The following is a 56224-nucleotide window of genomic DNA, read 5'->3' as shown; positions in this document are numbered from 1 at the left end:
ACCATTTGTAGTGAAATAGTCACAGAAGCGGGGGTGCCTGGCGAAACCAGGCTGAGAGAGTCCCTTGGAACCTGATCCGGTTTGCACCGGCGTAGGGAGCTTTGAGCAGCAGGCATACCGCCGTGATGGGTCGGTGCGCGTGCGCGCCTTCGCTTCGTCTCCTCCAGCTGATGACGAATCGAATGAACCGCTGCTTCCGCCCTACGTTGTTGTCCGCCGCCCTCTGCGCCGCGCTGCCCCTTCATGCCAATGAACTCGCCGAGGCGCCCGAGCGCTCGCCGACGGAACTGGCCGCCGTGCGCGTGCAGGCGCATCAGCCGGCAGCCACCGCCATGCAGACCGGCAGCTTCGGCGCCGGCGACTGGAAAAGCACGCCGGCCTCGGTGAACGTGCTCGATCGCGACCTGCTGGACAGCCGCCAGGTCCGGACGCTGTCCGAGCTGGCCAGCAATGATGCGTCGCTGGGCGACAGCTACGCGCCGGTTGGTTACTACCAGAACATCGCGATCCGCGGCTTCCCGCTGGATACCGGCACCGGCTACCGCTTCAACGGGCTGGCCATCACCGGTGAGCAGCGGCTGGCGCTGGAGAACATCCAGGCGGTGGAAATCCTCAAGGGCGAGGCCGGCCTCGCCGCGGGTGTGATGGCCCCGGGCGGCATCATCAACTACGTGGGCAAGCGCCCGGCGGAGGTCCGCACTGTCACCCTCGGCACCGACTCGGAAGGCTCGCGCTACACCGCCGTGGATCTGGGCCACTGGCTCTCGCCACGTTTCGGGGTCCGCTTCAATGCCGCCTGGGAAGACAGCGATTCCTACATCGATCATGCCGACGGTCGCCGCAACTTCTATTCGCTGGCCACCGACTGGCTGATCGGCGAGCGCGGCAAACTGGAAGTGGATGCCAACTACCAGACCAGCGCGCAGCGCTCGGCCTCGGGCTATCAGCTGCTGGGCGCCACCGAGCTGCCGCGCGGCGTGGACCGCAAGCACCTGCTGGGCTATCAGGCCTGGCAGCGGCCGGTCGGCATCAACGGCACCAACCTGACCGCGCTGCATACCTTCGATTTCAGTCCGAACTGGCAGTCGCGCGTTTCCGCCAGCTACAGCCGCTCGGTGATCGACGACAACGTCGCCTTCGCCTACGGCTGTTACTACGCTGCCGGCTGTGCGGATGGCAGTGTGCCGGGCAACTACTTTGCGCCCAACGGCGACTACGACATCTACGATTACCGCAGCCCGGACGACACCCGCCGCAACCTGGAATTCCGTGGCGAGCTGCGTGGCAGTTTCGCCACCGGCGAGATCCGGCACGAACTGAGTATTGGCGCGGATCGGTTCGAGCGCACCGTGGACAAGCGCCGCAACGTCAACGAGTACGTCGGCACGGCCAACATCCATGATGCACAGGTGCCGCAGTTCGACCCGTCGCCGCTGATGCCGGGCCCGTCCGCGCGGCGCCTGGACAGTGCGCAGACGGCGGTGTTCGCGCTGGACCGGATGAGCTTCGGTGATTGGCAGTGGTTGGCCGGTGGCCGCTTCGTCCGGCTGGACGAGCGTGCCTACGACAAGCGCGGCAATCCCGAGCGGCACAGCCGCCTGTCGCGGTTCCTGCCGCAGACCGCGCTGGTCTGGAAGGCGACCGATGAGATCAACGCCTATGTCAGTTACGTGCGCGGCATCTCGCTCGGTCAGGAAGCGCCGTTCTGGACCTCCAACGAAGGCACGTTCTTGCCTGCGGTGCTGTCGCGACAGACCGAAGTGGGCGTCAAGTACGTGCCCAGCGATACCCTGACGCTGGGGGCGGCGCTGTTCCGCACCTCCCAGCCGTTCCAGTACGCCAAGCCGGACGGCAGCGATGCGGGCTACACCTTCGTCCAGGAGGGGCAGCAGACCCATACCGGGCTGGAACTCACCGCACAGGGGCAGCTGACCGCGCGCCTGTCGCTGGCCGCCAGTGCGAGCGTCCTGCGGGCCCGCGCGCGCGATGCGGGCACGGCGGATTACGAGGGGCACCAGCTGATCAACGTGCCGAAGACGCGCGCGACCGTGCATGCGGAGTACCAGCTGCCGTTCGTGACCGGCCTGGGGCTGACCGGCGGCTGGCGCTATGCCTCCTCCAACGTGGCCACCGCCGACGGCCGCGTCAGCGCACCGGCCTACAGCGTGTTCGACGCCGGGCTGCGCTTCAAACACCGCGTGGGTGAGCATCCGGTGACCTGGAACCTCTCGGTGGACAACCTGTTCAACCGTTTCTACTGGCGTGACACCGGCAGCAGCTCGGGCGACTACTACCTGTTCCCGGGCGCGCCCCGTCAGGCCCGGCTGTCGGTCACCTTCGCGCTATGAACCCGGCCATCCTGGAATGGTCGGCCGCCATCGTCAGCATGCTCGGCGTGTGGCTGATGACGCGACGGGTGACCCTTGCCTGGCCGGTCGGGCTGATCTCAGTCGCGCTGTATGCACTGGTCTTTGTCGAAGCCAGGCTGTACTCGGACACGCTGCTGCAGATCGTGTTCGGTGGCTTCCTGGTATACGGCTGGGTGCGCTGGCGTGGCCAGGTCGAGGACGATGGCCGGGTCGCGATCGTGCCATTGGCGCGGGTCGCCCTGTGGCGTGATCTGGCCATCGGCGTGGTGTTCGGCCTCGCCCTCGGCGCGGCGATGCATGTCTACACCAACGCAGCGCTGCCGTGGCTGGATGCGATGCTGGCCGCACTGAGCCTGGTCGCCCAGTGGTGGCAGGCACGGCGGCATACGGCCGCGTGGTGGCTGTGGATCCTGGTCGACGTCGTCTACGTTGGCATGTACATGGTCAAGTCACTGCACGTGACGGCCGTGCTGTATCTGGTCTTTGTCGGGTTGGCGGTGATGGGGCTGCGCGCGTGGACGGTGGCACGCAACGACGCGCTGCTCCACAACGCAGAAGGGCGGCGCGGTTAAGTCCGCGCCGCCCTTCGTTGCTTCAGGTCTGCGCTCGACCCGGCGCGGTCAGAACCGCGCCGTGGCCCCCACGAAGAACGTACGTGCGCCGCCATCGTAGTTGTTGCCTTCCTCGATGGTGGAGACATCGCCGAGGTTGAGCACGCCCGCGCGCACGGTCAGGTGCTCGTTGACGTCGTAGCCGGTGACCAGATCCCAGGTGGTGTACGCCTTGGCGAAGGTGGCGCTGGTGGAGGACACCAGCTGTTCGCCGATGTGCTGCGCGCTCAGGTTGAGCGACCAGGCATCGGTGACCTGCCAGTCCAGCGAGGTGTTGGCGGTCAGCTTGGGCACCACCAGCAGGCTCGCACCGGTGGTGCGGTTCTTCGACTCCAGCATGCGCGTGGCATTGGTGATCCAGTTCAGTCGCTCATGCAGGGGCACGGTGACGCTGGCTTCGACGCCGCGGGTGCGGGCCTTCTGGATGTTCTGCGCGACCGTCCACCAGAACCCGTTGACGAAGCTGGTGGTCTGGCCCGGAATCTCGCGCAGCGGAACCTGCTGGATCTTGTCATCGAAATCGGTCAGGAAGTAGGTGGCCGAGGCAGACCAGCCGTTCTTGTCGAAGCCCACGCCCAGCTCGTAGTTGGTGCTGGTTTCCGGTTCCAGGTTCGGATTGCCGGCCATGTAGCAGCCGGTGGTGCCATCGGCGCTGACCGAGCGATTGGTCCAGCCTTCGGCGGTCAGGGCAGTGCAGCCGTTGCCACCGGACTGCGTCGCCGCGCCGGCCGTGCCCTGCTTCAACGTCGGTGCACGGAAGCCCTGCGAGACACCACCACGCACGGTCCAGTCATCGGACGGGTGCCAGACGCCGTAAACGCGTGGGCTGAGGTTGTCGTCGTAGTTGTCGGTGTTGTCCCAGCGCAAGCCCACGGTCAGGATGAAACGCTCGTGCAGGGTGATGTGGTCTTCAGCGAACAGCGCCCAGGAATCGGCTTCACTGACCGGGCTGATCCGGCCCGTGCCGGTCCAGGTCACCGGCACCGTCCCGATGGTATCGCCGTTCTTGAGCTCCTCGCGCTTCCACTGGCCGCCCACGTTCAAGCTCTGCTCGAACCCCCAATGGAAGCTGCGGGTGAACGCGGTATCGAACACCGTCTCCTTGGAGTGGTTGCCGACAGCGCTGCCCTTGTCTTCGTAATCGTTCTGCACCAGCGTCGTCTTGGACGTGGCGGCATCGCCGTAGCGACCATCGTGCATGACCACATAGCCGGTCTGCACCAGCTTGGACAGGCCCCAGGCGCCGACGTCACCAGCGCCGCTGTTTCGCTGCTCGCCGCGCGAGGCTTCGAAGCCCACGGTGTGGTCATCGTTGATGCGCCAGTTGAGCAGGGCATTGGCGTTCTCGGCCTTGTTGCCCGGCGTCTGCCGCCGCCCGGTGTCCGATTCCCGATTGGTCACGTTGGCACCGACGCGCAGGCCCAGATTCTCGGTCAGCGGGCCACTGAACAGCGCGCCCATCTGGGTGGTGTCACCGCGGGTCGGGGAATCCGGCTTGCTGTAGTTGTAGGTGACCGAGCCACCCCATTCGTTGGCGATCTTGCGGGTGATGATGTTGATCACGCCGCCCATCGCGTCCGAGCCGTACAGCGAGGACATCGGCCCGCGGACCACCTCGATGCGCTCGATCATGTCCGGCGAGAGCCAGTTCAGATCCTGCGGACCCAGGTCATCGCGGTAGTTCACGCCGGAGGAATTGCCCTGGCGGCGGCCATCGATGAGGATCAACGTGTACTGCTCCGGCAGGCCGCGCAGGCGGATCTTGGACTGCGCACCGGACAGCGCATAGCCACCGGTCACGCCGGGAACGGTGCTCAGCAGCTGGCCGATGCTGCTGACCGGCTTGCGTTCGATCTCCTCGCGGGTGATCACGCTGATGCTGGCCGGGGCGTCCTTGATCCACTGCTGGGCGCCGGTGGCGGTGACCACGACCGTATCCATCTGGCGGGGCGAGGAGGCGGCGTCCGCCGAAGCATCGGCATGCGCCTGGGCGGTCAGCACCAGGCCAATGGCAACGGCCAGCGTGGCGGCGGGACGACGGGGAGAGGGGGAGGGGTGCGACATCGCGAAAATACTCCGTGGCTATGGGAGCCCGCTGGCGATGGCTGGGGACGTCCGTGTGGGGGTTTCAAGAAATCTTAACAATCGTATCACGAACCATTCGCATTTGAAATGTAGTGATACATCTCCACGGCATCGGATGTCGTTAGCGTTGCGCGCTGTCTATCACAGGAAAACCATCCCGGCCGAGCGAATCACTCCACCAGGGTCAATTGCCGGGCAAAGCTCGGCCGCAATGCCAGCTTGTGGGTAACGCTGGTGATCGTGCGGCGCGGATCGGTCGGATGCGGCCGGGAGGCGGTGCTGCTCCTGCCTTGGCGCCACAACCCGAACATCACGATCTCCGCCCCTACCGGGAAGGACTTCAGCCACGTGGCATCGGGGTGCCCGACGCTGACTTCGTAGAAATCCCGGCGGTCGGTCACGCCGGTGTGCTGATACTTCGGGGCACAATTGAGGAAGGTGACGCCATGGGGGTCACCGGGCTGCGGCGTACGATGTGACCGCACGGTTCCGAGCAGTGCCATCGGCAGCTCGCTCGAGGCGGCGCCAAGCCGCTCCCATGCCGCGTCGTAGCGCTCCTGCCGGTAGAGGAAATTCGTCCAGTCCACCCGCTTCTTGCCCAGGCGCAGGGTCAGCTGCGGGGCCAGCAGCGTGTCGTCCTCGCACATCGCCTGCAGCGTGAGCAGGTCGGAGAGGGTGCGCAGGTAACCGTCCAGCGGTGCGTCTGCCGGCAGCAGCGCCGGGCCCGAACTGCCGCGTTTCAGGGCGTGTTGGAGGATGAGCAGGCGAAGCTCGTGCGTCCCATCATCCAGGGTCGTCAGAAACTCGGGATCGGCTCCGGCGGCAAGCAGGGCCTGCAGATGGGCGGGCGCGTTGTAGCGACACCCGGGCAGATGCCCGGTGCCTTTGTTCAAGGCGAGGTAGGCGGGCAAATGGAGGGGCGGGGCGCGGTCCACGCCGGGCCTGCTGTGCTCGGGAACGAATCTCACCGGCACGTTGCACCCATCGCACAGCAGCGTTGGCAGGGTCTGTTGCGCGTCATGACGCTTCTGCAGGTCGCCCACCCGGTGCAGGGTGCCGTGCGTGCCCACTGCCTTGCGCATCTTGATTCCGCGACTCATCTGCAACCACTGCTTCGTTCAATGGCGACCATCATAGTCGCTTCGATCAGTGACCCTGCGTGGCGAAGCGCAGCCGGTTGTGGTCCGGGTCGATCACCATCATTTCGCGCCCGCCCCATGGCACATCTGCCGGCGGTCGGAAGACCGGCGCGCCGGCCGCAACGAACGCGGCATGCAATGCGTCCACGTCAGGCACATGAAAATACACGGCGCCCCCCGGCTCGCAATCGCCGGTGTGTTCGCTGAGGAACATCTGCTGGCCCTCACGGCTGATCTGCACGAACAGCGGCATGTCCGGTGCGAAGCGATGTTCCCAGTCGATCACGAACCCGAGCCGCTGGTAGAACGGCACGCTGATCGCGGCATCGGTCATGCGCAGTTGCGGAATGACGGTCTGGGGCATGCGTGCGGCCTCAGCCAGGATAGGACGGGAAGCGCTGATCGGGGTGGGTCTTCTTCCATTCGGTATGCGCGACCGTGCCTTCCCAGGACAGGAAAGCATTTGGCACGCGCCCGCGGCCCGACCAGGTGGCGCCGCTATGCGGCAACCAGAAACGGGGCGGCAGATCTTCCTTCGGGGCCTTGGCGACCTTGGGGGCCTTCTCGCGCCTGGCCGCAGGCGCGGTGTCCAACAGCGCCCGGATCCGGCGCTGCTGCTCGGGGCTGAAATCGGCATAGCTGGTGGTCAGCAGCACAGTGACCCGCTCATAGGCCTCTTTGGTCGCCGCCTTGAGCAGCGCCTGCTCGTCCAGTCCCGACCGCGCGACCGCCGCTGCCAGGCGGGTATTCATCGTTGCTGCGGAGGGGGCGGTGGAAGGCGTACGGGGCATGGGATTCCAGGGAGGAGGGGCTGACGGAGGGCACCATAACAAATGCGTACGTGAAGCGGCCGATGGCGTAACACGCCCTGCCCACGAAACCTGAACAGGGGGTTGGTTCATCCGTGGGTACGCAATGTTCCGGCAACCTTCGGCGACCAGATTCGATTAAACACCGTTCCCCAGGAGCAACCCACCATGATCACCTCGACCCTTTTCAGCTTCCGCGGCCTGGCCCTGGCAGTGGCGTTGACCGCTGGCGTGACCGCGGCAGGCAATGCGGATGCAATGTCGCGCAAGGACAAGAACACGCTGGTCGGCGCCGTCGTGGGCGGCGTAGCCGGGCACGTGCTGTCCAACGGTGATCCGCTGATGACCGCCGGCGGAGCAGTGGCCGGTGGTGCCATCGGCAACGTGACCACCAAGGACCGTCGCGACAACCGCAATGATCGCTACGACCGTGATCGTCGCTATGACCGTGGCCACCGGTACGAGCGCACCAGCCATCACGATCGCCGCCATGACCAGCGTCGCTGGAACCAGGACCGCCGCAACCACAATCGCGGCTGGCGCTGATCCCCAGGGTATCGCCCGGGCCCGGCGCGTCAAGCCTGCGTATCCAGCGCCTGGGCGCCCGCTGGGTGGCCGCGCAGCGCGCGCCATGAGATAGCGCGCCAGCGGCACGTCATGACATCGCGGGCTGGCGTGGGTTACCGTCCGGATCTGACGCAGCGCGGGTGCTGTCAGGGAGAGGCCGGAGATGAGGGCAGGGAAGTCCACAGCAGAACGGGCAGGGCAGCAGCGGCACCTTCCTCGGCGACACAGCGTTGCTGCCGCCGTTGCAGCCAGCGTCGCCGGTCTCTGGCTGATGCCATGCATGGCTGCAGCCCAGCGTCCGCCGGTGGGCGTGGAGGAGGCGCTGACCCGCATCGCCACCGTGGCGGACGCACCCGCCTCCACGCAGGCCGCACAGGCGCTGTGGCGCATGCCGCTGGACGCGCCGGTTATCGTGCATGACCGCGCCTCCGGGAGCAGTTGGCGCAGAGACTCCGCCACAGGGCCCGCGCTGCCTGTCGTACTGCGGAATGACCAGCCGCCCGCCAACACCTGCATCACGATCGATGGCGCCCCTGCCGTCCTGCTGCTTCTGCCGCTTCCCGGCGACCGGGACGGATTGGCGACGCTGTTCTGGCACGAGCAGTGGCACTGCGTGCAGGCGGCCCTCGGTCTGCCTGCCACCGAGGGCGACACCGCACACCTGGATGGGGAAGCCGGTCGCACGGCGTTGCGGCTGGAGATGCGCGCGCTGGCGCAGGCACTTTCCACGCGCGACGAGCACCAAGCGCGCCAGCACGCGGCAGCAGCGCTGGGCTACAGGGCTCTGCGTTCTGATGCCGCGGCACCGCCGACGCGCGCGCTGGAGGAAGAAGCCAAGGTAGAGCGCAATGAAGGCCTGGCCGAGTACTCGGGACGCGCGATCGCTGCGGCCACCCACGGTGGCGATGCGACAGCTGCCGCCGTAGATGCACTCGCCAAGGCGGATGCGTCGCAGAGTTTCGTGCGTTCGGCGGCGTACGTGACCGGGCCCGCGTACGGACTGCTGCTCGACCGTTGGTCGCCAGCGTGGCGCCGCGGGTTGTCTGCCGGCACGACGTTGCCTGCGCTGCTGGCGGATGCGCTGGGCGTCACATGGCGTGGGGCCGGCATCGCACAGAACGGTGCCGGCTATGGCGCCGATGAGGTGCGTACAGAGGAACGCGAGCGAGCAAAAGAGCGGGAGCGACGCAGTGCCGGCTATCGCGAGCGTTTCCTCGGCAACGATGCGATTCGTCTGCCCCTGCGCAACCCGTCGATCTCCTTCGATGCCCGCTCGCTGTTCCCGCTCGATGATGCCGGGACGGTCTATACGCCGCTGACGGTGCGGGATGAGTGGGGCGAGTTGACGGCAGTATCCGGGGGGCTTCTGTCCAGGGATTGGGCGTTGCTCAGCGTGAGCGGCGGCGTAGTGGACGGCGCGGGTTCCAGATGGACGGGACCAGGCTGGACGCTCGTACTCGGCGAAGGATGGCGCCTGGAGCGGGGCGGCGACGGGTGGGGTTTGACGAAGGGGTGGGGATCAGGCGTGGGCGATCCGGGCGACGCGGGTGAGTGACGTATCGGACAGCCAAACTCGTACGACCCTGCCGGCGAGGCAGGGCGTGCGCGTGCCGTTGGCAACGCCGGATTGCGTGACAGTCACGACGACCACGCGGTGTTGGCGGCTCTGCTGGAAAAGCCGGCAGGGGATGCGTGCGGAGCAGCGGCGTGGCCTTGCCTTTGCCATGTTGTCGCACCTGAAACGCGTTGCGATGGACGCGCAGGTCAACGGCGAGCCCTGATCGGAAGCGTTCAGTTTCTTCACGTTCCGTCTACGTCTTTCGGCTTCAACTGAACCCCGGTCATGGCTCTGGCGATGAGGCCGCTATCGTCCGAACACCCCATACGAAGGAGGCAGTGCAATGTTCCTGACAAAACAGCAACTGACAACGGCACGTACGCTGACAGTGGCGTTGATCGCGACTGTGGGCCTGAGTGCCTGCGCTACGTATAAAGACGAGTTCGCCACCATCAACTCCCGCCTGGATCAACTCGACACGAAGGTGCAGGGCGCCGCCCAGAGTGCCGAGTCGGCCAACCAGTCGGCGCAGCAGGCCAACCAGCGTCTGGATCAGATCGAAGGTCGCGTCCAGCAGCTCGAACAGGCGCCCCGCCGCAAGCCGCGCGGTTGATCGCTGCTGCACCGTTTGTGTGCAACGTCTGAATCGGCGACCGGTGGCCTGTGCAGGCCACTGGTCTCCGTTGGTCGTGCAATGTCCTTTGCAAGGAAGTGTCCCATCCGTACGCACTCATCTCCTGCCGTCCTGGCCCTTCGCGGGGCGCTGACCCTGGCGCTGGCGTTCGCGAGCATTGGCGTGGCCAATGCCGACGAGGCTGTCGCGAAACCGACCGCCGCCGTCGATGAACTTCCGCCGGGCCAGGAAGTCTCCAACACCGTGATTGACCTGGCCGGCTGGGTTGTCGCCACCAAGGACAGTCAGGGCTATCCGTTCGCCATCATGGACAAGGCCGCTGCGCAGATCCTGGTCTTCGACGGCGAAGGCAAACTTCGCGGCGCCGCCCCGGGGCTGTTCGGCTCGGCCACCGGCGACCATATCGCGCCCGGCATCGCCGGACTCGCCCTTCGCGAAATTCCAGGCCGGGATCGCACGACGCCCGCCGGGCGCTTCGTGGGGGGCTTTGGGCCGTCCATCGACGCGGGCCGCGTCCTGTGGGTCGACTACGATTCCGCCGTCTCCATCCACCCCACAGCGACAGGTGTCCCGAAAGAGCGACGGGCCGAGCGCCTGGCATCGGCGTCACCGGACGACAATCGCGTCACCCATGGCTGCATCAATGTCTCGCCGGCGTTCTACGCGCAGATCATTGAATCCACGTTCCAGCGGGGCGGGGTGTTTTACGTGCTGCCCGACAAGGCATCGATAGCCGAGACCTTCCCGGAGTTCGCGAAGAGTCGCGAGGCGACCCAGGGCGATGACGGAGCCCGCGCGGGTCCCGCCGGCAAGTAATGCGTCGTCACGGCGCATGGCGTTCAAAATGCGCCAGCAGCGCCGCCAGGTGCGGCGTGTCGACGACAGCGGCGACGTAGCCGTCGGGCCGGATCAGCAGCCAGTCGCCCGGTTGCACGCCATAGGCGTCGACGAAGTGCCCCTCCGCATCGCGCAGGTCGCCAGCCGGGCCGGTGACGTGGACGCGCAACCCCGCACGGGAGGGGGCGTTGGACCGATCACAGGCGTAGCCCAGCAACGTCCAATGCGTTCCGCGCAGCACCTCGAACAGGCGCACGCGCTGTCCACCCGCGCCCTGCAGCGGCGCATCCGGCGCCCGGTTGCCCGGCGCAATGCGTCCGCTGCGGGCCTCGGCAGGCAGCGTGAGTGACGATTCAGCATAGGCGAGATCGAGCTGCTGGACGCCGCGCCCACGGCGGTTGTCGCCGCGCTGGGCTTGGGCGAGCAGCGTCGTGGCAAGCCCGAGCATCGAGGCTGCAATGGGGCGGCGCTCTTGCTCGTAGGTATCCAGCAGGGCCTGCGGCGCACCCTTCAACACCGCCGCCAGTTTCCAACCGAGGTTGTAGGCGTCCTGCGCGCTGGTGTTCAGGCCCTGGCCGCCCGTGGGCGGATGCGTGTGGGCGGCGTCGCCGATGAGGAACACGCGGCCGTTGCGGTACCGGTCGGCCAATCGCGCGTTCATCCGGTACGCCGAGGCCCAACAGACATCGAGCACCGCGAGATCATTGCGGCCGGTACGCACGCGCACCATGTCCGCCAGCCCGTCGACGGAAAGGTCCACGTCACCGTCGAGCGGTACGGGGGCCTGCAGCTGGAACAGCGCCGTTCCCATCAGCGGGCACAGCGAGATCCGCCGCTGCGGGTCGTCTTCGTTGAAGTTGTGCCAGGCATCGCGCGGCAGACCGTGCAGCACGATGTCGGCCACCACCGCTCGCACGCCCAGTGTTTTGCCCGGGAAGCCGATGTCCAGTGCCTGGCGTACGAAACTCCGACCGCCGTCCGCGCCGACCAGGTAGCGCGTGCGCACGGTCTGCTCGCCCGTTGGCGTGGCAAGGCGGACGCTTACGCCGTTGGCGTCCTGTTCCAACCCGATCACTGCGTGCCCGAACTCGACCCGGTGGCCCAGCTCGGCGAGGCGATCGCGCATCACGGCCTCGGTCAGGAACTGCGGCACCATCAGCGGCCGCCGATAGGGTTCGGCCGGTGTTGCCGGGGCGGCCTCGATGACCGCGGCGTCCGTGCAGGTGCCATCGGCATGGTGCGACCGCGAGACTGGATAGAGGCCGCCGGCGGCGAACAGTCTGTCGACGATGCCCATGTCCTCGAAAATTTCCTGGCTGCGCGGCTGGATGCCCTTGCCACGTGAGCCATGGAAGGGCTGTTCCCGCTGCTCCACCAGGCGGAATGCCACGCCGCGGCGGGCCAGTTCGATGGCCAGGGTGAGGCCGGCGGCGCCGGCACCGCAGATCACTACATCAAGGGTGTCGCCCATCATTCCGCTCCAGGTGTGTGTAATATGCACTTACTAGGAGGGATGCTATGCCGGTGAAAAAGAAGGTGCAAGATACACATAATTCGGCCGAGCTAAGGTCGCTTCACCTCTCCATGGTCAGCCTCGCCAGCGTGATGAACCGGCCGCGCAACGATGAGCGGCTCATCCAGGAGGCCGGGGTGACGCTGGACCAGGCCCTGTTCCGCCTGCTGGTGGTGATCGAGCGGGTTGGGCCGATCGGGGTGGTTGAGCTGGCCGATCGGCTGGGCCGCGACTACACCACCATCAGCCGGCAGGTCGCGAAGCTGGCGGCGATGGAGCTGGTTACGCGTCGTGGCAACCCGCAGGACCGCCGTATCCGGGAGGCGACCATCGCGCCGAAGGGCAAGGAGATGACCGATCGGCTGGACGCCGCACGCGAGCGGATCGGCCGTGAGATCTTCGCCGCGTGGCCCGCGCAGGAGGTATCGGAGCTGGTCCGTTTGATGGCACAGTTCGCCAGCGCGCTGGAAGCCCGTGAGCGGGAGCCGTAACGACGCAGCGCAGACTTCAGGCCACCGCCCGTCGCTTGGACGCCCCTGTCAGATCCTCAAGGCATCACACGTGAAAGGATTCCTGCTTCTCGCCCTGCTCACGGTCGCGTCCTCGACCGCCCACGCCATCGTCATCCGCCACGACGTGGACGATGCGCGGTACCGCGTTCCCGCCACCGAGTTTCCCGCCCTCGTGGATATGCCCGGCGAAGGCCACGGTGCGCTGATCGCACCGCAGTGGGTGCTCACCGCCGCGCACACGCTGCCGATGCATGCCGACCTCAAGCAGGTGGTGATCAACGGAAGTGCCCGGGACGTCGAGCGCGTCGTCACCCATCCCGGCTATCGCACGCTGCCGCAGACGTTGATCGACCAGGCCATGGCCAGTGGCGAGGCGATGCTGATCGTGGTGTTTCTGGCCTCGGGCGATGATGTTGCCCTGATCAAGTTGAAGACGCCCGTCACCGACGTCGCGCCTGTTGTGCTTTACAGCGGCAGCGACGAGGCCGGCCAGATCGCGAAAATCCTGGGGAAGGGCGCGACGGGTACCGGTGCTACCGGGCACTCTCCCAATGGCCCCAACCGCACCGACCTTCGCCGCGCATTCAACCGGATCACCAGTGCCTACGACCGCTGGCTCTGCTATGTCTTCGATGCACCACCAGAACCGCTGCCGCTCGAGGGTGCGCTGGGCAACGGTGACAGCGGTGGCCCCGTGCTCGTCGAGCACGATGGCCAGTGGCTGCTGGCAGGGCAGGGGTCGTGGAAAGTCGTCCAGGGCAATGTGCTGACGGCCCGGCCCGGGCGCTATGGGCAGGTGACCTGCAATGTGCGCGTGAGTCACTACCGGGACTGGATTCAACGTGTGATGGCCGGGCAGCCTTAGATGGCGTTGGAAGAGGGTACCTGGCCGACCAGGTATCACCGCGTGGCGCAAGGTCAGCGGCGATGCCAGGGCTATGATCCAAGGAAGGACATCAGCAAAGGAGCACCACGCACATGGACGTTGTAGAACCGCTGGAGGTGCTTCGCACGTCCGTACGCCGCCTCACTCTGTTGACTATCGCCCTTGGACTGCTTGTTGCAGCCCTGGCGGTGGCAGTCATCGCATTGTCGATGGCGCCGCGCGGAACACTCACCGTTGATGAACTCCGTGCCCATCGCGTCGTTGTGCTGGATGACCAAGGCGTAATGCGTGTTGAGGTGGGCCAGGATGCAGTTGATGCCGGAAGGCGATCGCGCACGGCCGGTGTGTGGCTGTACGACGCCAAAGGCGATGAACGCGGTGGGATGGCAACCCACGAAGATGGCCTGGTAGCTCTTGCCTTCGATGCCCCGGTGGGGAAGGGCGAGGATCACCTGCGTGATCGCCTGAGCCTGCGCGTGAATGCCGACGGTGCTTCCCAGGTACTGCTTACGGAAAACCTGACCCGCGGCATTGTCGGTCTTCTGTCCGACGGTACAGGCAACGGCGGGGTGGAGACGTATCGCTGGGACATGGATGCCAAGCTCATCCACCGCCGTTACATCACGTTCGATCAGGACGAGCGGCAGCAGCGCCCGTTGGGTGAGCCGCTGGCGCAATAGGCCGTCATCGCTCATGCCCACGCAGCGCCGCGTGCTCGACCGGGATCGAGAGCTGCTGGCTCACCTCGGATCGAGCAGGCGCCGGGCGTCCCCCGGCGCCTGCGTCACGCTATGCGGTCAGCCCGCCTGACCCAACCGTACCTTCAGCTGATCGATCTCCGCCTTGCTGACGCCGATGGATTTCAAGTAGCCTTCGGCACCGCCGTACTGCTGATGCAGGTCACCAGGAACAGCTCCATGTTCTCCGGTGTGGTGCCCGACATGCCGGCCATCTTCCTGCCGATCTACGGGCGGAGCCCCTGCTCTGTACTGTGGAGTGATCCCAGCGATTTAACGCCACGGTACGGCCAGGTGCGCACACTGGTCCGGTCTGCACTGTCCCTCATGCACCGCAACCGGAGATCCCATGACCTTCAACGCCCTCCTTGCCACCAAGACCGGCGATGCCATCAGCGCCGGTGTCGTCCAGCTGACCGAGCAGGACCTGATGCCCGGCGACGTCACCGTGGCCGTGGAGTACTCCACGGTGAACTACAAGGATGCCCTCGCGCTGAGCGGTCGCTCACCGGTGATCCGTACCTTCCCGTTGATCCCCGGTATCGATCTGGCCGGTGTGGTCGAGACCTCCAGCCATCCCGGTTACACCGCTGGTGACCGTGTGCTGGTCAACGGTTGGGGGTTGAGCCAGACCCACCACGGCGGCTATGCGCAGAAGGCACGCGTGCCCGGCGAGTGGCTGGTGAAGATCCCCGAGGCGTTCACCAGCCGCGATGCGATGGCAATCGGTACGGCCGGCTACACCGCGATGCTGTCGGTGCTGGCGCTGGAGCATGGCGGTGTATCACCGGACCAGGGGGACATCCTGGTGACCGGTGCCAACGGCGGTGCCGGCTCCATCGCCATCGCGCTGCTGTCCACGCTTGGCTATCGAGTGGTGGCATCGACCGGCCGGCTGGAGGAGTCCGCGTATCTCAAGGCGCTGGGTGCGGCCGAGATCATCGATCGGGCGACCTTGTCCGCGCCAGGTGCACCGATCGCCAAGGAACGCTGGGCCGGTGCGATCGACGCGGTGGGCAGCCACACGTTGGCCAATGTGCTGGCGCAGACGCGCTATCGTGGCGTGGTGGCGGCCTTCGGATTGGCCCAAGGTGCGGATCTGCCGGGTTCGGTGCTGCCTTTCATCCTGCGCAACGTGACGCTCGCCGGCATCGACTCGGTCAACGCGCCTTACGCCGCGCGCGAGCAGGCCTGGACGCGCCTGGCTACCGATCTGGACCTGGGCAAGCTGGCGCGCACCACGCAGATGATCGGGCTGGCCGAGGTGCCGGCGCTGGCCGACCAGGTGCTGCAGGGGCGTGTACAGGGCCGCACTGTGGTCGACGTCAACGCGTGATCCTGTCGCGGCACTAAGCCGGGTGGGGGCCAGGCAGCTGCTTGACCAGCTGTTCGGCCATGGCCTTGTAGATCGGCACGCGGCACACCAGGCCGGAGACGCCGCGCGCGATCAGCACGGTGGCCAGAATGGGCAGCAGCATATCGCTGCTGTCGGTCAGCTCCAGCGAGATGACCGCCGAGGTCAACGGTGCCTGGGTGACGCCGGTCAGGTAGGCACACATCCCCAGCAGCACGAAGATGCGTTCATCGACCGAAGGCATGAGGGCGGCGAGGTTGTGGCCGAGCCCGGCGCCGACGGCCAGGGCGGGCGAGAACAGGCCGCCGGGAATACCGGCGACGTAGGAGACCAGATTGGCGACCAGCTTCATCAGGCCGAACTCGTGACCCACCGAGGGCGCTCCCTGCACCAGTCCCTTGGCCTGCTCGTAGCCGGTGCCGAAGGCCCCTGCGCCAAAGGCGGCGCCCAGCAGCACCAGGGCGAGCCCGCACAGCGCCGCCAGCAGGACCGGATGGCGCTGGCGCAGCGTGCCCAGCCAGCGTGGTCTGCCTTCCATGGTCAGCAGCACGGCTTTGGCGAACAGGCCGCCAAGCAGTCCCGCGACGGTGCCGCACAGCACGATCGCCAGCCAGGCCTGCCCCAGCGGCAACGTGGCAGTCACCTTGCCGAAGTACGTGTAGTTGCCGAGCAGGCCCAGCGACACCACGCCACCCACGATGACCGCGGTGAGCAGCGTGCCGGAGAAGCGGTGCTCGAAGCGGCCGCTGAGTTCTTCGATGGCAAACACGATGCCCGCCAGCGGGGTATTGAAGGCCGCCGCGATGCCGGCTGCGCCACCGGCGAGCAGAAAGTGGGACAGCTCTTTCGGATCGCGGAACCCGAACCATCGCCCGAACATGTACATCACGCTGGCACCGACGTGCACGGTAGGGCCCTCCCGGCCGACCGAGGCGCCCCCGAGCAACGACAGCGTGGTCAAGGCGAGTTTGCCGGCCGATACGCCCAGCGAGAGATTGTCACGCCGGAACGTGGGCGTCGGGATCTCCAGGGCCGCGATCACCTGCGGAATGCCGCTGCCGCGGGTGGGCTTGAGCGCACCACTGGTCAGCCACGCCAACAACGCGAACACCGTTGGGGTGAGCAGCAGCGCCCACCAGATCGACTGGGCGATGATCGACTGGAAGACCCGGAAGGCCGCATCGCTGGCCTTGGCAAACACGATCGCGACCAGGGCGACAGCCACGGCACCGCCCCACAGGGCCGCACGGCGCTTCCACGCATCCCTGGACAGGAGAGGGCGTTGAGGGTCTGGCGAGGTCATGGGGCGAATTATCCCACGGTGATTCGCCGGTCCTCTTCACCGAATCTGTCGGTTTGCGCTTTCAAGCGCGGGTGCCCGCGCAGGCACGCTGCGGGTTTACGTGCCGCGAGTGTCCGCGCGATCCTGTGGATCCGGGCGAATTTCAGCGGTGTCTGGCGTACCGATGAGGTGGCGCGCGTTGCGTGCATGAGTCGCTCGAGCTTCCATGCCCATTTCAAGGCGGTCACGGCGATGAGCCCGCTGGACTTCCGCCCGGTGGTTGCGCGATGACATCGGGAGGAGCTGCGGGACACCGTGGTGTGGCCGCACTCCCATGATGCCCGCGATGTAAGCGGAGGTGCCGCCGGTCAGACCGGGGCGAAACCGCGGGTGGTCTTCTTTTCGTTCTTTTCCGCCTTCTTTTCCTTGGCGGTCTTGGCAGGTTTCTTCTTCTGCTCTTTCTGTTTGTTCAGGCCTTTGGCCATGGCGACGCTCTCCAGGTGGGTTGCAACGGAGGCGAGCATGGCACATCCGGTGTCGGCCGGCGCATCGGCGTGCGATGGGTGCGCTGAAGTGAATCCGGGGTGCGCCCGTTCATGGCGCAGGGATATCCCGATAAACCGCCTCGCTGCTCAGCACCTTCAGTCCATCCGGACCACTGTGCAGCCGCCGCTGCTCACCGACCGCCTGCTGCGATTGCAGGCGATAGCCGCTCATGTCGGGGTCGGCCAGTAAACACTGTCCGGCGTCGAACGCGCGCCGAAGATGGCCTGGCCCACGCGCACCACGGTCGCGCCTTCTTCGATGGCGATCTCGACATCACCTGACATGCCCATGGAGAGCTCCTCCAGGCTGATGCCCGTCGGCAGGGTGGGGCGCAGCCGGTCGCGCAGTTCGCGCAGGCGCGCAAAGCACGGGCGCACCTGTTCCGGATCCGGGGAGAACACCGCCAGGGTCATCAACCCGCGCACATGCAGATTCGGAAACGCTGGCAACTGCTGCACGAAGTCGGCGACCTCGATCGGGTCCAGGCCGTACTTGCTGTCTTCGCCCGAGGTGTTGACCTGCACGAACACATCCAGCGTGCGCTGCTCCAGTTCCAGCCGCTGATCCAGCGCCTGTGCCACGCGCAGGCTGTCCAGCGCCTGGAACTCGCTGGCGAAGCGTGCGACGTCACGTGCCTTGTTGGTCTGCAGGTGGCCGATCACCGACCAGCGCAGGCCGGGCAGGTCGGCCATCGCCGCCGCCTTGCGCTGGGCTTCCTGCACCTTGTTCTCGCCCAGCTCATGGCAGCCGGCCTCCCACGCCAGGCGCAGGCGGGCCTCATCGACGGTCTTGCTGACCGGCAGCAGGCGCACGCCGGCCGGGTCGCGGCCGGCCAGTGCGCAGGCGCGGGCGATGCGTTCGCGGACCATCGCCAGGTTGTGGCGGATCTCGTCGACAGTGGTGGCCTGGGGCCAGGTGGGGGCAGCGATGGGCATGGGGAGCTCCGGAAGCGGGGACGGCTGCGGCGCGTCGGCGCGCCAGCAGGGCGGTCCCGTAACAACGGACAGGTTGTCATAGCGCTACCCGAAAATCACCGCCCGCCGATGTCAGGGCGCGGCGGCGGCGTTCGGGCTGACGTAGTGCGTCTGTTCGTCGTCGTTGAGGAAGATCAGTTCCGGTTTGCCCTGCCAGGAGGTCAGCATCGCGCCGGTGCTGTTCTGGTGTTTGACGACCAGGGTGGCGCCGCGATCCGGGTTGGCGGTGACCTTGAATACCTCGGTGGTGCCGGTGGCATCGTCCAAGGTGAGGATGGCCTCGTCGCCGACATCGGCGGTGCCGTAGCCGCCACGCTCGGAGCCATCGGCGCCCAGCAGGATCAGGCCTGACAGCGGTGACGCACGCGGCCCCTGGGTGATGCCCTTGGTGAGCGGATCGGGGACGGGGGCGCCGAGAATCACCCGCGCCTGGCCACTGGCATCGCGGATCACCACGCCACGGGCGGTGATGACACGCTCCTCGGACTGGCTCTGGTGCAGGCGCAGCGCGGTCCAACCGGAAACGATCAGGGCGAGGCTGGAAACGACCAGCGTGGTGACGGTCAGCGCGCGCGACATGGGGTTCTCCGGATCCTTGGAAGGCTGCGACCATACCGGATACGCCCTTCACGGCACCAGTCGGAAAAGTCTGGGATTACATTCAGAGCGTGAGGTTGGTCACGGGATGGCTCAGCGGAAATCGCGGCTGTGGGTACGCACCCCATCGATCAGCGTATCGATGTTGTGCATCTGGCGGACGATCAGGTGCTGCACGCCGTCCACGCGTTCCAGGCGCCCATCGATCTGCATCATCCGGGCTTCGACCAGCACGCGGTGCTGCCGGTCGGCGATCTTGCGCCAGACCACCGCGTTGACCATGCCGCATTCGTCTTCCAGGGTGAGGAAGGTGACCCCGCTGGCGGTCTGCGGGCGCTGGCGCATGCGCACCAGCCCGGCAAAGCGCACGCTGCGCCCGTGTGGCAGCGCGGCCAGTTCATCGGAACGGTGGCAACGGCGCTGACGCAGCTGGCTGCGGATGAAGGAGACCATGTGCCGGCCCAGCGTGGTGCCGGTGGTGTTGTAGTCGGCCTGCATGTCCTCGAAGGCGCTGGGCAGCGGCAGCGGCACGGCGGTTTCAGCGGGGGCGCGCGCGGTCTCGAACAGCGGCAGCGGCTTCTCCACGCCGGAGACTTCCCAGCGCGCGCGATGGCGATGGCCGCTCAAGCCCTTGAGTGCGCCGGCATCGGCCAGCAGGCCTTGATGGCGGCGGTCCAGCCGGGCGCGCTGGCTCAGGTCGGCGACGCTGTCGAAGGGGGCGCGGGTGCGTGCCTGCACCACGCCGGTGGCGACATCTTCGCTGAAGCCATCGATCAGGCGCAGCCCCAGCCGGATGCCGAACGGCCGGCCCGGCGAGGCGGGAGGCACCAGCGTGCAGTCCCATGTGCTGTAGCGCACATCCACCGGCAGCACCGGCACGCCATGGCGGCGCGCGTCCTGCAGGATCTGGTCCGGGGTGTAGAAGCCCAAGGGCTGGCTGTTGATCAGGCTGGCGGCAAACGCGGAAGGGTGGTGGCACTTGAGCCAGCAGCTGACATAGGTGATCAGCGCGAAGCTGGCCGCGTGGCTTTCCGGAAAGCCATAACTGCCGAAGCCCTTGATCTGGTCGAACAGGCGCTCGCCATAGTCGCGGCTGTAGCCGTTGGCGGCCATGCCGGCAAGCAGCTTGTCGCGGTGGGGTTCCAGCCCACCGTGGCGTTTCCACGCCGCCATCGAGCGGCGCAGTGCGTCGGCCTGCCCGGGGCTGAAGCCGGCGGCGGCGACGGCCAGCTGCATCACCTGTTCCTGGAACAGCGGCACGCCGAGGGTGCGCTTGAATACCTTCTCCAGGGCGGGCGGGTAGTCGATCTCTTCGATGCCTTCTTCCTTCAGCCGCTTCCGTCGATTCAGATACGGGTGAACCATGTCGCCCTGGATCGGGCCCGGGCGCACGATCGCCACTTCGATCACCAGATCGTAGAAACAGCGTGGCTGCATGCGCGGCAGCATCGCCATCTGCGCGCGCGACTCGATCTGGAACACGCCCAGGGTATCGGCGCGGCAGATCATGTCGTAGGTGGGCGCATCGCCCTGCGGAATCTTCGCCATGGTCATCCGCGGTCCGCCATGCGCTTCCAGCATCGCCAGGCATTTGCGCACGGCGGTGAGCATGCCCAGTGCCAGGCAGTCCACCTTCATCAGGCCGGTGACGTCCAGGTCGTCCTTGTCCCACTGGATCACGGTGCGGTTGTCCATGGCCGCGTTTTCCACCGGTACCATCGTGGACAAGGGGTGTTCGGAAATCACGAAACCGCCCGGGTGCTGGGACAGGTGGCGCGGGAAGTCGACCAGTTCACTGGTCAGCGCCACCACCCGCCGCATCAACGGCGTCTCCGGATCGAAGCCGCGCTCGCGCAATGCCTCGGGCAGCGGCTCGTGGCTGCTCCAGCGGTCCAGGCAGGCGGCCAGTTCGTTGACCTGGTCCGGCGGCAGGCCCAGCACCCGGGCCACATCGCGCACCGCGCTGCGACCCCGGTAGCTGATCGCCACCGCGGTCAATGCCGCACGCTCGCGGCCGTAGCGGTTGAATACGTACTGCAGCACTTCCTCGCGGCGTTCGTGTTCGAAGTCGATGTCGATATCCGGCGGCTCATCGCGTTCGGCGGAGATGAAGCGCTCGAACAGCAGCGCCATCTCGCTTGGGTCGATCTCGGTCACGCCGAGCACGTAACACACCGAAGAATTGGCGGCCGAGCCGCGGCCCTGACACAGGATCTGCTGGCTGCGCGCGAAGCGCACGATGTCGTGCACGGTCAGGAAGTAGGACTCGTACTGCTTGGTGTGGATCAGCGCCAGTTCGTGTTCGATCTGGTGGCGTTGCTGGGGCGTCTCGCCCGCTGGCCAACGCCATTGCATGCCTTCTTCCACCAGTACCCGCAGCCAGCTGGCCGGGTCGTGACCGGCCGGCACCAGTTCGCGCGGGTAGGTGTACTGCAGTTGCTTGAGATCGAAGTGGCAGCGCGCGGCGATGCGCAGCGTCTCGGCCAGCAGCTCGGGCGGGTACAGCGTGGCCAAGGCCTGGCGGGTGCGCAGGTGGCGCTCACCGTTGGGGAACAGGCGCCAGCCAGCCTCGCCGAGCGTGCAGTGGTGGCGGATCGCCGTGAGGGTGTCCTGCAGCGCGCGGCGGCGGCGCACATGCATGTGCACATCGCCGCTGGCCACCAGTGGAATGCCCAGGTCGCGGCCGAAACGACGCAGGCGCTGCAGGCGCGCGCAGTCGTCGGCCTCGCGGTGCAGTTCAACCGCCAGCCACAGGCGCTGCGGGAAACAGGCCTGCAGCCACTGCGCATCCTCGATGCCGGGGGCAGGGTCTGCCCACAGGCACAGCAGGCCGGCGTGCAGTTGTTCCATGTCGCTGCGCAGGCAGCGGTACTCGCCCTTGGGCGCGCGCCGGCGGCAGGTGGTGATCAGCTGGCACAGCGCGGCGTAGCTGCCCTGGTCGGTGCACAACAGCACCAGTTTCGGGCCATCTTCCAGCTGGAATTCGGCACCGGTGATCAGGGGCAGTGCGTGCTTCTGCGCCGCCTGCCAGGCGCGCACGATGCCGGCCAGCGAGCACTCATCGGTGATCGCCAGCGCGTGGTAGCCCTGGCCCTTGGCACGCGCGAACAACTCCTCGGCGATGGACGCACCGCGCTGGAAACTGAAGGCCGACAGGCAATGCAGTTCGGCGTACCCGGGCAGCGGCGGCGTACTCATGCGAACCAGCCGTGCAGCATGAACGGCCCGCTGCGTGCATCGGCGGCGGTGTAGGCCCAGCCGCGCTGGCCCTGAGTGGTTTCGACCACGTAATAGTCGCGGCGGATGTCGTCGGCATCCCACCAGCCCGATTCGATCCGCTCCGGCCCGGACAGGATGCGCAGGTGCGGATCCTGCAATGCCTGCGGCTGGGCCAGCAGCCAGCCCGGGCGCATCGGCAGCACCGGGGGCGGGGCCTTGGGCGCGCCTGTGGCATCACCGGTCGCGCGTTCAGGCCGATGGTCGGCGCGCAGTCCCAGGCCCTGCACGGCGTCATCGCCGAGCCGGGCGCGCAGGCGCTCACGCAGCTGTTCCCACGGCATGGCCTGCTGCGGGCGCGGGTCGAACAGATCGCGTGCGGCCGGCACGAACGGTGGCAGTTGCTCGGCCTGGAGGCGCAGGCCGCGGCTGCCGGCCGGCAACTGCAGATGATCCACCCGGTTGCGGGCCAGCTCGAACAGCATCGCCGGTTCGCGCTCGGGCGCGAGCAGGCCGATCGACAGGCGCGTGTCGGGATGGTTTTCGTGTTCGAACCACAGATCGAACTGCAGCACGCCGCCATCGCGTGAGCACAGGAACGCGGCCAGATCGGCGGTCAGACGCCGCAACGGAAACAGCATGGCCTGGGTGGACTCGACCTCGTATTCGAACTCGATGCGCGCATCGAAGCGGTCCGGTGGCTGGAAATAGCGCAGCGGCGGCGTGCTGATCCCGCGCAGCGCATCCAGATGTGCCAGTACCTGCGGTGGGAAGCGCCGGGCCAGGCTCTCGCGCGGCAGACCAAATGCCGCGCCCAGCGTACGCAGGCCCGAGCGCGACAGCACGGTGACTGCTTCGACCGGCAACCCACTGCGGTCGATCGGGACCTGTGCCAGCGCGGCATCCAACTGATGTGCATCCACGCCGAGCCGGGCATGCACGCGGGCCAGCACGCTGGCGGCATGCGGATTGGGTGCGGCCCCCAGCCGATGCCGGAAACCCAGTTCGGTCAGGCCACGGGTGAGCCGCTGCTCGACCTTCGGCCAATCACCGAACAGTGCGCGGCTGGCCCGGATTTCCAGCGCCATCGCATGCGGGAAATCCAGGCTGACCTGTGAGCTGATGCCGTACAGCCAGCTGGCCAGCAGGTGGCGGGTGGCCTGCTCGGCGCGTGGGTCGTACTCCACGGTGAGCACGTCGCGGGTCAGCACCTGGGCGGCCGAGAGCAGCATGCCGCGGCGCAGCCCGCGCTGCCGGGCCGAGGGGCTGACCGCGTGCAGCACGCGCCGCTGCGCCGGGCCGGTGACCAGCACCAGCGGCGCGTCCGGATCGGGTTGCTGGCGCAGGGCGGCATCCAGCGCCAGGTGCGGCAGCAGCAGGCAGGCCCAATCCACGGCGGCGGCTCAATGGGCCACGGCCAGCGGCAGCGGCTGTACCGGTGCCAGCCCGCCACGGCACTTGAGCACCCGCACCTGGCCATCGTCGAGCTGCAGGCGCAGCGCGGCCGGGGAGGGATTGCGCGCATGCCGGGCATCGCGGAAGGAAAAGCCCAGGCACTGGCCGGTTTCAGCGGCCACCTGCAGCCGGCGCAGCGCGCGGTCATCGGCCTGCTGCGGCCAGCACAGCACTGCCGCGCAGGCAGCCGAGCGCAGGCATTGTTCGGCCGCCCACAACGCATCGCGCGGGCTGGCCTGGACCACCTGCACCTGGCTCAGTGCCAGCCCGGCGCGTGCCCAGGCCGGGGCATGCGGCAGGTGCGGCGGGGCGATCAGCACCACGGTCTGCTGTTGCTGGCTCAACCGCGCCAGGGTCGGCCAGACCAGCGCCAGCTCACCGACCCCGGGCGAGGCCAGCAGCACTTCCGACAGGGCCGAGGGCGGCCAGCCACCACCGGGCAGGCGGGCATCCAGTGCCGGGTGGCCGGTCGGGTGCGGCGCTACCTCGGGGAACGCCGTACGTGGCTGCCCCCGCCAGACCCGGCGGGTTTCCAGCAGCCGGTCCAGGGCCAGCACGGCGCCCATCAGCGGGCCTCCCGGCAGGGCTGGAGCAGGCGGAAACGGGCGGGAAACAAGGGCATGGCGGCGAGTATCGGCAGCACGCGTGTCAAAGGCTGAGACCGACAATCCTACCCGCAATTAGTAAAAATGCTAACGAATTCGACGGCCGGATTCCGAAGCGGTTGAGGGTGATGAATGCTTCAGCGAGAGCCTCCGCGCGGCGTGGATCTACACGGGATGGGGGCTGGGCGCCCTCTCGATGCACACCGAGCGGGGTCTTAGCGCCCCTGCGGATCAGGCCGGTGGTGCACGTACTCGACCACGGTGCCGTCCGGATGCACGGCGTTGAAGGCTGCGCCGGTCGGCACGACCTGCAGCGGGAAGATGATCTCCGCCCCGGCCGCCACCAGCCGCTCGTAGTACGGCTGCACGTCATCCACCAGCAGCGTGCCGGTGGTGGAAGTGAACGGGGCCAGCTTGTCCGGCGCGCCTTCGATCAGCAGGAACGCCCCGACCATCGCCAGGCGCAGGCCGGCCTCGGGGAACGGAAAGCCCGCATCGGCCACCACCCCCTGCAACTGCTCGTAGAACGCCACCCGCGCTTCCAGTTGGCCTGGGCCGACGAACACCCGGATCAGCACCCGCGGGCTGCGTTGCCGGGAGGTGTCGTTGCGGTCGCGCCAGAGTTGATCGAAGTGGCGGTGTGGGGGCATGCGGTCGCTCCGGGACGTGAGCGGTCATTATCGATCCGCGATCCACCGGGAACCGGGCTGGGCTCATGACCACCGGTGATGGTGTGATAACCCCGCATCGCCCACCACGCCAGCAGTGCCAGCAGCGAGACGGCAGCGCCGGCCATGCACACCCCGGGCCAGCCGAAGGCGGCATACAGCGCACTGCCGGCCAACGCGCCCAGCCCGCTGCCTGCCGCGTAGAACAGCATGTAAGCGGCGATCACCTGTGCCTGCGCGTGCGGTGCGGCGGCCAGGATCCGGCTCTGATTGGTGACGTGCAGCGCCTGCACGGCCAGATCGAGCAGCAGCACGCCCAGCACCAGCCAGCCCAGGTGATGGGACATCGCCGCGATCGGCGCCCAGCTCAGCAGCATCAGCCACAGGGCCCCGGTGGTGACCCGCCCGGCATGGCCCCGGTCACTCCAGTGCCCGCTGCGGGCCGCGGCCAACGCACCGAGCACGCCGACCAGCGCGAAAGCGCCGATGGCGGTGTGGCTGAGGGCATAGGGTGGCGCGCTGAGTGGCAGGCTCATGCTGCTCCAGAACACCCCGAACACGGTGAACAGCAGCAGGCCCAGCACGCCGCGCTGGCGCAGCACCGGCTGCTGCCGCAGCAGCGCGAACAAGCCGGTCCGCGCGTCGTGTGCGGCCGACACAGGCAATCGCGGCAGCCGTGCCCACAACAGGGTGCCGGTCACGATCATCAGCACTGCCGAGAGCAGGTACACCGCGCGCCAACCGCCCAGATCGGCCACCGCCCCGGCCACCACCCGTGCCAGCAGCAACCCGACCACCACGCCTGCCTGTGCGGCGCCGACCACCCGGCCACGCTCGTGCTCGCCCGCCGCGGCGGCGGCGTAGGCAATCAGCCCCTGGGTCATCGCGGTGCCGAGCAGGCCCACCGCCAGCATCCCCAGCAGCAGGCTCCAGGCCTGCGTGGCCAGCGCGACGGCCAGCAGCGCCAGCACCAGGCCGCCGGTCTGGACCGCCATCAGGCGGCGGCGGTCCATGCGGTCACCCAGTGGCACCACCCAGAGCAGCGCCGCCACCGACCCCAGCTGGGTGGCGGCGATCACCGCGCCGATGCGGGACGTGCTGATCTGGAGATCGGCGGCCAAGGCATCCAGCAAGGGCTGGGCGTAATAGACATTGGCCACGCTCAAACCGGCGGCGCAGGCGAACAGCATCAGCAGGGCGGAGGGGAGCGGGGAGGTGGACGCACGCGAGGCGGAGGCAGGGAGCGGCATGATGTAGTCTCAAAAAAGAACCAGTTGATTTTGGAGTATGTGGTTCTAAAATGAAACCTCGAAAGGAGGCCGCACATGACAACCGATGCCACTACCCCCTGCCCGGTGGGGCGCGCGCTGGATCTGGTCGGCGACCGCTGGTCGCTGCTGATCGTGCGCGAGGCGTTCGATGGAGTAGGGCGCTTCAGTGATTTCCAGCGCCGCCTCGGGATGTCGCGCAGCATGCTCAGCCAGCGCCTGCAGGCCTTGCTGGAGGCCGATGTGCTGACGCAGCAGTCGCTGGAGGAGGGGCGCGGCTACCAGCAGTACGTGCTCACCGAACGCGGCCGCGCGCTGTTCCCGCTGGTGGTGGCGCTGCGGCAGTGGGGCGAGGCCTTCCTGTTCGCGCCGGGCGAGCCGCGCTCGGTGCTGCAGGCCGACAGCGATGGCCTGCCCTTGGCGCTGATGCAGCCGCGTGACCAGCATGGGCAGGTGGTGGCGGCTGCCGACACCCAGGTGATCAAGCCGCCGTCGCCCTGATTCGGGCCGGGTTTCGCTGTCTCAAATGTAAGCATCCTGTTGACAGGCATGAACACGCTCGGACACTCTTCCGGGGTGAGGTGCCGGCAAGGGCCTCCCGGGTGGTGCGGCTGTCACGACGGGCGGAGGGGCCTGGACGTAGCCGTCATCGCCTTGCGTTGTAAACGGTTCCGCGCCCCTGCGCGTGGTTCCCGCCGATATGGCGCTGCACCCTTCTGCGGCAAGACTCCCTGGATTTATTGCGCAAGCAAAGGTGTTTCGTCCGCTCATGAAAACGATTTCAAAGCCCCTGGCCCTGACGGCCGCCATCGCGCTCTCGCTGAGCGCTTCTGCCTGGGCCGCTGCCCCGGCCGCCACCACCGACGCGTTCACCGTATTGACCCTGGAACAGACCCCGGGTGAGCTGGATGCGGCCGTGGTCGCCGCACAGCTGGAACAGCTGCAGGTCGATGCCGTGACGGTGCGCAACGTGGAGCGCCGCGCCGACCGCGTGGATCCGCTGCAGGGTCTGGCCGATGCGCTGGGCTATCACTATCGTTTCGTGACCGCCGATCCGGCCGCCGCGCAGCAGACCGGCAGCGTCGTGCTGACCCGCCTGCCGATCGAGGCCGAGTCGGGCACCGAACAGCCGTCGCTGAATTACCTGCGCCTCAACGATGGCCGCCATGTGGTCGCGCTGTACACCAGTGCCGCCGATGCCGCCGCGCTGCCGCCGCTGGTCACCGGCTCGCGCCTGGGCGCACCGGCCGTGCTGCTGGGCGCGGTGAGTGCCGATGCGGCCACCACCGCCGGCTTCGATCCGTCGCGTGTCGCGCTGGAAGCCAACGAAAGCTACTTCAGCGATGGCTTCCAGTCGGCTACCTCGGCCGCCATCAAGCTGCGCACCCATGACGGAAAGAAGGGCACCACCGCGGCTACGCTGCTGACCCTGGGCTACACCGCGCCGGTCGGTGGCGATACGCCATGGATGGACACCGGCCTGAACGCCGATGCCCGTGCCAAGGCACTGGTCGCGCAGATGACCGTGGACGAGAAGTTCCAGATGCTGCACAGCTACTTCGGGCTGGGCAAGGACGGCGGCCCGCTGCCCGAAGGTGCGGTTGGTTCGGCCGGCTTCGTGCCGGGCGTGCCGCGCCTGGGCATTCCGGCGCAGCAGTCGGCCGATGCCGGCGTCGGCGTGACCAACCCGGGTGGCCTGCGCAAGGGTGACCATGCCACGGCGATGCCGTCGGGCCCGTCCACCGCATCGAGCTGGAACCCGGACATCGCCTTCGCCGGCGGTGCCACCATGGGTCGCGAAGCCTGGCAGCAGCGCTTCAATATCCTGCTGGCCGGCAGCGTCAACCTGCAGCGCGACCCGCGCAACGGCCGCAACTTCGAATACGCCGGTGAAGATCCGCTGCTGGCCGGCGTGCTGGTCGGCGAGTCGATCCGCGGCGTGCAGAGCCAGCACGTGATCTCCACGATGAAGCACTTCGCGCTGAACGACATGGAGACCTCGCGCAATTTCCACAGCGCCGAGATCGGCGAGCAGGCGATGCGCGAATCGGACCTGCTGGCGTTTGAAATCGCCATGGACATCGGCAAGCCGGGTTCGGCGATGTGCTCGTACAACCGCATCAACGGCACCTACGGCTGCGAACACGATTACCTCATGAACGAGGTGCTCAAGCAGGAATGGAAGTTCCCCGGTTTCGTGATGTCCGACTGGGGCGGCGTGCACAGCGGCTCCAAGGCGGCGCTGGCCGGCCTGGACCAGCAGTCGGCCGGTGAAGTGTTCGACAAGGCGGTCTACTTCGATGAGCCGCTGCGCCTGGCCGTGGCCGGTGGCGTCGTGCCGCAGGCGCGCCTGGACGACATGGTCGGCCGCATCCTGCGCACCATGTTCGCGCACGGCAACTTCGACCTGCCGCCGGTGCACGAGCCGATCGATGACGAGGCCGGCTTCCTGGCCGCGCAGCGCACCGTCGAAGAAGGCAGCGTGCTGCTGCGCAATGCCGATGACCTGCTGCCGCTGGGCAAGGACGTGCAGCGCATCGTCATCATCGGTGGGCATGCCGACAAGGGCGTGATCGGCGGTGGTGGTTCCTCGATGGTGGGCTGGACCGCCCGCGGCACCAATGCGGTGCCGGGCGTGATGCCGACCACCTGGCCGGGCCCGGTGATCTTCCACCCGTCCTCGCCGCTGGAAGCGCTGCGCGCCGAGCGTCCGGATGCCCGCATCGATTACGTGGATGGCCGCGATGTCGCGGCCGCCGCGCGCGCTGCCGCTGCGGCCGATGTCGCCATCGTGTTCGCCACCCAGTGGTCGGCCGAGTCGGTCGATCTGCCGCACATGCAGTTGCCGGACAACCAGGACGCGCTGATCGCCGGGGTGGCCAAGGCCAACCCGAAGACGGTGGTGGTGCTGGAAACCAATGGCCCGGTCGAGCTGCCGTGGCTGCAGCAGGTGCCGGCCATCCTGCAGGCCTGGTATCCGGGTATCCGCGGTGGTGAAGGCATCGCCGCGCTGCTGACCGGCAAGGTCAATCCGTCCGGCCGCCTCCCGGTGACCTGGCCGGTGGATGTCAGTCAGCTGCCGCGCCCGCACGTCAACGGCCTGGGCTTCAACCCGAAGAACAAGCCGGATGACACCATCGACTACGACATCGAAGGCGCCAACGTCGGTTACAAGTGGTTTGCCGCCAAGGGCCTGACCCCGCAGTACGCGTTCGGCTATGGCCTGTCCTACACCAGCTTCGGCTACGACAACCTGACGGTGGTGGTGGAAGGCCAGCGCGTGGTCGCCAGCGTGGATGTGCGCAACACCGGCAAGGTCGCCGGTGCGGATGTGCCGCAGCTGTACCTGCAGCTGCCGCAGGGCAGCACCACCCCGATCCGCCTGATCGGCTTCCAGAAGGTGACGCTGCAGCCGGGCGAAAGCCGCCGGATCCGCATCGAAGCCGAGCCGAAGACGCTGGCCAGCTTCGACACCGCCGACAAGCAGTGGAAGATCGCCGGTGGGCAGTACGAAGTGCAGCTCTCGCGCGCGGCCAATGCACCGGTGCAGCGCGTGCCGCTGGAGCTGGCCGGGCAGGTGGTCCGCTGAACTGACGGGCAGGGCACGACCGTGGGTCGTGCCTCCGGTCACCCCGGCAGGTGCTCGCGCAGGTGCGCCAGCAGCAGCCGGACCCGGCGCGAGGGCTGGGCGGTGTTGGGAAACACCGCATACACTCCCTGGCGCGGGAAGCAATGACGGCGCAGGATCGGCAGCAGCCGGCCCTGCGCCAGATCGTCATCGATCAACCACTGCGGCAACACGGTCGCGCCGGCCCCGGCCAGCGCGAACGCCCGCAGGGTGGAGGCGTTATCAACCGTGACCACCGCATGGGCGGGGTTGCAGGCAAACAGCTGGTCGCTGCCATCGGGCGCCACCAGTGGGAGGTCCGCCAGGCGCGGATAGCCCAGCCTTGGCAGCGTGCGGACCCAGTCCGGATCATCGCGCGCGGCCTCATCGGGCAGCGTGGCCAACAACGACGGTGAGGCGACCGCGCATAGCGCGTGTTCGTCCAGCAGGGTCGCGCGCAATTGCGAGTCCTGCAGGCGGCCCAGGCGGATCGCGAGATCGAACCGCTCGGGAATCAGGTCCGCCGGTGCCGGGGAGGTCGAAAGATGCAGGCGCAGCTCGGGATGCAGGGCACGGAACGACTCCAGCACCGGCACGACCCGGGCGATCGCATATTCCGGTGTGGTGGTCAGGCGCAGCGTACCGCGCAGCTGCAGCTGTTCGCTGCGTGCTTCCTCGATGGCGAGCTCGGCGGTGGCCAGCAGCGCCGTGCAGTGCTGGTAGAAACGCTCGCCGGCTTCGGTCAACGCCAGGCTGCGGGTATTGCGCACCAGCAGGGTTACACCGAGTTCCTGTTCCAGCCGCTTGAGGTTGAAGCTCACCACTGCGCGGCTCTGGCCCAGGCGTTGCGCGGCAGCGGTCAGGCTGCCGGCATCGACAATCGTCTTGAAGGTCTCGAAGCGGTCCAGACTGACCATGGCGGCACGCTGACTGTCAAAAATGGTTTGACAGTCTTGCATCCGCTTGCCCGTATATCCAGCCGGCCGCAACGCGCATGCTGCCGCCTCGCAATCGGAGCGCGTCATGACATACCGGGCCAGGGTGGAAACGCTGTACCTGCTGGGATTCTCGCTGGACCTGGTGAACATGTTCATCGGGACCGTCGCGTATCCGGCCATCGCCAACGACCTGCACGCGTCCGTGCCGCAGCTGGCGTGGATCGGCAATGCCTACATGCTCGGGCTGTCCCTGGTCATTCCGCTGGGCAGCTGGTTGGCGGCGCGCCTGGGCGAACGCCGGGTGCTGTGCCTCTCGCTGGCCCTGTTTACCGTGGGCGCCGTGCTGGCAGGCACCGCGCCGAGCATCGAGTGGCTGATCGCGTGGCGCCTGCTGCAGGGGCTGGGCGGTGGGCTGTTGATTCCGGTGGGGCAGGCGATGGCCTACCGCGAATGCCCGCCGGCCGACCGCGCGCGTCTGACCGCCCGCATCATGGCGGTGGCACTGCTGGTGCCGGCGCTGTCACCCACACTGGGCGGCCTGCTGGTGGAGTGGGGCTCATGGCGCGGCGTGTTGCTGGTCAGTGTGCCGCTGGCCATGGTGGCCTTGGCGCTGGCGGCGTGGTGGGTGCGTCCGCGTGAGCCGGTGGTCGTACCTGCGCTGGACGGTCGCGGGCTGCTGTTGGGCTCACTGGGCCTGAGCGTGTTGCTGGTTGCGCTGAGCCTGTTGGCAGAGCCGGGGCAGCGGATGCTCGGCGCGGGCCTGCTCGTGGTCGCCATCCTGGTGCTGGCGTTGTATGCCCGCAGTGCGCGCCGTACCGATCACCCGGTCCTGCAATGGTCGCTGCTGCGGCATGCATCGCTGCGGCTGGCGATGCTGGTCTATCTGCTGGTACCCGGGACCTTCATCGGCACCCAGCTGGTGGCCACGCTGCTGCTGTATCGCCAGGGCTACGGCGCCGCGGCCATCGGTGGCTTCATGCTGCCGTGGGCGATCGCCTCGGCCTGCGCCATCGCCACCACACAGCACTGGCTGCCCCGCATCGGGGCGCGCCCACTGTTGAGCGCCGGCATGGGATGCCAGGCGCTCGGGATCGTGCTGCTGATCGGCGTGCAGGCCACTCACCCATGGCTGCCGGTACTGGCCTTCGCGCTGATGGGGCTGGGCGGGAGCCTGTGCAGCAGCAGCGCGCAGACGCTCGCGTTCCAGAGGCTGGCGGACGCAGAGCTGCTGCCGGGTAGTGCGCTGTGGAATCTCAACCGCCAACTCAGCTTCTGTCTGGCCGCCGCGCTGTTGGCCTGTGTGCTGGCGGTGCTGTCCTCCGTGCTGCCAGCGCATGCGTTCCCGCTCACCCTGATGCTGGCGGCGGGCATGAGCCTGCTGCCGATGCTTCTGCTATGGCGCCTGCCGGCGTCTTCCCTTGCCTTGAGAGCCTCCCCATGAATGACACGCTTGCCTTCAACGAGATCCATGACCTGCATGTGCTGATCGAAGACTGGTTCACCGGCCGCTCGCCTGTGGCTGCGCTGGGCACACTGCTGGCCCGCTTCAGCGAGGACTTCAGCATGGTCGGGATCCGTGGCGTCCGCCTGGACAAGCCCGCGCTCGCCGACCTCTTCGCCTCCGCCCATGGCAGCCGGCCCGGGCTCCAGATCACGGTCGATGCAATGCAGTACCTGCCGCTCGCGCCCGCCGCCTGCGCGGTGCGCTATCGCGAGGATCAGATCGGCGCGGATGGCACCGGCCATCGACGTGAGGCCTTGGTGGTTCTCGTGAGCCGCCCGGACGGCACGCTGCGCTGGCAGGCTTTGCATGAAACGGTGGTTGGCAGCTGAATGCGGGCAAAGACACGGCGCCGGGCCGTTCGGCATCTACCGGGGCGCGCCGGGCAGCGCTAGGCTGCGGAGGTTGCCATCACTGCCGGGAGAGAGCCCATGCGTGTGCGTGTATTGCCAGTTGCGCTGTTGAGTCTGATGGTTGCGGCCAGTGTGTCGGCGCAGACCTCGCCGATGACCCCGGACATTCCAGCCAAGGGCTTCGTGACGCCCACGGCGCAGGACAACTACGACAAGCGCGTGGTGATGGTGCCGATGCGGGACGGGACGAAACTCTACACGGTGATCGTGGTGCCCAAGGGCGCCAGGAACGCGCCGATCCTGCTGACCCGCACGCCCTACGATGCGGCCAATCGTGCCAAGCGCATGGATTCGCCGAACATGCGTGACATCCTGCCGCAGGGCGATGAGGTGTTCGTCGATGGCGGCTACATCCGCGTGTTCCAGGACATCCGCGGCAAGTACGGCTCCGAGGGCGATTACGTGATGACCCGGCCGCTGCGTGGGCCGCTCAACCCCACGAAGGTGGACCATGCCACCGACGCATGGGACACCATCGATTGGCTGGTCAAGCACGTGCCCGAGAGCAACGGCAAGGTCGGCATGCTGGGCTCGTCCTATGAGGGCTTCACCGTGGTGATGGCGCTGACCAACCCGCACCCGGCGTTGAAGGTCGCCGCGCCGCAGAGCCCGATGATCGATGGCTGGATGGGCGATGACTGGCTCAACTACGGTGCGTTCCGCCAGGTCAATTTCGGCTACTTCACCGGCCAGTTGGCCAAGCGCGGCAAGGGCCCGGCGATTCCCAGCGTGGGCTACGACGATTACACCACCTTCCTGCGCGCCGGCTCGGCCGGTGACTACGCCAGGGCCAACGGGCTGGACCAGTTGCCGTGGTGGCACAAGCTGATCGAGCACCCCAGCTACGATGCGTTCTGGCAGGAACAGGCGCTGGACGCGCGCATGGCCAGGACCGAACTGAAGGTCCCCACGATGTGGCTGCAGGGCCTGTGGGACCAGGAAGACATGTGGGGCGCGGTGCACAGCTATGCGGCGATGGAGCCGCGTGACACTGGCAACACGCTGAACTATCTGGTGATGGGGCCTTGGCGGCACAGCCAGGTCAACTATGACGGCAGCAGCCTGGGCGCATTGAAGTTCGAGGGCGACACCGCGCTGCAGTTCCGCCGCGATGTACTCAAGCCGTTCTTCGATCAGTACCTGGTCGATGGCGCGCCCAAGGCGCAGACACCGCCGGTGTTGATCTACAACACCGGGGAGAACCACTGGGACAAGCTGCAGCAGTGGCCGCGCAGCGCGGCGCAGTCCCGGCCGCTGTACCTGCGCGCGGGCGGCAGGCTGTCCTTTGAAGCACCACAGGCGGGGGAGGCCACGTTCGAGGCATATGTATCCGATCCGGCCAAGCCGGTGCCGTTTGTACCGCGCCCGGTGCGGTTTGCTGACCGCGACATGTGGACGAGTTGGCTGGTGAAGGACCAGCGCTTCGTGGATGGTCGCCCGGACGTGCTGACCTTCGTCAGCGAGCCGTTGACCGAGCCGCTGCGGATCGGCGGCGCGCCGCAGGTCAATCTGCAGGCAGCCACGAGTGGCAGCGACAGCGACTGGGTGGTGAAACTGATCGATGTGTATCCGGACCAGACGCCGTCGACGCCGGAGATGGGCGGGTACGAGCTGTCGGTCTCGATGGCGATCTTCCGTGGCCGGTACCGCGAGAGCTTCAGCGACCCGAAGGCGATCGCGGGCAACCAGGTGCTGGATTACAAATTCGGTCTGCCGACCGCGAACCATGTGTTCCAGCCGGGCCACCGGGTGATGGTGCAGGTGCAGTCGAGTCTGTTCCCGCTGTACGACCGCAACCCGCAGACGTTCGTGCCGAACATCTACCTGGCCAAGCCGGCCGATTACCAGAAGGCGACGCAGCAGATCTGGCACGCGCCGCAGCAGGCCAGTTTCATTTCGTTGCCGGTGTATTGAAGGCTGGAAGGGAGCGCCGGCCATGGGCCGGCGCCTCCAGGATGCAGGTCATCCTTGCTCTGGTTGGCCGGACAGCGCATCCGGCGAACCCGCATTGACCCTCAACCGTCGAGGGTCGGGTAGTCGGTGTAGCCGTGTGCGCCACCGCCGTACAGCGTGTCCTTGTCCAGCTCGGACAGCGCCACGCCCAGACGGAAGCGCTCGACCAAATCGGGATTGGCGATGAAGGGACGACCGAAGGCGACCATGTCGGCATAGCCGGAGGCCACCGCCGCTTCGGCACGCGCCTGGTCGTAACCGTTGTTGGCGATCCATGCGCCCTTGAACTTGGCGCGCAGCGCGGCGTAGTCGAAGGCGATGTTGTCGCGCGGGCCGCCGGTCGCGCCTTCGATCACGTGGATGAAAGCGAGCGGGCCGATGGCATCCAGACGCTCCACGGCGCGTTCGAACAACGGCTGCGGGTTGGAGTCGGCAGCGTCGTTGGCTGGCGTCACCGGCGAGAGACGTACGCCGGTGCGTTCTGCACCGATTTCCGAAACGATCGCGCTGACCACTTCATCCAGCAGGCGGGTGCGGTTTTCGATGCTGCCACCGTATTCGTCGGTGCGCTGGTTGCTGCCATCACGCAGGAACTGGTCGATGAGATAGCCGTTGGCAGCATGCACTTCCACACCGTCGAAGCCGGCCGTGATGGCGTTGCGTGCGGCCTGGCGATAGTCCTGGATCAGGCCGGGAATCTCGTCCAGGCGCAGGGCGCGCGGCTCGGAGACATCTTCAAAGCCCTTGGCGGTGAACGTCTTCGCATCGGCGCGCAGGGCACTCGGCGCCACCGGTACCTCGCCCTCGGGCAGCAGGCTGGTGTGCGAGATGCGGCCGACGTGCCACAGCTGCAGCACGATCTTGCCACCGCGCGCGTGCACGGCGTCGGTGACCTTTTTCCAGGCATCGATCTGGTCCTGGCTGTAGATGCCGGGCGTATCCAGATAGCCCTGGCCCAACGGACTGATCTGGGTGGCTTCGGCGATGATCAGCCCGGCGCTGGCGCGCTGTTCGTAGTACTGGATGGCCAGAGGATTGGGAATGCGGTCCTTGATGGCGCGGTTGCGGGTCAGCGGTGCCATCGCGACGCGGTTGGCGACGTCGATGGCCCCCAGACGGGTGGGGGAGAACAACTGGCCGTCAGTGGAATCTGTCATGGGCTTACCTTGGGAGGGGGCGACCGCCAGCGGCGGATGAAAGAAAGGATGTGGTCGTACGACCCCGAGCATAGGGGCAGGTGCGTTGCAGCGATGGGAAGGATTGTTGCGGAGCACGCTGTGCACGTTCTGTAACGTTTTCGCGGCGTATGGTCGAGGCATGGGCAGGCAGTGCCCGCAGCCTTATTCCAACCCGAGGAACAACGCGATGATTGATTATCAGCTCAAGGGAAAGGTCGCCATCGTCACCGGCGGCGTCTCCGGCATCGGCCTGGCCGTGGCCGAACTGCTGGCCGATTCCGGCGCGGCGGTGGCGGTGTGGGATCTCAAGGCAGACGCCGTCGAGAAGACAGCCGAGGCGCTGCGCAGCAAAGGCGTGAAATCGATCGGCATCGCCTTGAACGTCACCGACGAGCACGCGGTGGAAGCAGCCGTGAAGCAGACCGTGCAGGAACTCGGTGGGCTGGACATCGCAGTGAACAACGCGGGTATCGGCGGGCCGTCGGCGGCCAGTGGCGATTACCCCGTGGATGGCTGGAGGAACGTCATCGACGTCAATCTCAACAGCGTATTCGTGTGCCAGCGGGCGCAGATCCAGGCGATGCGCAGCACGGGCAAGGGCGGCAGCATCATCAACATGGCCTCCATCCTGGGCCAGGTCGGTTTCAACAATTCGGCGGCCTATGTCGCGGCCAAGCATGGCGTGGTCGGTCTGACCCAGACGGCGGCGTGGGAACACGCGGCGGACAAGATCCGCATCAATGCGGTGGGCCCGGGCTTCATCGCCACCCCGTTGCTGGACAAGATGGACCCGAAGGTGAAGCAGGCGCTGGAAAGCAAGCACGCGCTGGGACGCCTCGGCAAGCCGGAAGAAGTCGCCGCACTGGTGGCCTGGCTGGCCAGCGCGGATGCGGGTTTTGCAACCGGCACTTACTACGCGATCGATGGCGGATATCTGGCCCAGTAAGACACGTGGTGGCAGGCTCAGCCGGGCCTGCCACTGGTTTCACGGTCCCCAGACGCCCCTGTCTGCGACGCTCCGTCCATTGCCGGATGAGAGACGCAGATGGGACTGGAACAAGATCTATCGATCCTGCTGCGGATTGCCGTAGCCATGCTGCTGGGCGCCACGCTCGGCATCGAACGCGAGATGGGCAAGCACGCCGCCGGACTGCGCACGCACATGCTGATCGCCGGTGCAGCCGCACTGATTGTCGGCTTGGGCGACAGCATTGCCGAACACTTCCAGGAGGAACGCTACCGTGACCTGCTGCAGGTCGATCCGGTGCGTCTGATCGAGGCGGTGGTGGCCTGTGTCGGCTTCGTTGCCGCCGGCACGATCCTGCGGGGCTCGCGCGATGACCAGGTCAGCGGCCTTACCACTGCCAGTTCACTGATCATGTCCGCCGCGATCGGTATCGCGGTTGGCATCGGCGAGTATGTGATCGCTGTCGGCGTGAGTGTGTTGTGCCTGATCGTGCTGGTGGTATTCAGCCGTATCGCCAGAAAACTGGAGTCGTCATGAGCAGCGAACGTCCCTTCGAGATCCAGCGCATCGACCACGTGGTGCTGCGCGTGCAGGATCTGCCCCGCGCCGTGCGCTTCTACTGTGACGTTCTGGGCTGCACGGTCGCCCGCGAACGGCCGTCGCTGGGCATGGTGCATCTGCATGCCGGTGAGTCGCTGATCGATCTGATCAGCGTGGACGGTCCGCTGGGAATCAAGGGCGGGGCGGCGCCCGGGCGGGAAGGGCGCAATGTCGAGCATGTCTGCCTGCGCGTGGAACCGTTCGATGCCGAGCAGGTGCGCGTGCATCTGCAGGGACTGCAGGTAGAGCTCAGTGGGCCGGCCGAGCGCAATTACGGTGCCGAGGGCGATGGCCTCTCGCTGCGCCTGCGCGATCCGGACGGCAACTCGGTGGAACTCAAAGGTCGTTCGAACGACTGCGGCTGCTGAGTGGTAGGACCAATATTCGGACGTAGACCTATGGTCTAATAGGCTCGTCTCGCGTTTGGCGTTTCAATGCGGGCTGTTCCAACAGGCATGTTGGTTATTGGTACTACCAATAACCACTGTTGGACGTTCTCGGCTCGCGCGGTGCTGACCGCGCGGACCCCTGTCCGTCTTGATGAGATCCGCCGATGCAGGCCTGGCAACAACTGTATGACCCCGCTGGCAACCTCTGGCTGTCCAGCCTGATCGCGCTGCTGCCGATCGCTTTCTTCTTTGTCGCCCTGGCCGTGTTGCGCATGAAGGGCTGGCTGGCCGGCACGATCACCGTGGTGATCGCGTTGGCGGTGGCCCTGCTGTTCTATCGGATGCCCCTGTCGCAGGCGCTGGCAGCAGCCGGTTATGGCTTCGTCTACGGCTTGTGGCCGATCGCCTGGATCATTCTGGGCGCGGTGTTCCTGTACAAGGTCTCGGTCAAGACCGGACAGTTCGACATCATCCGGGCGTCGATCCTGTCGGTCACCGAAGACCAGCGCCTGCAGATGCTGATGGTCGGCTTTGCGTTTGGCGCGTTCCTGGAAGGGGCGGCCGGCTTCGGAGCGCCGGTGGCGATCACCGCTGCGCTGCTGGTCGGGCTGGGCTTCAAGCCGCTGTATGCCGCCGGCCAGTGCCTGATCGTCAATACCGCGCCGGTGGCCTTCGGCGCGATGGGCATTCCGATCATCGTGGCCGGGCAGGTGACCGGGCTGGATGCATTCGAGATCGGGCAAATGGCCGGGCGCCAGCTGCCGTTCCTGACCGTCATCGTGCTGTTCTGGATCATGGCGATCATGGACGGCTGGCGCGGCATCAGGGAAACCTGGCCAGCGGTGCTGGTGGCCGGTGGGTCGTTCGCGATCGCCCAGTACCTGACCTCCAACTTCATCGGCCCGGAGCTGCCGGACATCACCGCCTCGCTGACGTCGCTGGTCTGCCTGACCCTGTTCCTGCGCAAGTGGACGCCGGTGCGCATCTTCCGCTTCGATACCGAGAGCAGCGCAGAAGCTGCCGCCCAGGCACTGGAGGCACCGCGCTATTCCACCGGCCAGATCGTCAAGGCATGGTCGCCGTTCCTGATCCTGACCGCGATGGTCACGATCTGGAGCATCAAGCCGTTCAAGGCGCTGTTCGCCACCGGGGGTGCGCTGGAGCACTGGGTGCTGAAGATTCCGGTACCGGCGCTGGATCAACTGGTGCTGAAAATGCCGCCGATCGTGCCGGTGCCGACCGGGTACGAGGCGATCTACAGGTTCGATGCGGTCTCGGCGACCGGCACGGCGATCATGCTGGGCGCGGTCATCGCGATCGTGCTGCTGAAGATGCGCCCGGCCGCGGCGCTGCGCACCTTCGCTGAAACCGCCAATGAACTCAAGGTCCCGATCTACTCCATCGGCATGGTGCTGGCCTTTGCCTTCATCGCCAACTACTCCGGGCTGTCGGCGACGCTGGCACTGGCCCTGGCGCACACCGGCAAGGCCTTCACCTTCTTCTCGCCGTTCCTCGGCTGGCTGGGCGTGTTCCTGACCGGGTCGGACACCTCGTCCAATGCGCTGTTCTCGGCGCTGCAGGCGACCACGGCCCAGCAGATCGGCGTGTCCGAAGTGCTGCTGGTCGCGGCCAACACCACCGGCGGGGTGACCGGCAAGATGATCTCGCCGCAGTCGATCGCGATTGCCTGCGCGGCGGTCGGGCTGGCCGGCAAGGAATCGGACCTGTTCCGCTTCACGGTCAAGCACAGCCTGATCTTCACCGTGATGGTCGGCATCATCACCACGGTGCAGGCGTACTGGCTGACCTGGATGATTCCCTGAGCCCATGCGCGGCAGTCCGGCCACCGGCATCGACCCCATCGCCCGCCCCGCGGGCGACAATGGCGGCATGAAGAACGAACGCCTGTCCGACAAGGTGGCCGCGCAGCTGCGCAGCCTGATCCGTGAGCACAACCTGCAGCCGGGTGACCGCCTGCCGGCCGAACGACCGCTGGCGGTGCAGCTGGGGGTCTCGCGCACGGCGCTGCGCGAGGCGATCGCGCAGCTGGCTAGCCAGGGCCTGCTGAACGCGCGGGTCGGCGGCGGCACCTACGTGAGCGAACCGGCGGCCCGTGCCCGGCAGGCCATCGATGAGCCGTTGATGCCGTACCTGCCGCTGTTCCAGGGCGACCCGGAATACCGCTTCGACGTGCTGGAGATCCGCCACGCGCTGGAAGGGGCAACTGCGTGGCACGCCGCCTTGCGCGCCACCGACGAAGACCGCGCGAAGATCCGCCAGGCCTTCGACACCATGATGGCTGCGCATGGCAAGGACGATCCGGCCGGCGAGGCACAGGCCGATGCGGCCTTCCACCTGGCCATCGCCGAGGCCTCGCACAACCTGGTGCTGCTGCAGGTGATGCGTGGCCTGTTCGAGCTGCTGCAGACCAACATCTCGCAGAGCCGCGAGAAGCTCTATACCTCCGCCCGCACCTTCGAGCCGCTGTCCGTCCAGCACCGCGAGATGATGGATGGCGTGCTCTCCGGCGACCCCGAACGCGCGCGTGCCGCCGCGCACGCGCACCTGGAATTCGTGCACACCTCCCTGCGCACGCTCGATGACAACGAGGCCCGGCGCGCACGTGCGTCACGGCTTCCTTCTTCCCACGGTTGACCCATGATCATTTCCGCCTCCACCGACTACCGCGCAGCGGCACAACGCCGCCTGCCGCCGTTCCTGTTCCACTACATCGATGGCGGCGCGTATGCCGAGCACACCCTGAAGCGGAACGTCGCGGACCTGTCGGAGATCGCGCTGCGCCAGCGCATCCTGCGCAACATGTCCGATCTGAGCCTGGAAATGGAGCTGTTCGGTGAGCGTCTGGCGATGCCGGTGGCGCTGGCGCCGGTCGGGCTGACCGGCATGTATGCGCGCCGCGGTGAAGTGCAGGCGGCGCGGGCGGCGGCGAGCCGGGGGATTCCGTTCACGCTGTCCACCGTGTCGGTCTGCCCGATCGAGGAAGTGGCCCCGGCCATCGATAGGCCGATGTGGTTCCAGCTGTATGTCCTCAAGGATCGCGGCTTCATGCGCAATGCGCTGGAGCGGGCCAAGGCAGCTGGCGTGACCACGCTGGTGTTCACGGTGGACATGCCCACGCCGGGCGCGCGCTACCGCGATGCGCACTCGGGCATGAGTGGCCCGAACGCGCCGGCGCGGCGCATGCTGCAGGCGGTGGCGCACCCGCGCTGGGCATGGGACGTGGGCCTGTTCGGCCGCCCGCACGATCTGGGCAACATCTCCACCTATCGGGGCAGCCCGACCGGCCTGGCCGATTACATCGGCTGGCTGGGCAACAACTTCGATCCGTCCATTTCCTGGAAAGACCTGGAGTGGATCCGCGAGTTCTGGAGTGGACCGATGGTGATCAAGGGCATTCTTGATCCGGACGATGCACGTGACGCCGTTCGCTTCGGGGCCGACGGCATCGTGGTCTCCAACCACGGCGGTCGCCAGCTGGACGGGGTGCTGTCCACCGCGCGGGCGTTGCCGGCGATCGCCGATGCAGTCAAGGGTGAGCTGAAGATCCTGGCCGATTCGGGCATCCGCAACGGCCTGGACGTAGTGCGCATGATCGCGCTCGGCGCCGACAGCGTGCTGCTCGGCCGCGCCTTCGTCTATGCGCTCGCCGCGCAGGGCGAGGCCGGCGTGGCCAATCTGCTGGACCTGATGGCCAAGGAAATGCGCGTGGCGATGACGCTCACCGGCGCCAGGACCATCGCCGACATCAGCCGCGATTCGCTGGTGGACGCCACGCGTCGCCTCGCGGCCGCACCATGAACGCGGCATCCCAGGGCACGGCAGCGCTGCTGGCGCAGCTGCGCGCGATCGTCGGGGACGCACACGTGCTGTGCGGCGACAAGCCGACCCGGCGCTTCCGCAAGGGCTACCGTTTCGGCGATGGCCCGGTGCTGGCGGTGGTCCGCCCGGGCACGCTGCTGGAACAGTGGCGCGCCCTGCAGGCCATCGTGGCGGCCAACGCGATCGTGATCATGCAGGCGGCCAACACCGGCCTCACCGGCGGTTCCACGCCGGATGGTGCCGACTATGACCGCCCGGTGGTCATCCTCAACACGCTGCGCCTGACCGGTGTGCAGCTGATCAACGAGGGCCGCCAGGTGGTCTGCCTGCCCGGGGCGACGCTGGACCGGCTGGAAAAGGAGCTGGCGCCGCTGGGCCGCGAACCGCACTCGGTGATCGGCTCGTCGTGCATCGGTGCCTCGGTGCTGGGCGGGGTCTGCAACAACTCCGGCGGCTCGCTGGTGCGACGCGGCCCGGCCTATACCGAACTGGCGTTGTTCGCCCAGGTCGATTCCAACGGCAAGCTGCAGCTGGTCAATCATCTCGGCATCGCGCTGGGCGATACCGCCGAGCAGATCCTGGAGCGGCTGCAGGGCGGCGACTACGCGCCCGCCGACGTGGACAATGGCAACGACCGCGCCGCCTCCGACCCGCGCTATGCCGAGCAGGTGCGCCAGGTCGATGCAGCCACGCCGGCCCGCTACAACGCCGATCCCTCGCGCCACTACGAAGCCTCCGGCTCGGCCGGCAAGCTGGCGGTGTTCGCGGTGCGGCTGGATACGTTTGCGCGCGAGCCCGGCGAGGTGTTCTACATCGGCAGCAATGCGATGGAGGATCTGACCGCGATCCGCCGCCATCTGCTGACCGCGTTCGAGCGCCTGCCGATCTCGGGCGAGTACCTGCACCGCGAGGCGTACGACATCGGCGAACGGTACGGCAAGGACACCTTCCTGCTCATCGATCGCTTCGGCACGGCCAGGGTGCCGGCGGCGTTCGCGCTGAAAAGCCGCGTCGATGGATGGTTCGAAAGCCTTGGCCTGCGCGGGGTCACCGACCGCGTGATCCAGTGGGCGATGCGCTGCCTGCCGGGCCATCTGCCCGCGCGCATGGGCCAGTTCCGTGACCGCTACGAGCACCACCTGCTGCTCAAGGTGTCAGCGGTGGATGCCGCCGCCGCCGAAACCTTCCTGCGCACTCACTTCGCTGACAGCGAGGGCGACTTCTTCCAGTGCACGGCCGAGGAGGGGCGCAAGGCGTTCCTGCACCGCTTTGCGGTGGCCGGCGCGGCCGTGCGTTATCGCGAGGTGCACCGGCGCGAGGTCGAGGACATTGTGGCCCTGGACGTGGCACTACGGCGCGATGACCGCGCGTGGGTGGAACACCTGCCGGCCGAACTCGACGCACGCTTGGCCGGCAAACTGTATTACGGGCATTTCCTGTGCCATGTGTTCCATCAGGACTACATCGTGCGCAAGGGCGAGGATCCGCTGGCCATCGAGCACGCGATGTGGGCGCTGTTGGACGCGCGTGGTGCGGAGTATCCGGCCGAACACAACGTGGGCCATCTGTACCCGGCCAAGCCGGCCTTGGCGGCGTTCTACCAGCAACTGGATCCGAGCAATACGTTCAACCCGGGCATCGGCCAGACCGCGAAGACGCGCGGATGGAGCAGCTGCGACTGCACCCCCCACGGGTAGAGCCACCCCATGGGTGGCTGTGCCGGCGTATCGCAGGTTTCAGGGCAGCCACCCATGGGGTGGCTCTACCCGCAACGCTTCATTCGCAGCGGACGGCGGTAATCACGTTGTCCTTGTCGATGAACACCCGCAGCCGATCCTGGCGCAGGTCACGGGTGGTGATCGTGGCCGGGCCGATCGGGTTGATCAGGCCGGCGCCGCTCTGCACCAGCAGCTTGCGCATGTTCGCCTCGTCGGCCGGCTGGCCGATGGCCCAGCCCAGGGCATCGGCCTTGCACAGGCCTGGACCCTTGATCTCCGGGCCCGGCGTGCTCACGCACGCGGCCAGCGAGAGGGTGCCGGCGAGCGTGATCGCGGCGAGGGGGTAACGGAAAAGGGATGCCATCGGGTCGCTCCTGCGGGGTCAGGCGCCGACCATACCACTGCGGTGTGCACCGGCGCGTGGTTGGCACCCCGCGACCGTTGGGCGCAGCCCACGCGGCTGATGGGGCAGGGCGCAACGGCCACCGGCGCTACACTGGCGGCCTCTCAGATCGGCCATGCCGGGAGTCGCAGGTGCTGCACGTGTTCATGCTGGGTGGGCGACATGCCCGCGCCCGGATCGAGGTCCACGACGTGGCCTTCGCCAACGTCGATGCCATTGAAGAGGCCTACCCGCAGCTGCGCCAGGACTGGTTCGGTGAGCGGAAAGGGCTGCATCTCGATGGCTGGCTCGCGGTGGATGGGGTGGAGGCGTACCGGGTGCGCTTCGGCGACGCGGCCCCGGCCGTTGGCGCGCCGCGCCTGTACTTCCTCAATCTCGGCGGGTATGCCGCCGGTGCGCTGGGCGAGGCGCATGATTACCGGCTGCTGGTCGCCACGGATGCCGAGGCGGCCAAGCGCGAGGCCAAGGCCCTGCGCGATGCCAGCTGGTTCAAGCCGCATACCGATGCCCTGCTGGAGGTGGATGACTGCATCGCCATCGACCAGGTCGGTGGCCGCCACGTGCAGCTTGAGCGCGGTGAGCATCGCGGGATCACCCTGGTCAGTGACTACATCGTGATCGGCTGAGCGGCGCCGATTGCCCGCGGGCCCGCTGCTGGCGCATAGTGTCGCGGTCTTGTGAGGTCCGGCGATGTCGTCGCGACAGGTCAACCAACGGAAGTAGCGCATGCACAGCAGGAAGATCACGGCCGCATTGATCGTGACACTGGGAATGACGATGGCCGGCAACGCCGTGGCGGCCGAGCCGGACGCACCGGTATTCGGTGGCTGGCGCAACCTGCATTCGGCCAGTGGCGCCGAACCGGTTCTGAGGAACCAGCCGTTTGCGATCCTGCCGCGCGAGGTTGCCAAGGGCGAGCGCTTTGCGATCCTGGACCGCGAAAACAAGCAGGCGGTCTGCTGCCTGGTGGTAGACAGTGACCGTCTCGATGCGATTGCGCTGGAAACCAGCTACCGGCTGCCCGGGGTGTGGATCGCCGATCTGCTCGGCAACGAGGACTACAACCGCCGCCACGGCGACCCGCATGTGTTTGCGATGAAGCGCGAGGGCGAGCTGGTCGACCATGTCTTCTCGCAGGAAGGCGGCGGTTACAGTGACCTCGGCGGCCTGCTGCTGCCGGCCGGTGCCGCGCTGGATGCCAGCGGCGGCAGCGTCAAGTTCGGTACCACCACCTACCGCCTGCAGGTGCAGTCACAGCGCTTCGCCGATGACAATGGCGCGCTGGATCGCTACACCCTGCAGCCGCCGGCACCGGCCGCACCGGTGGTGGTCGAGGTGCCGTACAGCACCTACTGACACGGAAGCGACAGAAACGGCGCGGTACAATCGCGCCCGCCCATCGGCACGGCCGGCTGGGCCCGCATTCCTGTCCGAGCTTGTCCGTGATCGCCCGATTGTCCTTGCCCTGTGCGGTGCTGCTGTTGGCAGCCTGCGCCACGCCGCCCCGGCCGCCGGCCAGACCGCCTGCCAATCCAGACGCCCTGTGGGGCATCATCCAGCGCGACTGCGCCGGCGAGGCCGCCCCTCGCGGCAGCTGTTTGGCCGTTTCTCCCCAGGCGCAGCGGCGCGATGTGCTGCTCAAGGATTCGCACGGCCACTACCAGTTCCTGGTGCTGCCGTTGGACCGCATTTCGGGCATTGAAAGCCCGGCGCTACTGCGTGCCGGTGCCCCCAACTACTTCGCCGCCGCGTGGAACGCGCGCAGCCACACCGAGCAGGCACTCGGAATGGCACTGCCGCGCGATGTGGCCAGCCTGGCCCTGAATTCGCCCCATGGACGCTCCCAGCACCAACTGCACATCCACGTGGATTGCCTGCGCGCGGATGTCCTGGCCCAGCTGCGCCGGCTGCAGCCGGTCATCGGCGCCAGCTGGCAGCCGCTGCCGGAGCCGTTGCGCGGGCATGCCTATCTCGCCCGCCAGTTGCCCGGTGCCGAGCTCACCGCGAACCCGGTGCGTCTGCTGGCCGCCCATCTGGCCGATCCGGCCGATATCGGGAACTGGTCGCTGGTGGTCGCCGGGCAGACGGGCCCCTCCGGTGCGCCCGGTTTCGTGTTGCTGGCCACCCGGTTGGACCTTGCGGCGGGCAACAAGGCCAGCGGTGAGGAACTGCAGGATCACGCCTGCGCCGTATTGACCGGTGCCGCCGGCCCGCTGGACGGTGTGCTGTGAGGCGGTGCAGGGCAGGGCGCGCAGCATCGGCTTGCGCATGGCCGGGTAAAAACGTCGCACCTGCGCACCGTGTTGGATCCGGCCTGCTCCTGGCGGCGTGAATCTCGCTTCCCGGGCGGCGCCTGTATCGCCGATCAGAGGCAGTGCTGGACTACCGTGGAATCACCGGACGATCGCGGGGCGCGGGGAATCCGGCGCGATTGAAATAAAAACCACGGACGTGGCACGTTATAGTGGCCGTTCAATGCGGTTCCCGCTTTCGCGCCCGGGCTGACTGGCGCGACGTATCCGACTTAATCCATGACTGCTGAAACCACGACTCCGCCCGCCGCTGCGCCGTCCCAGGCCACCGGTCCGCTGTTCTACCAGGCGCCCGTTCCGCTGCGCTCGGATCTGCACGCCGCCTGGCGCCTGGTGCCGGACACCGCGCATTTTGCCGGGGAAACCAACGCGATCCCCGCCGTGATCGGCGAATTCGGCTCGCTGGCCCAGCATTACCCGATCATTTTCACCGGCAAGGACGCGATGCCGCTGGTCGCCGTCGGCCTGGCACAGCGCAACCTGTTCGTCACCGATGGCGTGTGGGACGAGCAGAGCTACGTGCCGGCCTACGTGCGCCGCTATCCGTTCGTGTTCATGCAGGCCGGTGATCAGGACGAGTATGTGCTCGCGCTGGATTCGGCCGCCAGGCAGGTCAACCAGGGCCAGAGCGAAGACGGCGTGCCGCTGTTCCAGGACGGCAAGGCCACCGAGATCGTCGACAACGCCATGCGCTTCTGCGGGGATTACACCCGCGAGCATGACCAGACCCGCCGCTTCACTGCCGCCCTGATCGAAAACGAACTGCTGATCGACCGCAACATCGACGTCACCCTCGCTGACGGCCGGCAGATGTCGGTCAACGGTTTCCAGGTCGTGGATGTGGAAAAGTTCGCCGCGTTGCCGGACGCCACCGTCGTGGCCTGGCATCGCAGTGGCTGGCTGGCGCTGGTGCACCACCACCTGAGCTCGCTGGCACGTTTCAGCGCGCTGGTGAACCGCCAGAGCGCGCTGCCTGCCGACGCCTGAGTCCGGGCGCACGGCGTGTCACGGAAACGGCGGCCGCAGGGCCGCCGTTTTTCATTGCTTAGGCAAAATATCGATAAGCATATCGCGGGCGATCATTTCCTCCTTTTCCGCCTGTTCAGCAGAATCACGGCCCCTCCCTCACTACGCTCCGGCACGGGCCTGACCCCGCCGGCACGTACGTCTTTACCGGAAATCTGCATGTCTGTGCTGTATCGCCCGCTGCGTCGGCGGGCCCTGGTTGTGTCGTTGTTGCCTTTGCTTGGTGCGGTATCGCTGGTCCACGCGGCCGATGCACCCACCCAGCTGGAGGCCGTCACCGTCACCGGCTCGCGCATCCCCCGCGCCAGCGTGGAAGGTCCATCCCCGGTCACCGTGATCACCCAGGAGCAGATCGAGGCACAGGGCTACCGCAGCGCGTTCGAGGCGCTCAGCGCGCTGACCGAGAACACCGGCAACGTGCAGGGCGAGGATTTCGGCAACACCTTCACCCCGGCTGCCAACACCATCAACCTGCGCGGCCTTGGCCCCAACCGTACCCTGGTGCTGGTCAACGGCCGCCGGCAGTCGGACTACCCGCTGGCCTACGAAGGCTCGGTCAACGTGGTCAACCTGGCCAACATCCCCAGCGCGCTGATCGACCGGATCGAAGTGCTGGCCGGGGGCGCCTCGGCGGTGTACGGCTCCGATGCGATCGCCGGCGTGGTCAACATCATCCTGAAGAAAACCTATGACGGCGTCGGGATCAATGTCCGCGCCGGCACCACCGAACAGGGTGGCGGCGACAACCAGCGCCTGCAGGCGGTCGGTGGCGGTTCGGGTGAGAACTGGGACGCGATCTTCGGCCTGGAGATCGCCAACCGCAAAGCGATCTACGGTTCGCAGCGCGACTTCATGGATTCGCTCACCGACGATCCGCGCGGCGTGGCGCCGCTCGCGACGGCCGTGGCGTATCGCCGCAACGCCTCCACCAACAACTACATTGATCCCGGTGCCGATGGCTGCGATGCCGCCAGCACGTTGTATGGCGGCAGTGTCTTCCGCGCGCATAATCCGCGCCAGGGCTGGTACTGCGGCAGCAATGAAGCCGCACCCACGTTCTGGACCGTGCAGACCGAGAAGCGCAACATCGATGCGTACAGCGCGGTGACCTGGCGCTTGAATGACCGTCAGGAACTGTTCGCCGATGCGGCGATCGGCACTGCGCGCATTTACAACAACACCCGCGCACCGAGCTGGACCTCCTCGCGCAATTACTTCTACAACCAGAACAGCGGTCAGCTGGAAAGCTGGTACCGGCGTTTCGCGCCCGAAGAGATCGGCGGCGTGCAGCGCAATGCCAACCGCTTCCTGGAGCAGTCGTGGTCGTTCAACGTCGGCGCCCGTGGCAGCATCGGCGGCTCGGACTGGGATTACGAAGCGGCCTACAGCCGCTCGCGCTACGAGAACAGGACGCAGCGCCCGGGCCTGCTGGTCGGCATCAATGCGTACCTGCTGGGCCCACAACTGGGCACCCGCGATGGCGTTGACGTGTATGCCCCGGATCCGTCGCGCCTGTACCAGCCGCTGACCCCGGGCGAGTACGAGGGGCTGTCGGACCGCTACGAGAGCCGCAACGCTGCGTGGCTGCAGACCGCCAGCGTCAGCGTCAACGGCCAGCTGTTCGATCTGCCCGGCGGCCGTGCAGCGCTGGCCGCCGTGGTCGAAGCCGGCAGCCAGGGCTACCGCAACCGCCCGGACCCGGCCTTGGGACAGGGCGTGTTCTGGAACCTCAACGCCGGCATTCCGGCCGGTGGCGAGCGTGACCGCTATGCCGCCGGGGTGGAGCTGCAGCTGCCCTTGCTGGAGCGCCTGACCGCGACCGTGGCCGGTCGCTACGACCAGTACCGTGCTGCCGGCGATCATCTGGGCAAGGCCACCTGGAGCACCGGCCTGGAGTTCCGTCCGTTCGATACGCTGCTGCTGCGCGCGAGTGCAGCAACCAGCTTCCGTGCGCCGGACATGAACTACGTGTTCGCCACCGAAACGCGCGGTTACAACCCCGGCATGACCGATTATTGGCGCTGCCGCAGTGCCGGCCAGGCATACGACGACTGCGATTTCAGCGGCCTGGCGATCGATTACACCAGTGGTGCCAATCCGCAGCTGCAGCCGGAAACCGCCAAGTCCTACGGTCTGGGCTTCGTGTGGTCGCCGTCGGCCAATCTGGACTTCACGGCCGATTACTACGACATCCGCATCGACGATGAGGTCACCAACCTGGATGCCACCCGCATCCTCAAGGATGAAGCCGATTGCCGCCTCGGCCAGACCGTGGGTGGCGACGCACGCGATATCGGCTCGGCACAATGCCAGGACGCGCTGCGTCGCGTGATCCGCAACCCGGCCGACGCGGCAGTGCAGCCAAACCAGGTCGTGCGCGTGCTGATCAACCCGATCAACGCCGCCTCCGAAACCGTGCGCGGCATCGACCTGAAGTCGACCCTGCGCTGGGACGCGGGCCGCTATGGTCGTTTCTCCGCCCGCGTGGCGTACTCGCTGGTGATCGATCACAGGTACCGCCAGTTCGCCGGCGATGACGTGCAGGACCAGCGCAACTCGTTGGATTCCTACCAGTGGCGCAGCAAGGTCAACGGCAGCGTGACCTGGGCGATCAACGACTGGACCGCCACCCTGTACGGCATGCGTTACGGCTCGTTGCCGAAGACCGACGGCAGTGGTCGCATCGCGCCGTACATGACCTACAACGCCAGCCTGTATCGCAAGCTCAACGACAACGCCACGCTCGGCCTGATCGTCAACAACCTGCGCGACAGCCGCCCGCCGGCGGACAAGAACGGCGGCGGCTGGCCGTTCTATCCGGTCGGCAACTACGACCCCTACGGCCGCCAGCTGTGGCTGGAGTTCGATTACCGCTTCCTGTAATTCCCTCGCGGGCCCGGCAATGGCAATGCCGGGCCCGCTGCGTTTGGGTCTACAGCGCATGCGACGATATACTGCGCGCCGCCGAGTGTTCCGGCGGTTGCAGGAAGCACGCATGACCCACCCGATTCATTACCGTCGCGCCGTGCCGGGCGATGCCGCTGCCTGCATCGATCTGCGTGGGCGCACCCGCGAAAATGCGTTTTCCGCGGCCGAGCTTGCCGGACTCGGCATCACCGAAGACAGCTGGGCGGCCGGTATCCGTGACGATGTACTGCCGGGGCATATCGCGCTGGAAGGCGAGCACATGGTCGGCTACTGCTTCGGCGATCGCGACGGCGGCGAGATCGTGGTGCTGGCAATGCTGCCGTCCCATGAAGGGCAGGGCATCGGTCGGCGGCTGCTGGATATGTCCATCGCCGATCTAGTCGAGGCCGGCCATTCGCGGCTGATCCTGGGGTGTGCGGCGGATCCTGCGGTGCGCTCGCATGGCTTCTATCGCTACCTGGGCTGGCGGCCGACCGGCGAGATCGACGCCTTGGGTGACGAAGTGCTGGAACTGCACGTGGGCGCCAGGCCATAGCACTTGGGTAGGGCATGGCAGTGATGGCGTGTCAGGGGCATGCGCATCGCCCGCTCACTGTGCAGCCGGTCACGGCTCGGTGATCCGCCTCTGAAACATGCTGGGCGCATCTGGACAGAGCGATGCGATGCCTGCGTGGTGGCTGACCCTGATGATGAGCGCCACAGCGGTGGATCTGCCGCCGCGACAGGTGCATACCTGCCTGGTCGACGGCGCGCGTCATTATCAGTCCACCCCGTGCGAGGGACGCACCGAGCGCATCCGCGAGATGCCGCCGCCCGCCGATACCTGGGCCAATGAGATCCATATCGAATCCGTGCGGCAGGAACTACAGGCCAAGCGGCGTGCTGAGGCTGCAGCCGTGCGACAGAAGCGTCTGCCGCGACGCAGTGTCCGCCCGACGCCCGCGATCCGGGGGGCGGTCATCTCCGTGCATGCCGATCCCGCCCGTTGCGCCGCCGCGCGACGCCAGCGCGAGACGACCTACCGGAAAGCGGGCGGCCGGCCGAGCCTGGCGCTCAGCCGGCGAATGGATGACCTGGTGCACGATGCGTGCCGGTAGTCAGCCGGCACGCACGCTCAGGGCTGCGCCATCAGATACCGCGCGACCGCATCGAAGGCGGGCAGGGTGGTCGGGTCGTTGGCGCTGTTGGCTGCGACCGGATGCGAGCCGAACCGCGCGATCACCACCCGTGCGGTGGGGTCGATGTACAGCGCTTGGCCATGCACGCCGCGCGCCATGTAGGCGCCATGGTCGTTGTGGGAGATCCACCACATGCCGCGATAGCTCCAGCCCGGCAGCTGCGCGTAACCGGCCTTGGCAAAGGCCTGTTTGCTGCCGCCGGCCCGGATACGGGCGATCGCGGCGGCGGGCACGATGGGCTGGCCGTCGACCTTGCCGTCGTCGAGCAGCAGCTGGCCGACGCGGGCCAGATCCCGCAGGCCGGCATTGAAGCCGCCGCCCGCAAACGGCGTGCCGGTGGAATCAACGGTGTAGTACGCGTCCTGCTCGGCGCCCAGGCGTTGCCAGATGCGCGACTGCAGCAACTGTGCAACCGACTTCCCCGTGCGCCGGGCGATGATCCAGCCCAGCGCATCCGTGTTGATCGTCTTGTAGCCGAAGGCCTCGCCGTGGCGGCCCTGCTTCTGCACGGTCTTCAGGTAATCGTAATAGCTGCGCGGCCCGGTGTAGCCGGGGGCCGGGGGCAGGGTGCTGCCCGCGGCGGAAAATGCCCAGACCTCGGCGTTGGGGTCGGCGTAGTCTTCGCTGTAGCGCAGTGCCGTGGTCATCTCCAGCACCTGCCTGACCGTGGCATCGCCGAACGCACTGTCCTTCAGCTCGGGAACAATCGCGCTGACGCGCTGGGTTTCATCGATCACCCCCTCGGCGACCAGCATCTCGCCGAGCAGACCGGTCATCGATTTGCTGACGGACATCGCACCGTGCTGGCCGTGCTCGTCCAGGCAGCCGCTGTAACGTTCGTAGACCACCACCCCGTCGTGCAGCACCACGATGCCGTCGGTGTAGTTGGCCGACAGTGACTGTGCCCAGGTTATCTGACGGTGGGTGCCGGTGGGCGTGAACGACAGCGCGTCGATCGCGGCATCCAGCCGGCGCGGCAGGTCACGGGCCGCGCCGGGGCCCCGGCTGACGCCCACGGTGGGCATCAACTGGCGGAAATGGCAGGCCGTCCAGCGCAGCTTGGGGAAACTGAAATAGTCGTCATCCGTGTAACGGATACGCTTGTCTTCCGGCGGCGGCGCGCCCTGCATCCAGCCGAGCAGCCTGGGATCGGACGCTTCGGCCGACAGCGGCGGCGAGGTGGGCGAGGCCGGAGCGGCAGTGGCGGCGCCCGGCAGGGCGAGCACCGCGACCAGGGCTGCGGCTAGCCGGGCGCGGGATGACGCCAGGGCGGCGCGCACGCGGGTCAGGGCGATGTGGGGGCGCGGAACGGGCATGGGGCACTCCTTGCTGATGCGCAGGACGTCTGTGCGACCAAGGGTACTGCACCGGAATGAAAGACGGCGCCATCGGCGCCGTCCGTGACGTGCCCTGCCGGGGCAGGGCGCGCGATGCTGTTACGGGTTGCCGGGGTTGCCCTGCGGCGCCGGTGCCGGCGTGGCCGACTCGGCTGACGGCAGCGACAGCGCCGGGTTCAGCTGCTGGGCCTGCAGCATCTGGATGCGCTGGTTGAGCGCGTCCAGTTCGCTGTGGCTGCTGCGCAGGTCGGTGCTCAGGCTGACCGCCTGCTGCTTGGCCTGTTCCAGCGAGGCGCTGACCTGCAGCGACTGCTGGCGCTGGAGATCGGCTTCCTGCTGCAGGCTGCGCAGCCGCTCTTCGTTGTAGGCGACCAGGTTTTCGGTATAGCGCTTGCCGGCCTGCAGGCGGGTGGTATCGATATACACCTGGGCCAGCTGTTCGGTCTGTTCGACGAAGGTGCGGTAGACCTTCTCGGCGTTGTCGACCGAATCGGTCTTGATCACGCGCCAGAAGTCCTTCTCGTGGAACAGCGCCACGTAGTAATTCAGCGTGCTGGTATTGAACAGCAGGCTGGCACCGTAACTGCCGTTATAGGTGGTGCGCAGCTCGGTGAGCTGCTTGGAGTCGACCAGCTGGCGCAGTTCGTCCACGGTATTGCGGACCACCGGCGCCGGGCGAACGGCGGTCTCCACGGCCGGCTCGGCACGCGGTGCGCGCGCGGCCAGGGCCTGCGGAATGACGCTCAACGACAGCAGCAACACAATCCCACCGGTCAGCGCGTGCGCGACGATGGAACCAACCCCTTTTCTCTCTCGCATATTCAGGCCATCCACGAGTGGATTATCAGTGAAGTAAAGTCCCCGCCGGAGTCTAGCACGCACAATCGCGTGGCCTGCACTTTGCCGCAGCGTCAATAAACCAACTGTGCCGGGGTGCACTGGATGGACTGCATGTGCACGTCGGTCCGCCCCAGCTCCAGCCCGAGCACCTGGGCCAGCGTCTGCGAGAGCAGGGTGCTGACGCCGTTGAGCAGCGGCTTGAGGGTTTCCAGCACCGGGGTCAGCGCCAGGCACAGCAGGCCGCTGCAGCGGACCTGGTCAGTGCCCGGGTCGGTGACTCCGGTTCCGCCGGCGAGGTCCTCCAGGCCGCCCGGCCGGGTCTGCAGGTAAGAGGCCAGATTGGATTTGACGCAGTTGTTGTAGTTGAGCAGGGTACTGAGCAGGCTGTTGCAGCGGTTGATCACCAGCCCACCGAGCAGGGAGCCGAGCAGGCCACTGAGCCCGCCCATTCCCTTTCCGGTAACGGTGGCGTTGTAGCCGTCCCAGACCGAGCCGGTTTCAAAACAGGTGCCAAGATTCAGCGCGCCACACGCGTGCGGTACGCCGCCCACGACGTCCCAGTCGCCGAGGGCGCCGATGCCGCGTGCCGGGTCACCGAGTCGCAGCAGGGCAATGGTCTTCTCGGCGTCGTAGAAGACGTTGCCCGGATTGGCGGCCTTCAGATACTGATCCGCCAAACGATTGGCGGTGGCGGCATCGGTGCTGCCCTGCTTGCCCGGGGTGACCACGTTGCTCAGCACGCGCAGCAGTTCGCTCACCAGGCCGGAGATGGCTGTGCCGACCTGGGCCTGGTTGAAGTAAGTGGAGGCGGTCTCTCCGGCCGCCAGGGTGACGCTCTCATCGCGGGTCAGCGCATTGAGGGAAATCTTGTCGGTGACCAGCGGTGCGCCCAGCAGGGTCAGCAACTGCTCGTTCTGCAGCCCGGCATCGCACACATTGCGCTGCGAAAATTCGTTGGCGGCAGCCACGCGGCCGACGCAGGCGCGCAGCAGCGAGGACTGCACCCGCACCGTGGCGGTTGGCGGGGTCGCGCCGCAGTTGAGCGCGTCCAGTGTGCCCATCGCGTTGGTCACATCGGCATAGATCGGCAGGTTGAGGCGGATCCCCAGCCCGCTGAGCACGGGCCCGAGCAGCGCCAGCCCGCCGGTGTCGATGTTGATCTTCAGCCGCACCTGCGCGTTGTAGGCACGGGTGCCGACGCCGCCGATCGCGATCGAGGGCGGCTCGATGATCGCCGCGCGGGTCTGCACCAGGCCCAGGATGTTGAGGTTGTTGACCGCCACGCCGTTGCCGCCGCTGGCGATGCTGATGCTGGTGGTGATCAGGTCCAACGCGCTGATGTCGGCCTGCAGCGCTGGCGAAGCGGGGCCTTCGGGCGCGACGATGCGTGCGAACAACCCCCCGGTGGTGTCGGTGCTGCCGAGCTGCACGTTGAGCTGGTTCAGATCGACCTTTGCCGCGAGCGCATTGCGCAGTGCCGTCAGATCCACATGGGCGACACCGCTGTTGGTCAGCACCGTGGCCGTCGCATCGAGCAGCTGGCCAAGCGAGACCCGGTTGGCGGCCAGCAGGGCGTTGAACTCGGCGATGCCGATGTTGGCCTGGACCGGAATGCCCAGCGCCTGCAGCAGGCCGCCCGGGGTGACCTTCGCCTGGGCCAGGCCGTCATAGCCAAGCAGGGTGGTGCGGTCCAGGTTGACGCCCACCAGGTTGAGCACGTTGCCCAGCGGCGTATTGCCATTGACCCGCAGCAACTGCGAGCCCACCGAGAACACCGCGATCGGCGGCGCACGCGTGGCCACCGCCTGCGCACGGATCGTGGGCAGGCGCGTGTTCTGGCCGAAGAACGGCACCACCGAACGGGTGGCGACCACTTTGACCGCATTGAGCGGGTTGGCCGCGTCGGGCGTCACGCTGAAATGATCCCCCGCGCCGCGTGCAGGATTCCAGTTGCCGCAGTGGATCACCAAGGCGCCGGAAAAGCCGTTGTCCCGCTCTGCATTGCTGCGGGCAGCCCCGTTGTCCTTGAGGTCCGCGCGGCACAGGTCCAGGCGCTGCGCGCCGGCGACGGCGGCCAGGTCGACCACCTTCTGCGCATCGCGCTTGGCCCAGTACAGATAGCCCACTTCCACCAGGCCGAGCATCCCGACCAGACCGAGCAGGACCAGCATCATGGTGACCGACATCCCGCCGCGCAGCCGCCGCCGGAACGGCCGGGGCGCACGAACGCTGGACTGGTGCATGGCATCAACCTCCCTCGTTGGAACCGCCTACGTCCTTTTTCACACTGGTCTTGAGGAACTCAGGAATCTCGTGCTCGAAGCTCTTGAGGTAGCGCGCATAGCTGGCCGCGGCCTGGTCACCCAGGATCGGCAGGCGCGCCCCCGCGTGGGTTCCCTGGGCCTGCATCCGCAGCAGATCACGGGTGGTCTGGCCTATCTCGCTGCGCGGCGCGGGTGCGGGAGGCATGTAGCGCCCGGGCGCGGCGTCGGTGTAAGCCGGCGCGCGATCGACGTAGGTCGGCACCGGTGCCGGGGTCTCTGGCGCCGGCAGCGTCGTAGTGGCGACCGGCGGGGCCTGCTGTCCGCCAAGCATCTGCCCGGTGAGCGGTGCCTGCTGCGCCATCGCGGGCAGCGCTACCACCATCAGCAGCCACGGCAGGCCAACGTGCAGGAACGTAATGGGCAGGCGACGCAACTGGTTCATGGCGTGGTCTCGCTGGCAGGAGTGGGCGTGCTGAAGCGCTCGAGCATCGACGGCGCCAGGCGCGCATCGGCACGCGTGCGGTGATCGGTATCGATGGCGACCCTGCGCTGCGCCGGGCGCCCGGCAGCGGCGCGTGGTGCAGGCGTGGCGCCGCTGCCGGGCGCGGCG

The 56224-nt window shown here is 67.3% G+C and carries 50 protein-coding genes and 1 riboswitch; of the genes, 29 read left to right on the top strand and 21 right to left on the bottom strand.

Annotated elements, in window-relative coordinates:
- The first annotated feature begins 19 nt into the window (after positions 1-19).
- Positions 20-115, top strand: a riboswitch (TPP riboswitch).
- A gap of 67 nt (positions 116-182) precedes the next feature.
- A complete protein-coding gene (locus tag HMPREF3113_RS03510) occupies positions 183-2348 on the top strand; it encodes a TonB-dependent siderophore receptor (RefSeq protein ID WP_070470828.1) in 2166 nt (721 codons plus the stop codon).
- Positions 2345-2941 (top strand): nicotinamide riboside transporter PnuC, encoded by a 597-nt coding sequence (pnuC, locus tag HMPREF3113_RS03505; RefSeq protein WP_083298711.1) that lies wholly within the window; start codon positions 2345-2347, stop codon positions 2939-2941. Before HMPREF3113_RS03510 ends, pnuC begins: the two co-directional genes overlap by 4 nt.
- A 48-nt stretch (positions 2942-2989) precedes the next feature.
- Here the strand turns inward: pnuC and HMPREF3113_RS03500 are convergent, their stop codons facing one another.
- The 4 genes from HMPREF3113_RS03500 to HMPREF3113_RS03485 form a co-directional block, all read right to left on the bottom strand.
- A complete protein-coding gene (locus HMPREF3113_RS03500; RefSeq protein WP_083298710.1) occupies positions 2990-5044 on the bottom strand; it encodes a TonB-dependent receptor domain-containing protein in 2055 nt (684 codons plus the stop codon).
- A 191-nt stretch (positions 5045-5235) separates the two neighbouring features.
- Positions 5236-6165 (bottom strand): hypothetical protein, encoded by a 930-nt coding sequence (locus HMPREF3113_RS03495; protein WP_070470826.1) that lies wholly within the window; start codon positions 6163-6165, stop codon positions 5236-5238.
- A gap of 46 nt (positions 6166-6211) precedes the next feature.
- Positions 6212-6568, bottom strand: coding sequence for a bleomycin resistance protein (locus HMPREF3113_RS03490; RefSeq protein WP_070470823.1), 357 nt, complete (start codon positions 6566-6568; stop codon positions 6212-6214).
- A 10-nt stretch (positions 6569-6578) separates the two neighbouring features.
- Positions 6579-6956 (bottom strand): H-NS family nucleoid-associated regulatory protein, encoded by a 378-nt coding sequence (locus tag HMPREF3113_RS03485; RefSeq protein WP_046272557.1) that lies wholly within the window; start codon positions 6954-6956, stop codon positions 6579-6581.
- 225 nt (positions 6957-7181) lie between these two features.
- On the opposite strand from HMPREF3113_RS03485, the gene HMPREF3113_RS03480 reads away from it, so the two are divergent.
- From HMPREF3113_RS03480 to HMPREF3113_RS03465, 4 genes are all read left to right on the top strand, one after another.
- Complete coding sequence (locus tag HMPREF3113_RS03480; protein WP_070470822.1) at positions 7182-7559, top strand: glycine zipper 2TM domain-containing protein; 378 nt, start codon at positions 7182-7184, stop codon at positions 7557-7559.
- Positions 7560-7860: 301 nt separating this feature from the next.
- Complete coding sequence (locus HMPREF3113_RS03475; protein WP_070470820.1) at positions 7861-9135, top strand: hypothetical protein; 1275 nt, start codon at positions 7861-7863, stop codon at positions 9133-9135.
- A 346-nt stretch (positions 9136-9481) separates the two neighbouring features.
- Positions 9482-9751: a membrane protein gene (locus HMPREF3113_RS03470; protein WP_019185050.1), complete on the top strand. Its 270-nt coding sequence runs from the start codon at positions 9482-9484 to the stop codon at positions 9749-9751.
- Between the two features lie 156 nt (positions 9752-9907).
- Positions 9908-10588, top strand: coding sequence for a L,D-transpeptidase (locus HMPREF3113_RS03465; RefSeq protein ID WP_070470850.1), 681 nt, complete (start codon positions 9908-9910; stop codon positions 10586-10588).
- A gap of 7 nt (positions 10589-10595) precedes the next feature.
- Here the strand turns inward: HMPREF3113_RS03465 and HMPREF3113_RS03460 are convergent, their stop codons facing one another.
- Entirely contained in the window at positions 10596-12080 is a 1485-nt protein-coding gene (locus tag HMPREF3113_RS03460; RefSeq protein WP_070470848.1) for an FAD-dependent oxidoreductase, read from the bottom strand.
- 47 nt (positions 12081-12127) lie between these two features.
- On the opposite strand from HMPREF3113_RS03460, the gene HMPREF3113_RS03455 reads away from it, so the two are divergent.
- From HMPREF3113_RS03455 to HMPREF3113_RS03440, 4 genes are all read left to right on the top strand, one after another.
- Positions 12128-12613, top strand: coding sequence for a MarR family winged helix-turn-helix transcriptional regulator (locus tag HMPREF3113_RS03455; protein WP_070470819.1), 486 nt, complete (start codon positions 12128-12130; stop codon positions 12611-12613).
- 70 nt (positions 12614-12683) lie between these two features.
- Positions 12684-13499, top strand: a complete 816-nt coding sequence (locus tag HMPREF3113_RS03450; RefSeq protein WP_070470817.1) for a S1 family peptidase — start codon at positions 12684-12686, stop codon at positions 13497-13499.
- A 113-nt stretch (positions 13500-13612) separates the two neighbouring features.
- On the top strand, positions 13613-14200 hold the full coding sequence (locus HMPREF3113_RS03445; RefSeq protein WP_070470815.1) for a hypothetical protein: 588 nt from the start codon (positions 13613-13615) through the stop codon (positions 14198-14200).
- Positions 14201-14606: 406 nt separating this feature from the next.
- Positions 14607-15593, top strand: coding sequence for an acrylyl-CoA reductase (NADPH) (locus tag HMPREF3113_RS03440; RefSeq protein ID WP_070470813.1), 987 nt, complete (start codon positions 14607-14609; stop codon positions 15591-15593).
- A 13-nt stretch (positions 15594-15606) separates the two neighbouring features.
- On the opposite strand, the gene HMPREF3113_RS03435 is transcribed toward HMPREF3113_RS03440, so the two are convergent.
- The 9 genes from HMPREF3113_RS03435 to HMPREF3113_RS03400 all read right to left on the bottom strand — a co-directional run bounded on the left by HMPREF3113_RS03435 (position 15607) and on the right by HMPREF3113_RS03400 (position 26204).
- Positions 15607-16914: a chloride channel protein gene (locus tag HMPREF3113_RS03435; protein WP_070470811.1), complete on the bottom strand. Its 1308-nt coding sequence runs from the start codon at positions 16912-16914 to the stop codon at positions 15607-15609.
- Between the two features lie 347 nt (positions 16915-17261).
- Positions 17262-17417: a hypothetical protein gene (locus tag HMPREF3113_RS18740; protein ID WP_167390404.1), complete on the bottom strand. Its 156-nt coding sequence runs from the start codon at positions 17415-17417 to the stop codon at positions 17262-17264.
- Between the two features lie 189 nt (positions 17418-17606).
- A complete protein-coding gene (locus tag HMPREF3113_RS03430) occupies positions 17607-18374 on the bottom strand; it encodes a YggS family pyridoxal phosphate-dependent enzyme (protein WP_070470808.1) in 768 nt (255 codons plus the stop codon).
- Positions 18375-18485: 111 nt separating this feature from the next.
- A complete protein-coding gene (locus HMPREF3113_RS03425) occupies positions 18486-18992 on the bottom strand; it encodes a hypothetical protein (RefSeq protein WP_070470806.1) in 507 nt (168 codons plus the stop codon).
- Positions 18993-19103: 111 nt separating this feature from the next.
- On the bottom strand, positions 19104-22208 hold the full coding sequence (locus HMPREF3113_RS03420; RefSeq protein ID WP_070470804.1) for an error-prone DNA polymerase: 3105 nt from the start codon (positions 22206-22208) through the stop codon (positions 19104-19106).
- On the bottom strand, positions 22205-23620 hold the full coding sequence (locus tag HMPREF3113_RS03415; protein WP_070470802.1) for a Y-family DNA polymerase: 1416 nt from the start codon (positions 23618-23620) through the stop codon (positions 22205-22207). The genes HMPREF3113_RS03420 and HMPREF3113_RS03415 overlap by 4 nt, the downstream gene beginning before the upstream one ends.
- 9 nt (positions 23621-23629) lie before the next feature.
- Complete coding sequence (imuA, locus tag HMPREF3113_RS03410; protein ID WP_070470800.1) at positions 23630-24247, bottom strand: translesion DNA synthesis-associated protein ImuA; 618 nt, start codon at positions 24245-24247, stop codon at positions 23630-23632.
- A 254-nt stretch (positions 24248-24501) separates the two neighbouring features.
- Positions 24502-24936, bottom strand: coding sequence for a VOC family protein (locus HMPREF3113_RS03405; RefSeq protein WP_070470798.1), 435 nt, complete (start codon positions 24934-24936; stop codon positions 24502-24504).
- Positions 24858-26204, bottom strand: a complete 1347-nt coding sequence (locus tag HMPREF3113_RS03400) for an MFS transporter (protein ID WP_070470797.1) — start codon at positions 26202-26204, stop codon at positions 24858-24860. Before HMPREF3113_RS03400 ends, HMPREF3113_RS03405 begins: the two co-directional genes overlap by 79 nt.
- A gap of 75 nt (positions 26205-26279) precedes the next feature.
- On the opposite strand from HMPREF3113_RS03400, the gene HMPREF3113_RS03395 reads away from it, so the two are divergent.
- The gene (locus HMPREF3113_RS03395) at positions 26280-26723 is read left to right on the top strand and encodes a winged helix-turn-helix transcriptional regulator (RefSeq protein WP_070470795.1); all 444 of its coding nucleotides are present in this window, start codon (positions 26280-26282) and stop codon (positions 26721-26723) included.
- Between the two features lie 268 nt (positions 26724-26991).
- On the top strand, positions 26992-29811 hold the full coding sequence (locus HMPREF3113_RS03390) for a beta-glucosidase (RefSeq protein ID WP_083298708.1): 2820 nt from the start codon (positions 26992-26994) through the stop codon (positions 29809-29811).
- Positions 29812-29849: 38 nt separating this feature from the next.
- Here HMPREF3113_RS03390 and HMPREF3113_RS03385 read toward each other — a convergent pair whose 3' ends face one another.
- The gene (locus HMPREF3113_RS03385; protein ID WP_070470794.1) at positions 29850-30746 is read right to left on the bottom strand and encodes a LysR family transcriptional regulator; all 897 of its coding nucleotides are present in this window, start codon (positions 30744-30746) and stop codon (positions 29850-29852) included.
- Between the two features lie 106 nt (positions 30747-30852).
- Here HMPREF3113_RS03385 and HMPREF3113_RS03380 point away from each other — a divergent pair, with 106 nt between their 5' ends.
- From HMPREF3113_RS03380 to HMPREF3113_RS03370, 3 genes are all read left to right on the top strand, one after another.
- Positions 30853-32208, top strand: a complete 1356-nt coding sequence (locus HMPREF3113_RS03380; RefSeq protein WP_070470791.1) for an MFS transporter — start codon at positions 30853-30855, stop codon at positions 32206-32208.
- Positions 32205-32600, top strand: a complete 396-nt coding sequence (locus HMPREF3113_RS03375) for a hypothetical protein (RefSeq protein WP_070470790.1) — start codon at positions 32205-32207, stop codon at positions 32598-32600. Before HMPREF3113_RS03380 ends, HMPREF3113_RS03375 begins: the two co-directional genes overlap by 4 nt.
- 99 nt (positions 32601-32699) lie before the next feature.
- The gene (locus HMPREF3113_RS03370) at positions 32700-34595 is read left to right on the top strand and encodes a CocE/NonD family hydrolase (RefSeq protein WP_070470788.1); all 1896 of its coding nucleotides are present in this window, start codon (positions 32700-32702) and stop codon (positions 34593-34595) included.
- A 101-nt stretch (positions 34596-34696) separates the two neighbouring features.
- On the opposite strand, the gene HMPREF3113_RS03365 is transcribed toward HMPREF3113_RS03370, so the two are convergent.
- Entirely contained in the window at positions 34697-35791 is a 1095-nt protein-coding gene (locus tag HMPREF3113_RS03365) for an alkene reductase (RefSeq protein WP_070470786.1), read from the bottom strand.
- Between the two features lie 208 nt (positions 35792-35999).
- Between HMPREF3113_RS03365 and HMPREF3113_RS03360 the strand changes: the two genes are divergently transcribed.
- The 7 genes from HMPREF3113_RS03360 to dld all read left to right on the top strand — a co-directional run bounded on the left by HMPREF3113_RS03360 (position 36000) and on the right by dld (position 43305).
- Positions 36000-36758, top strand: coding sequence for an SDR family NAD(P)-dependent oxidoreductase (locus tag HMPREF3113_RS03360; protein ID WP_070470785.1), 759 nt, complete (start codon positions 36000-36002; stop codon positions 36756-36758).
- Between the two features lie 99 nt (positions 36759-36857).
- Positions 36858-37316: an MgtC/SapB family protein gene (locus HMPREF3113_RS03355; protein ID WP_019185078.1), complete on the top strand. Its 459-nt coding sequence runs from the start codon at positions 36858-36860 to the stop codon at positions 37314-37316.
- Positions 37313-37747 (top strand): VOC family protein, encoded by a 435-nt coding sequence (locus tag HMPREF3113_RS03350; protein ID WP_019185079.1) that lies wholly within the window; start codon positions 37313-37315, stop codon positions 37745-37747. The genes HMPREF3113_RS03355 and HMPREF3113_RS03350 overlap by 4 nt, the downstream gene beginning before the upstream one ends.
- Before the next feature lie 185 nt (positions 37748-37932).
- Positions 37933-39591, top strand: coding sequence for an L-lactate permease (lldP, locus tag HMPREF3113_RS03345; protein WP_070470783.1), 1659 nt, complete (start codon positions 37933-37935; stop codon positions 39589-39591).
- A 67-nt stretch (positions 39592-39658) separates the two neighbouring features.
- Positions 39659-40423 carry a transcriptional regulator LldR gene (gene lldR / locus HMPREF3113_RS03340; protein ID WP_070470845.1) on the top strand — a complete coding sequence of 255 codons (765 nt, stop codon included), beginning with the start codon at positions 39659-39661 and terminating at the stop codon, positions 40421-40423.
- Positions 40424-40426: 3 nt separating this feature from the next.
- On the top strand, positions 40427-41587 hold the full coding sequence (gene lldD, locus HMPREF3113_RS03335) for an FMN-dependent L-lactate dehydrogenase LldD (RefSeq protein WP_070470781.1): 1161 nt from the start codon (positions 40427-40429) through the stop codon (positions 41585-41587).
- Positions 41584-43305: a D-lactate dehydrogenase gene (gene dld / locus HMPREF3113_RS03330; RefSeq protein WP_070470779.1), complete on the top strand. Its 1722-nt coding sequence runs from the start codon at positions 41584-41586 to the stop codon at positions 43303-43305. The genes lldD and dld overlap by 4 nt, the downstream gene beginning before the upstream one ends.
- A 79-nt stretch (positions 43306-43384) precedes the next feature.
- Here dld and HMPREF3113_RS03325 read toward each other — a convergent pair whose 3' ends face one another.
- Positions 43385-43690, bottom strand: a complete 306-nt coding sequence (locus tag HMPREF3113_RS03325) for a hypothetical protein (protein WP_019185084.1) — start codon at positions 43688-43690, stop codon at positions 43385-43387.
- A gap of 170 nt (positions 43691-43860) precedes the next feature.
- Here HMPREF3113_RS03325 and HMPREF3113_RS03320 point away from each other — a divergent pair, with 170 nt between their 5' ends.
- The 7 genes from HMPREF3113_RS03320 to HMPREF3113_RS03290 all read left to right on the top strand — a co-directional run bounded on the left by HMPREF3113_RS03320 (position 43861) and on the right by HMPREF3113_RS03290 (position 51092).
- Positions 43861-44355: a DUF1543 domain-containing protein gene (locus tag HMPREF3113_RS03320; protein ID WP_070470776.1), complete on the top strand. Its 495-nt coding sequence runs from the start codon at positions 43861-43863 to the stop codon at positions 44353-44355.
- 100 nt (positions 44356-44455) lie between these two features.
- Positions 44456-45085: a decarboxylase gene (locus HMPREF3113_RS03315; RefSeq protein ID WP_070470774.1), complete on the top strand. Its 630-nt coding sequence runs from the start codon at positions 44456-44458 to the stop codon at positions 45083-45085.
- Between the two features lie 98 nt (positions 45086-45183).
- Entirely contained in the window at positions 45184-45960 is a 777-nt protein-coding gene (locus HMPREF3113_RS03310) for a CDP-diacylglycerol diphosphatase (RefSeq protein ID WP_080341474.1), read from the top strand.
- A 300-nt stretch (positions 45961-46260) separates the two neighbouring features.
- Positions 46261-47028, top strand: coding sequence for a SapC family protein (locus tag HMPREF3113_RS03305; RefSeq protein WP_019185088.1), 768 nt, complete (start codon positions 46261-46263; stop codon positions 47026-47028).
- Positions 47029-47226: 198 nt separating this feature from the next.
- A complete protein-coding gene (locus HMPREF3113_RS03300; protein WP_070470772.1) occupies positions 47227-49950 on the top strand; it encodes a TonB-dependent receptor plug domain-containing protein in 2724 nt (907 codons plus the stop codon).
- A 112-nt stretch (positions 49951-50062) separates the two neighbouring features.
- Positions 50063-50530 carry a GNAT family N-acetyltransferase gene (locus HMPREF3113_RS03295; protein WP_019185090.1) on the top strand — a complete coding sequence of 156 codons (468 nt, stop codon included), beginning with the start codon at positions 50063-50065 and terminating at the stop codon, positions 50528-50530.
- A 97-nt stretch (positions 50531-50627) separates the two neighbouring features.
- The gene (locus HMPREF3113_RS03290; protein ID WP_139146288.1) at positions 50628-51092 is read left to right on the top strand and encodes a hypothetical protein; all 465 of its coding nucleotides are present in this window, start codon (positions 50628-50630) and stop codon (positions 51090-51092) included.
- A 17-nt stretch (positions 51093-51109) separates the two neighbouring features.
- Here HMPREF3113_RS03290 and HMPREF3113_RS03285 read toward each other — a convergent pair whose 3' ends face one another.
- From HMPREF3113_RS03285 to HMPREF3113_RS03270, 4 genes are all read right to left on the bottom strand, one after another.
- Positions 51110-52489 carry a serine hydrolase domain-containing protein gene (locus tag HMPREF3113_RS03285; RefSeq protein WP_083298707.1) on the bottom strand — a complete coding sequence of 460 codons (1380 nt, stop codon included), beginning with the start codon at positions 52487-52489 and terminating at the stop codon, positions 51110-51112.
- Between the two features lie 120 nt (positions 52490-52609).
- Positions 52610-53329, bottom strand: coding sequence for a DUF2968 domain-containing protein (locus HMPREF3113_RS03280; RefSeq protein ID WP_026070082.1), 720 nt, complete (start codon positions 53327-53329; stop codon positions 52610-52612).
- Between the two features lie 92 nt (positions 53330-53421).
- Entirely contained in the window at positions 53422-55593 is a 2172-nt protein-coding gene (locus HMPREF3113_RS03275; protein WP_070470770.1) for a TadG family pilus assembly protein, read from the bottom strand.
- A 4-nt stretch (positions 55594-55597) separates the two neighbouring features.
- Positions 55598-56056 carry a DUF3613 domain-containing protein gene (locus HMPREF3113_RS03270; RefSeq protein WP_070470768.1) on the bottom strand — a complete coding sequence of 153 codons (459 nt, stop codon included), beginning with the start codon at positions 56054-56056 and terminating at the stop codon, positions 55598-55600.
- Positions 56057-56224: the final 168 nt, after the last annotated feature.

This window comes from Stenotrophomonas sp. HMSC10F06 (genome assembly GCF_001807865.1).
Classification (GTDB): domain Bacteria; phylum Pseudomonadota; class Gammaproteobacteria; order Xanthomonadales; family Xanthomonadaceae; genus Stenotrophomonas; species Stenotrophomonas bentonitica_A.
Note: the sequence above shows the minus strand (reverse complement) of the source record. Positions and strands in the feature narration are given on the sequence as shown.

Bases quoted from the DNA above. Each gene is read 5' to 3' on its own strand.
- HMPREF3113_RS03400 (WP_070470797.1), bottom strand. From the start codon at position 26,204: ATGCCGCTCCCTGCCTCCGCCTCGCGTGCGTCCACCTCCCCGCTCCCC.
- HMPREF3113_RS03385 (WP_070470794.1), bottom strand. From the start codon at position 30,746: ATGGTCAGTCTGGACCGCTTCGAGACCTTCAAGACGATTGTCGATGCC.
- HMPREF3113_RS03290 (WP_139146288.1), top strand. From the start codon at position 50,628: ATGCTGGGCGCATCTGGACAGAGCGATGCGATGCCTGCGTGGTGGCTG.
- HMPREF3113_RS03460 (WP_070470848.1), bottom strand. From the start codon at position 12,080: ATGGGCGACACCCTTGATGTAGTGATCTGCGGTGCCGGCGCCGCCGGC.
- HMPREF3113_RS03305 (WP_019185088.1), top strand. From the start codon at position 46,261: ATGACTGCTGAAACCACGACTCCGCCCGCCGCTGCGCCGTCCCAGGCC.
- HMPREF3113_RS03325 (WP_019185084.1), bottom strand. From the start codon at position 43,690: ATGGCATCCCTTTTCCGTTACCCCCTCGCCGCGATCACGCTCGCCGGC.
- HMPREF3113_RS03285 (WP_083298707.1), bottom strand. From the start codon at position 52,489: ATGCCCGTTCCGCGCCCCCACATCGCCCTGACCCGCGTGCGCGCCGCC.
- HMPREF3113_RS03470 (WP_019185050.1), top strand. From the start codon at position 9,482: ATGTTCCTGACAAAACAGCAACTGACAACGGCACGTACGCTGACAGTG.
- pnuC (WP_083298711.1), top strand. From the start codon at position 2,345: ATGAACCCGGCCATCCTGGAATGGTCGGCCGCCATCGTCAGCATGCTC.
- HMPREF3113_RS03480 (WP_070470822.1), top strand. From the start codon at position 7,182: ATGATCACCTCGACCCTTTTCAGCTTCCGCGGCCTGGCCCTGGCAGTG.
- HMPREF3113_RS03375 (WP_070470790.1), top strand. From the start codon at position 32,205: ATGAATGACACGCTTGCCTTCAACGAGATCCATGACCTGCATGTGCTG.
- lldP (WP_070470783.1), top strand. From the start codon at position 37,933: ATGCAGGCCTGGCAACAACTGTATGACCCCGCTGGCAACCTCTGGCTG.
- HMPREF3113_RS03350 (WP_019185079.1), top strand. From the start codon at position 37,313: ATGAGCAGCGAACGTCCCTTCGAGATCCAGCGCATCGACCACGTGGTG.
- HMPREF3113_RS03275 (WP_070470770.1), bottom strand. From the start codon at position 55,593: ATGCACCAGTCCAGCGTTCGTGCGCCCCGGCCGTTCCGGCGGCGGCTG.
- HMPREF3113_RS03495 (WP_070470826.1), bottom strand. From the start codon at position 6,165: ATGAGTCGCGGAATCAAGATGCGCAAGGCAGTGGGCACGCACGGCACC.
- HMPREF3113_RS03445 (WP_070470815.1), top strand. From the start codon at position 13,613: ATGGACGTTGTAGAACCGCTGGAGGTGCTTCGCACGTCCGTACGCCGC.
- HMPREF3113_RS03475 (WP_070470820.1), top strand. From the start codon at position 7,861: ATGGCTGCAGCCCAGCGTCCGCCGGTGGGCGTGGAGGAGGCGCTGACC.
- HMPREF3113_RS03280 (WP_026070082.1), bottom strand. From the start codon at position 53,329: ATGCGAGAGAGAAAAGGGGTTGGTTCCATCGTCGCGCACGCGCTGACC.
- HMPREF3113_RS03380 (WP_070470791.1), top strand. From the start codon at position 30,853: ATGACATACCGGGCCAGGGTGGAAACGCTGTACCTGCTGGGATTCTCG.
- HMPREF3113_RS03500 (WP_083298710.1), bottom strand. From the start codon at position 5,044: ATGTCGCACCCCTCCCCCTCTCCCCGTCGTCCCGCCGCCACGCTGGCC.
- HMPREF3113_RS03315 (WP_070470774.1), top strand. From the start codon at position 44,456: ATGCACAGCAGGAAGATCACGGCCGCATTGATCGTGACACTGGGAATG.
- lldR (WP_070470845.1), top strand. From the start codon at position 39,659: ATGAAGAACGAACGCCTGTCCGACAAGGTGGCCGCGCAGCTGCGCAGC.
- HMPREF3113_RS03365 (WP_070470786.1), bottom strand. From the start codon at position 35,791: ATGACAGATTCCACTGACGGCCAGTTGTTCTCCCCCACCCGTCTGGGG.
- HMPREF3113_RS03490 (WP_070470823.1), bottom strand. From the start codon at position 6,568: ATGCCCCAGACCGTCATTCCGCAACTGCGCATGACCGATGCCGCGATC.
- HMPREF3113_RS03485 (WP_046272557.1), bottom strand. From the start codon at position 6,956: ATGAATACCCGCCTGGCAGCGGCGGTCGCGCGGTCGGGACTGGACGAG.
- HMPREF3113_RS03390 (WP_083298708.1), top strand. From the start codon at position 26,992: ATGAAAACGATTTCAAAGCCCCTGGCCCTGACGGCCGCCATCGCGCTC.
- HMPREF3113_RS03360 (WP_070470785.1), top strand. From the start codon at position 36,000: ATGATTGATTATCAGCTCAAGGGAAAGGTCGCCATCGTCACCGGCGGC.
- lldD (WP_070470781.1), top strand. From the start codon at position 40,427: ATGATCATTTCCGCCTCCACCGACTACCGCGCAGCGGCACAACGCCGC.
- HMPREF3113_RS03430 (WP_070470808.1), bottom strand. From the start codon at position 18,374: ATGCCCATCGCTGCCCCCACCTGGCCCCAGGCCACCACTGTCGACGAG.
- HMPREF3113_RS03435 (WP_070470811.1), bottom strand. From the start codon at position 16,914: ATGACCTCGCCAGACCCTCAACGCCCTCTCCTGTCCAGGGATGCGTGG.
- HMPREF3113_RS03420 (WP_070470804.1), bottom strand. From the start codon at position 22,208: ATGAGTACGCCGCCGCTGCCCGGGTACGCCGAACTGCATTGCCTGTCG.
- dld (WP_070470779.1), top strand. From the start codon at position 41,584: ATGAACGCGGCATCCCAGGGCACGGCAGCGCTGCTGGCGCAGCTGCGC.
- HMPREF3113_RS03455 (WP_070470819.1), top strand. From the start codon at position 12,128: ATGCCGGTGAAAAAGAAGGTGCAAGATACACATAATTCGGCCGAGCTA.
- HMPREF3113_RS03405 (WP_070470798.1), bottom strand. From the start codon at position 24,936: ATGCCCCCACACCGCCACTTCGATCAACTCTGGCGCGACCGCAACGAC.
- HMPREF3113_RS03425 (WP_070470806.1), bottom strand. From the start codon at position 18,992: ATGTCGCGCGCGCTGACCGTCACCACGCTGGTCGTTTCCAGCCTCGCC.
- HMPREF3113_RS18740 (WP_167390404.1), bottom strand. From the start codon at position 17,417: ATGCTCGCCTCCGTTGCAACCCACCTGGAGAGCGTCGCCATGGCCAAA.
- HMPREF3113_RS03440 (WP_070470813.1), top strand. From the start codon at position 14,607: ATGACCTTCAACGCCCTCCTTGCCACCAAGACCGGCGATGCCATCAGC.
- HMPREF3113_RS03295 (WP_019185090.1), top strand. From the start codon at position 50,063: ATGACCCACCCGATTCATTACCGTCGCGCCGTGCCGGGCGATGCCGCT.
- HMPREF3113_RS03270 (WP_070470768.1), bottom strand. From the start codon at position 56,056: ATGAACCAGTTGCGTCGCCTGCCCATTACGTTCCTGCACGTTGGCCTG.
- HMPREF3113_RS03510 (WP_070470828.1), top strand. From the start codon at position 183: ATGAACCGCTGCTTCCGCCCTACGTTGTTGTCCGCCGCCCTCTGCGCC.
- HMPREF3113_RS03395 (WP_070470795.1), top strand. From the start codon at position 26,280: ATGACAACCGATGCCACTACCCCCTGCCCGGTGGGGCGCGCGCTGGAT.
- HMPREF3113_RS03355 (WP_019185078.1), top strand. From the start codon at position 36,858: ATGGGACTGGAACAAGATCTATCGATCCTGCTGCGGATTGCCGTAGCC.
- imuA (WP_070470800.1), bottom strand. From the start codon at position 24,247: ATGGGCGCCGTGCTGGCCCTGGACCGGCTGCTGGAAACCCGCCGGGTC.
- HMPREF3113_RS03300 (WP_070470772.1), top strand. From the start codon at position 47,227: ATGTCTGTGCTGTATCGCCCGCTGCGTCGGCGGGCCCTGGTTGTGTCG.
- HMPREF3113_RS03370 (WP_070470788.1), top strand. From the start codon at position 32,700: ATGCGTGTGCGTGTATTGCCAGTTGCGCTGTTGAGTCTGATGGTTGCG.